General features: G+C 55.7%; 52 protein-coding genes, 2 tRNA genes and 1 other RNA gene (2 of these 55 cut by a window edge). 19 read left to right on the top strand and 36 right to left on the bottom strand.

Annotation, left to right across the window (positions count from 1 at the left end):
* From LLF79_RS04530 to LLF79_RS04510, 5 genes are all read right to left on the bottom strand, one after another.
* Window positions 1-1,835, bottom strand: partial view of a replication endonuclease gene (locus LLF79_RS04530; protein ID WP_227879134.1) — the 5' portion only. It extends 460 nt beyond the left edge of the window; the window shows 1,835 of its 2,295 coding nt (coding positions 1-1,835); it begins with the start codon at window positions 1,833-1,835; the stop codon falls past the left edge of the window.
* A 1-nt stretch (window position 1,836) separates the two neighbouring features.
* Complete coding sequence (locus LLF79_RS04525) at window positions 1,837-2,100, bottom strand: DUF5405 family protein (RefSeq protein ID WP_224979055.1); 264 nt, start codon at window positions 2,098-2,100, stop codon at window positions 1,837-1,839.
* A gap of 22 nt (window positions 2,101-2,122) precedes the next feature.
* Entirely contained in the window at window positions 2,123-2,341 is a 219-nt protein-coding gene (locus tag LLF79_RS04520) for a DUF2732 family protein (RefSeq protein ID WP_045352351.1), read from the bottom strand.
* Window positions 2,342-2,407: 66 nt separating this feature from the next.
* Window positions 2,408-2,908, bottom strand: coding sequence for a hypothetical protein (locus LLF79_RS04515; RefSeq protein ID WP_059354247.1), 501 nt, complete (start codon window positions 2,906-2,908; stop codon window positions 2,408-2,410).
* A complete protein-coding gene (locus tag LLF79_RS04510) occupies window positions 2,905-3,075 on the bottom strand; it encodes a hypothetical protein (protein WP_224979056.1) in 171 nt (56 codons plus the stop codon). The genes LLF79_RS04515 and LLF79_RS04510 overlap by 4 nt, the downstream gene beginning before the upstream one ends.
* Window positions 3,076-3,172: 97 nt before the next feature.
* Between LLF79_RS04510 and LLF79_RS04505 the strand changes: the two genes are divergently transcribed.
* On the top strand, window positions 3,173-3,361 hold the full coding sequence (locus LLF79_RS04505) for a DUF4175 domain-containing protein (protein WP_227879133.1): 189 nt from the start codon (window positions 3,173-3,175) through the stop codon (window positions 3,359-3,361).
* A gap of 2 nt (window positions 3,362-3,363) precedes the next feature.
* Here LLF79_RS04505 and LLF79_RS04500 read toward each other — a convergent pair whose 3' ends face one another.
* The gene (locus LLF79_RS04500; RefSeq protein WP_181826458.1) at window positions 3,364-3,603 is read right to left on the bottom strand and encodes a hypothetical protein; all 240 of its coding nucleotides are present in this window, start codon (window positions 3,601-3,603) and stop codon (window positions 3,364-3,366) included.
* Between the two features lie 41 nt (window positions 3,604-3,644).
* Complete coding sequence (locus LLF79_RS04495; RefSeq protein ID WP_032665605.1) at window positions 3,645-3,923, bottom strand: regulatory phage cox family protein; 279 nt, start codon at window positions 3,921-3,923, stop codon at window positions 3,645-3,647.
* Window positions 3,924-4,042: 119 nt separating this feature from the next.
* On the opposite strand from LLF79_RS04495, the gene LLF79_RS04490 reads away from it, so the two are divergent.
* On the top strand, window positions 4,043-4,342 hold the full coding sequence (locus LLF79_RS04490) for a helix-turn-helix domain-containing protein (protein ID WP_032665606.1): 300 nt from the start codon (window positions 4,043-4,045) through the stop codon (window positions 4,340-4,342).
* Window positions 4,343-4,438: 96 nt separating this feature from the next.
* Window positions 4,439-5,449 (top strand): tyrosine-type recombinase/integrase, encoded by a 1,011-nt coding sequence (locus LLF79_RS04485; RefSeq protein ID WP_227879132.1) that lies wholly within the window; start codon window positions 4,439-4,441, stop codon window positions 5,447-5,449.
* A gap of 113 nt (window positions 5,450-5,562) precedes the next feature.
* Here the strand turns inward: LLF79_RS04485 and leuE are convergent, their stop codons facing one another.
* Both leuE and LLF79_RS04475 read right to left on the bottom strand, forming a co-directional pair.
* Window positions 5,563-6,198 (bottom strand): leucine efflux protein LeuE, encoded by a 636-nt coding sequence (gene leuE, locus LLF79_RS04480; RefSeq protein WP_008502792.1) that lies wholly within the window; start codon window positions 6,196-6,198, stop codon window positions 5,563-5,565.
* Between the two features lie 111 nt (window positions 6,199-6,309).
* Complete coding sequence (locus LLF79_RS04475; protein ID WP_021240326.1) at window positions 6,310-6,483, bottom strand: YciY family protein; 174 nt, start codon at window positions 6,481-6,483, stop codon at window positions 6,310-6,312.
* 144 nt (window positions 6,484-6,627) lie between these two features.
* On the opposite strand from LLF79_RS04475, the gene cls reads away from it, so the two are divergent.
* Both cls and LLF79_RS04465 read left to right on the top strand, forming a co-directional pair.
* Complete coding sequence (gene cls, locus LLF79_RS04470; protein WP_008502791.1) at window positions 6,628-8,088, top strand: cardiolipin synthase; 1,461 nt, start codon at window positions 6,628-6,630, stop codon at window positions 8,086-8,088.
* A gap of 33 nt (window positions 8,089-8,121) precedes the next feature.
* Window positions 8,122-8,451 carry an HI1450 family dsDNA-mimic protein gene (locus LLF79_RS04465; protein WP_006810881.1) on the top strand — a complete coding sequence of 110 codons (330 nt, stop codon included), beginning with the start codon at window positions 8,122-8,124 and terminating at the stop codon, window positions 8,449-8,451.
* 31 nt (window positions 8,452-8,482) lie between these two features.
* On the opposite strand, the gene LLF79_RS04460 is transcribed toward LLF79_RS04465, so the two are convergent.
* From LLF79_RS04460 to LLF79_RS04430, 7 genes are all read right to left on the bottom strand, one after another.
* Window positions 8,483-9,352, bottom strand: a complete 870-nt coding sequence (locus LLF79_RS04460) for an ion transporter (RefSeq protein WP_031274926.1) — start codon at window positions 9,350-9,352, stop codon at window positions 8,483-8,485.
* A 14-nt stretch (window positions 9,353-9,366) separates the two neighbouring features.
* Window positions 9,367-10,371, bottom strand: a complete 1,005-nt coding sequence (oppF, locus tag LLF79_RS04455) for a murein tripeptide/oligopeptide ABC transporter ATP-binding protein OppF (RefSeq protein WP_008502789.1) — start codon at window positions 10,369-10,371, stop codon at window positions 9,367-9,369.
* Entirely contained in the window at window positions 10,368-11,381 is a 1,014-nt protein-coding gene (locus LLF79_RS04450; RefSeq protein WP_024907097.1) for an ABC transporter ATP-binding protein, read from the bottom strand. Before LLF79_RS04450 ends, oppF begins: the two co-directional genes overlap by 4 nt.
* Window positions 11,382-11,392: 11 nt before the next feature.
* Window positions 11,393-12,301 carry an oligopeptide ABC transporter permease OppC gene (gene oppC / locus LLF79_RS04445; RefSeq protein ID WP_008502787.1) on the bottom strand — a complete coding sequence of 303 codons (909 nt, stop codon included), beginning with the start codon at window positions 12,299-12,301 and terminating at the stop codon, window positions 11,393-11,395.
* A 12-nt stretch (window positions 12,302-12,313) separates the two neighbouring features.
* Entirely contained in the window at window positions 12,314-13,234 is a 921-nt protein-coding gene (gene oppB, locus LLF79_RS04440; protein WP_008502786.1) for an oligopeptide ABC transporter permease OppB, read from the bottom strand.
* Between the two features lie 84 nt (window positions 13,235-13,318).
* Window positions 13,319-14,950 carry an oligopeptide ABC transporter substrate-binding protein OppA gene (gene oppA / locus LLF79_RS04435; RefSeq protein WP_008502785.1) on the bottom strand — a complete coding sequence of 544 codons (1,632 nt, stop codon included), beginning with the start codon at window positions 14,948-14,950 and terminating at the stop codon, window positions 13,319-13,321.
* 770 nt (window positions 14,951-15,720) lie between these two features.
* Complete coding sequence (locus tag LLF79_RS04430) at window positions 15,721-16,368, bottom strand: YchE family NAAT transporter (RefSeq protein WP_021240330.1); 648 nt, start codon at window positions 16,366-16,368, stop codon at window positions 15,721-15,723.
* 478 nt (window positions 16,369-16,846) lie between these two features.
* Between LLF79_RS04430 and adhE the strand changes: the two genes are divergently transcribed.
* Entirely contained in the window at window positions 16,847-19,525 is a 2,679-nt protein-coding gene (gene adhE, locus LLF79_RS04425) for a bifunctional acetaldehyde-CoA/alcohol dehydrogenase (protein ID WP_008502783.1), read from the top strand.
* Window positions 19,526-19,594: 69 nt separating this feature from the next.
* On the opposite strand, the gene tdk is transcribed toward adhE, so the two are convergent.
* Window positions 19,595-20,209: a thymidine kinase gene (gene tdk, locus LLF79_RS04420; protein WP_008502782.1), complete on the bottom strand. Its 615-nt coding sequence runs from the start codon at window positions 20,207-20,209 to the stop codon at window positions 19,595-19,597.
* A gap of 548 nt (window positions 20,210-20,757) precedes the next feature.
* Here tdk and hns point away from each other — a divergent pair.
* Window positions 20,758-21,171, top strand: a complete 414-nt coding sequence (hns, locus tag LLF79_RS04415; RefSeq protein ID WP_008502781.1) for a histone-like nucleoid-structuring protein H-NS — start codon at window positions 20,758-20,760, stop codon at window positions 21,169-21,171.
* Window positions 21,172-21,372: 201 nt separating this feature from the next.
* Here hns and galU read toward each other — a convergent pair whose 3' ends face one another.
* The 3 genes from galU to rssA all read right to left on the bottom strand — a co-directional run bounded on the left by galU (window position 21,373) and on the right by rssA (window position 24,489).
* Window positions 21,373-22,281 (bottom strand): UTP--glucose-1-phosphate uridylyltransferase GalU, encoded by a 909-nt coding sequence (gene galU, locus LLF79_RS04410; protein ID WP_008502780.1) that lies wholly within the window; start codon window positions 22,279-22,281, stop codon window positions 21,373-21,375.
* A gap of 200 nt (window positions 22,282-22,481) precedes the next feature.
* Window positions 22,482-23,495 carry a two-component system response regulator RssB gene (rssB, locus tag LLF79_RS04405; protein ID WP_021240333.1) on the bottom strand — a complete coding sequence of 338 codons (1,014 nt, stop codon included), beginning with the start codon at window positions 23,493-23,495 and terminating at the stop codon, window positions 22,482-22,484.
* Window positions 23,496-23,586: 91 nt separating this feature from the next.
* Window positions 23,587-24,489 (bottom strand): patatin-like phospholipase RssA, encoded by a 903-nt coding sequence (rssA, locus tag LLF79_RS04400; RefSeq protein WP_021240334.1) that lies wholly within the window; start codon window positions 24,487-24,489, stop codon window positions 23,587-23,589.
* Between the two features lie 114 nt (window positions 24,490-24,603).
* Here rssA and LLF79_RS04395 point away from each other — a divergent pair, with 114 nt between their 5' ends.
* The 5 genes from LLF79_RS04395 (at window position 24,604) to LLF79_RS04375 (ending at window position 26,490) form a co-directional block, all read left to right on the top strand.
* Window positions 24,604-25,062 carry a YchJ family protein gene (locus tag LLF79_RS04395; RefSeq protein ID WP_032623056.1) on the top strand — a complete coding sequence of 153 codons (459 nt, stop codon included), beginning with the start codon at window positions 24,604-24,606 and terminating at the stop codon, window positions 25,060-25,062.
* Window positions 25,063-25,108: 46 nt separating this feature from the next.
* The gene (gene purU / locus LLF79_RS04390) at window positions 25,109-25,951 is read left to right on the top strand and encodes a formyltetrahydrofolate deformylase (protein WP_021240336.1); all 843 of its coding nucleotides are present in this window, start codon (window positions 25,109-25,111) and stop codon (window positions 25,949-25,951) included.
* 158 nt (window positions 25,952-26,109) lie between these two features.
* A tRNA-Tyr gene (locus LLF79_RS04385) sits at window positions 26,110-26,194 on the top strand.
* A gap of 35 nt (window positions 26,195-26,229) precedes the next feature.
* A tRNA-Tyr gene (locus LLF79_RS04380) sits at window positions 26,230-26,314 on the top strand.
* 45 nt (window positions 26,315-26,359) lie between these two features.
* A non-coding RNA gene (locus tag LLF79_RS04375) (RtT sRNA) lies at window positions 26,360-26,490 on the top strand.
* 77 nt (window positions 26,491-26,567) lie between these two features.
* Here LLF79_RS04375 and LLF79_RS04370 read toward each other — a convergent pair.
* Window positions 26,568-27,011: an Lrp/AsnC family transcriptional regulator gene (locus LLF79_RS04370; RefSeq protein ID WP_021240337.1), complete on the bottom strand. Its 444-nt coding sequence runs from the start codon at window positions 27,009-27,011 to the stop codon at window positions 26,568-26,570.
* A 107-nt stretch (window positions 27,012-27,118) separates the two neighbouring features.
* Here LLF79_RS04370 and LLF79_RS04365 point away from each other — a divergent pair, with 107 nt between their 5' ends.
* Complete coding sequence (locus LLF79_RS04365) at window positions 27,119-28,015, top strand: DMT family transporter (RefSeq protein WP_150147294.1); 897 nt, start codon at window positions 27,119-27,121, stop codon at window positions 28,013-28,015.
* Here LLF79_RS04365 and narI read toward each other — a convergent pair.
* The 5 genes from narI to LLF79_RS04340 form a co-directional block, all read right to left on the bottom strand.
* Entirely contained in the window at window positions 28,012-28,689 is a 678-nt protein-coding gene (gene narI / locus LLF79_RS04360) for a respiratory nitrate reductase subunit gamma (RefSeq protein ID WP_021240339.1), read from the bottom strand. The genes LLF79_RS04365 and narI overlap by 4 nt on opposite strands.
* Window positions 28,689-29,399, bottom strand: coding sequence for a nitrate reductase molybdenum cofactor assembly chaperone (narJ, locus tag LLF79_RS04355; RefSeq protein ID WP_008503001.1), 711 nt, complete (start codon window positions 29,397-29,399; stop codon window positions 28,689-28,691). Before narJ ends, narI begins: the two co-directional genes overlap by 1 nt.
* On the bottom strand, window positions 29,396-30,931 hold the full coding sequence (gene narH, locus LLF79_RS04350) for a nitrate reductase subunit beta (protein ID WP_021240341.1): 1,536 nt from the start codon (window positions 30,929-30,931) through the stop codon (window positions 29,396-29,398). The genes narJ and narH overlap by 4 nt, the downstream gene beginning before the upstream one ends.
* Window positions 30,928-34,671, bottom strand: coding sequence for a nitrate reductase subunit alpha (locus tag LLF79_RS04345; RefSeq protein ID WP_063452809.1), 3,744 nt, complete (start codon window positions 34,669-34,671; stop codon window positions 30,928-30,930). Before LLF79_RS04345 ends, narH begins: the two co-directional genes overlap by 4 nt.
* Before the next feature lie 379 nt (window positions 34,672-35,050).
* Window positions 35,051-36,448, bottom strand: a complete 1,398-nt coding sequence (locus tag LLF79_RS04340; RefSeq protein WP_021240343.1) for a NarK family nitrate/nitrite MFS transporter — start codon at window positions 36,446-36,448, stop codon at window positions 35,051-35,053.
* A gap of 314 nt (window positions 36,449-36,762) precedes the next feature.
* Here LLF79_RS04340 and narX point away from each other — a divergent pair, with 314 nt between their 5' ends.
* Window positions 36,763-38,559: a nitrate/nitrite two-component system sensor histidine kinase NarX gene (narX, locus tag LLF79_RS04335; RefSeq protein WP_023344355.1), complete on the top strand. Its 1,797-nt coding sequence runs from the start codon at window positions 36,763-36,765 to the stop codon at window positions 38,557-38,559.
* On the top strand, window positions 38,552-39,202 hold the full coding sequence (gene narL, locus LLF79_RS04330; RefSeq protein ID WP_008499531.1) for a two-component system response regulator NarL: 651 nt from the start codon (window positions 38,552-38,554) through the stop codon (window positions 39,200-39,202). Before narX ends, narL begins: the two co-directional genes overlap by 8 nt.
* A gap of 3 nt (window positions 39,203-39,205) precedes the next feature.
* Here narL and LLF79_RS04325 read toward each other — a convergent pair whose 3' ends face one another.
* From LLF79_RS04325 to nasR, 7 genes are all read right to left on the bottom strand, one after another.
* On the bottom strand, window positions 39,206-40,612 hold the full coding sequence (locus LLF79_RS04325) for a YchO/YchP family invasin (protein ID WP_227879131.1): 1,407 nt from the start codon (window positions 40,610-40,612) through the stop codon (window positions 39,206-39,208).
* 47 nt (window positions 40,613-40,659) lie between these two features.
* Window positions 40,660-43,185: a nitrate reductase gene (locus LLF79_RS04320; protein WP_227879130.1), complete on the bottom strand. Its 2,526-nt coding sequence runs from the start codon at window positions 43,183-43,185 to the stop codon at window positions 40,660-40,662.
* Window positions 43,182-47,168: a nitrite reductase large subunit NirB gene (gene nirB, locus LLF79_RS04315; RefSeq protein WP_227879129.1), complete on the bottom strand. Its 3,987-nt coding sequence runs from the start codon at window positions 47,166-47,168 to the stop codon at window positions 43,182-43,184. Before nirB ends, LLF79_RS04320 begins: the two co-directional genes overlap by 4 nt.
* A 13-nt stretch (window positions 47,169-47,181) precedes the next feature.
* The gene (locus LLF79_RS04310; RefSeq protein WP_021240347.1) at window positions 47,182-47,970 is read right to left on the bottom strand and encodes an ABC transporter ATP-binding protein; all 789 of its coding nucleotides are present in this window, start codon (window positions 47,968-47,970) and stop codon (window positions 47,182-47,184) included.
* Window positions 47,971-47,979: 9 nt separating this feature from the next.
* Window positions 47,980-48,858, bottom strand: coding sequence for a nitrate ABC transporter permease (ntrB, locus tag LLF79_RS04305; protein WP_008499525.1), 879 nt, complete (start codon window positions 48,856-48,858; stop codon window positions 47,980-47,982).
* Between the two features lie 2 nt (window positions 48,859-48,860).
* Window positions 48,861-50,108, bottom strand: a complete 1,248-nt coding sequence (locus tag LLF79_RS04300; protein ID WP_045352329.1) for a CmpA/NrtA family ABC transporter substrate-binding protein — start codon at window positions 50,106-50,108, stop codon at window positions 48,861-48,863.
* Between the two features lie 228 nt (window positions 50,109-50,336).
* Window positions 50,337-51,521: a nitrate regulatory protein NasR gene (gene nasR, locus LLF79_RS04295; RefSeq protein ID WP_227879128.1), complete on the bottom strand. Its 1,185-nt coding sequence runs from the start codon at window positions 51,519-51,521 to the stop codon at window positions 50,337-50,339.
* A 72-nt stretch (window positions 51,522-51,593) separates the two neighbouring features.
* Here nasR and LLF79_RS04290 point away from each other — a divergent pair, with 72 nt between their 5' ends.
* The 3 genes from LLF79_RS04290 (at window position 51,594) to LLF79_RS04280 (ending at window position 54,289) form a co-directional block, all read left to right on the top strand.
* Entirely contained in the window at window positions 51,594-51,947 is a 354-nt protein-coding gene (locus LLF79_RS04290; RefSeq protein ID WP_023292217.1) for a DsrE/DsrF/TusD sulfur relay family protein, read from the top strand.
* A gap of 106 nt (window positions 51,948-52,053) precedes the next feature.
* Window positions 52,054-53,838, top strand: coding sequence for a methyl-accepting chemotaxis protein (locus LLF79_RS04285; RefSeq protein ID WP_227879127.1), 1,785 nt, complete (start codon window positions 52,054-52,056; stop codon window positions 53,836-53,838).
* 211 nt (window positions 53,839-54,049) lie between these two features.
* Window positions 54,050-54,289 carry a DUF1883 domain-containing protein gene (locus LLF79_RS04280; RefSeq protein WP_008499520.1) on the top strand — a complete coding sequence of 80 codons (240 nt, stop codon included), beginning with the start codon at window positions 54,050-54,052 and terminating at the stop codon, window positions 54,287-54,289.
* 29 nt (window positions 54,290-54,318) lie between these two features.
* Here the strand turns inward: LLF79_RS04280 and LLF79_RS04275 are convergent, their stop codons facing one another.
* Entirely contained in the window at window positions 54,319-55,014 is a 696-nt protein-coding gene (locus LLF79_RS04275) for a gamma-glutamylcyclotransferase (protein WP_023344362.1), read from the bottom strand.
* A gap of 177 nt (window positions 55,015-55,191) precedes the next feature.
* The gene (chaB, locus tag LLF79_RS04270) at window positions 55,192-55,422 is read right to left on the bottom strand and encodes a putative cation transport regulator ChaB (protein ID WP_021240355.1); all 231 of its coding nucleotides are present in this window, start codon (window positions 55,420-55,422) and stop codon (window positions 55,192-55,194) included.
* A 270-nt stretch (window positions 55,423-55,692) separates the two neighbouring features.
* Here chaB and chaA point away from each other — a divergent pair, with 270 nt between their 5' ends.
* Window positions 55,693-56,793, top strand: coding sequence for a sodium-potassium/proton antiporter ChaA (gene chaA, locus LLF79_RS04265; protein WP_008499517.1), 1,101 nt, complete (start codon window positions 55,693-55,695; stop codon window positions 56,791-56,793).
* A 115-nt stretch (window positions 56,794-56,908) separates the two neighbouring features.
* On the opposite strand, the gene kdsA is transcribed toward chaA, so the two are convergent.
* Window positions 56,909-57,671: the 3' portion of a 3-deoxy-8-phosphooctulonate synthase gene (kdsA, locus tag LLF79_RS04260; RefSeq protein ID WP_008499516.1), read on the bottom strand. Its footprint extends 92 nt past the window's final position; 763 of the gene's 855 nt are visible here — the last part of the coding sequence; the start codon falls outside the window, past its right edge; its stop codon occupies window positions 56,909-56,911.

Below are 57,671 nucleotides of genomic sequence, written 5' to 3'. Positions count from 1 at the left end.
GGCTCAACGGCCAAAACCTTTGGAACGATGCGCCATTCGGCTGTTCGGGTTACATGAACACGGTGAGCCCCGAGATGAGGGGCATAAATACCGACCACCCTCTCGATATCTTCTTCGTACTCATTAACCTCATCCGTCACCTTACGGGCGACCCTGACGGCCTGAGCATCACGCGGCATGTTTGCCCCGACCTGCGCGATGATATACCGCTCAAAGTCACCCTCATCTGCAGCTGCTCGCGCGGCCTCGACCCTGTCGTCAAACTCGCAGGCAATACTCACCCCACGCGGCAGTTTGCGCAGTTCCCGGTAAGCGCCCATCGTCGGGAGACCAATCGGTTTAAACTGAGGGATACGCCATGTTGACGCCCAAGCGGTGACGGCTGCGGCAGTATCTTTCAGAGGCTTGCCTGTGTCGTGATCGAGCTGGCCGTCGAGCGCGTAACCGTCGATATTTTTTGCAATGTATTTAGCGATATAACCCGCCGCTCCGCCCTGATTAAGATGACGGGATTCAAAGCGCTGTTTTGCCGCGCCCTTTTCGTGTCCGTCCTCTTTGAGGGCATAACGACGCATAATTTCGTTGATGGCTTTACGCTGACCGGGTTTGCAAAACAGCATCATGTGCCAGTGTGGCGTTCCGTCGTGGTGCGGCTCGACAACGCGCATCCCGTAAACCTCTAAATCGTTATCCTTGAACGCGGTACGCATCAGGCTCCAGATTCGGCAGAGATAGCGCTGGCCGTCTTTGGGGGTAAATGCGGTGTCGTTCCAGCCATGATTGAGCTGTACCGTTTTGCTTTCGCCTTTGCCAACTTGACGGGTTGGGTGATACTTCGAGGGTGTGGTCAGCGTGATAAACATCCCCACGTCACCCACACTGGCCGCGTAGCGCTCAATCCCGGCGATAGTATTCATCAGCTCCATGCGGCGTATTTCAGGGTTAGAAATGCTGCCCATGACCTTACTGATGAGATCGATACGTTCGCCGGTGACTTTGTTTTCCAGCTCGCAGGATTTCAGGTATTCGAGATTAGCCAGGCGGCGCGCGTGAACATCGCGGATCGCCATTTTACTTGCGTAAGGTGAACGGTCTTTGTTGACCTCACCTGCTGCGATGAGCAGCGCTTCACGCCAGCGCATCCGCTGAGCCTTGAGCTGGTTGCCCCACCACTCGTCTTTAATAAGTCGTGAAATAGCGGAAAATGCCATGCGGATCGTCATCTGACCCTTACGGTATTTTTTCCAGTACATAGGGGTGATGTTAAATGCGCGAGCAATACCGGCCACTTGCCCGTATAGGTGCGACTGAGCTTCATCGGTGAAAAGTGTCTCTTTCCCGCCGTGAGCCTCCGCCCATGCGTCGCTTAACTCCTCATATTTGCTCCAGAGCTGAGAGGCAATTCTGGCAGCAAATTTCCTGAGCTCTTTGTCGTTCAGATCCGGCAGGCGTGCATATTCATCCCGCGCAGACAGAAAACCAATCGAGGCGGATTCATTCATCCCGCACAGCTCATTAACACGCTCAAGACGCGGCAGCAGCTTGCGCTCAAACGTGTTTTTAAGGAAATACAGCCCACCCAAAGGGCTCTTTTTACGGCGGATGAAGTTATAACGCGATGTAAACAGCGTTTGCAGGAAAAACGGCAAACGGTCAATACGGTTTAAAACACCTTGCACCTGACGGAGTTCGGCACGTGTAAGGGGTCTGTCGCGGCCAATGGCCTCTTTGGTGACGTTATTCCAGGGATAAGCACCAACGAATGAATCACTGGTGCCCTTCAAAACTGGTGGTGGTGGCGAGGGGGCAACACGCCCCCGAGGTTCGTTGGACATATTATTTAAAAGCGTCCAGACATTGCTTCCCCATGCGTTCAATCCGAGCTTCCAGAGCTGAGAAGCCGGTAAGATCGCTGGTCAAAAGATCATGCAAAACCAAGCCTGAGATAAGCTTAGGGATAGTTGGGTAGTAACCCACAACATCTAACCATTCCTTACCTTCATTCTTCCCAGATGTAGCGGTCTTTTTTTCCTGCAAAATGAATTGATAGCGGTCACTGGTGATGACGAATTGGTTATTAATCTCGATGTGTATGCTCATTTTTGCTTCCTGTTAACAGTGGTTAACCAGCTCTACCGAAAATTGAGTTGTGTAACTTTTCCGACTCCTGGCCTAATAACTCAATAATCTCGGTGCGATTAAGTTCTGACTTACTGATGTACGCGATAAGCCCATCAAACTGAGAAGAGAAACGAGTCGCCAAGTCGCGCTGTGCCTCGCTTACTGCCTGCGCCAGATGTGCCGAATACATCCCCCGCTGCGCTGTATTTTGTTTTTGCATTTGCCTATCTCCGGGCAAAAGGAGTCCCCACGCTGTATGGCGCGTAATAAAACGAATCCAGATTAATTAATGTAAATACTGCTCAGGTTTTACCGAGGTTAAAATAGTTGGTGCGTACTCAAAAAGGCTGAACAGCTCTCGCAGAGCGCGGAAAAGTTTGTCACGCCAATAACAGTCCTCTTCATTTAAACGCCAGTGCGGCATCATAAATTCCTGTTCTGTCAGTCCCGCATGAAGGAACAATGAGCGCCTTTGGCTAACGGTCAGGCGACTGATGAAAGTTGCTTTTGACGAGCCAATTTGGCGGTGCCGGGCAAATGCAGTTCTCAATTCATCAAGCGCACAAACAAGACGCTCACGATCGGCTTCAGCCATTTCCTCTAAGCGCATCACAGAGTGGCGCTGTTTTAATTGAGCGTGGAAACAAACCGTAAGACGCTCCCGCTCCATCATCTGATTGTAAAAATCGCAAGTGTCCTGCCAGCGAGGCTGAGCCAGATACTTGCAGACCAGACCGCGAAGCGCTGTTGGTTGTTTCTGGATCACGTCCAGTGTCATTACCGTCATAACCACAGTCCTCTCTTTTTGACCAGGCGACGAAGCTTCTCGATAACGCCCGGCTTTCGGGTTCGGATGATTATGCCCTTGCGGCCGCGACCGTGAGTGATGGTGAAGTTGATCGGATTAGGGTTTTCTCTTCGAAGCAACTGTGCAATACAGCGAGGCTCTTTCATAAATTCTCCTTAGGGAGTCGGGTTTTAACCATGCCCGACACATGGCCTTGTGATAGGATCGAATCGCCAAAAACAAGCCAATCACATGAGGTATTTCATGACTAATCAACAAAATGAAGAATTAATTGCCATTCTAAAATCAGCCATTTCATTGGTTAATTCTTCCTCTGATGCGATCTCTAATCGTGAGAAGGCTGAGGAAATCAACAAACTGTCAGTCCAGTTGAGAGAGGCAATTCAATCTAAAATGCCTTTCACGCATAAAAGCTTCTTAGATATCAACTAAGCTCAAATACTGGTGGGGTTTGCCATAGCCCCACGTTCTTTTGCTAAAAATTCCAGATACAGCCCTGCAATCTCCTCATAGGCAACATCAAGTTCAAAAACCTCTCCAGACGTAAGATGCACCTCAACTTTGTCGGCTGTTTCAGTGCGCTCACGGATAGCGGCCACGCTTTTTAAGTCGATCAGCACCCGCATACCATTAGTGATATGACGAATGCAGCCATGCTTTATTGGTTTAGACATGCTATTTCTCGATTGAATTTGAATGGATTAGATGAATCTAATTACCGTGATGGTTGCCCTAAGCCGAGCCACATCAACCAACCATCGCGAATCTCTCTAGGACGGCTCTCATATGCCATCTTCATACCGTTGTTCCATGCTGGAAGGTAGACCCAATACTCCCCAGCTCTTCCAGTAGCAGATTGTGGGTCGGTCATTTCAATGATTGGTAATTTTCCTTTCTCAATCATCCCTTTTACGGCCGCCGGGGTTTTACCTATCAGGCGTGCAAACTCCTGATATGGAACTGCGTCAGTTGCGCTCTCTAACGTCTTCTTCATCTGGTACACTTCTCCGTTAGCGTTTTAATTGCTCTTAATGGCTTATAATTGCCTTTAGTGTAACTACGAATGCAAAACAATAGACACCTTGAACATAAAATTACGCAATAGGAGTAATCATGTCAATACACGTTTCAGAGAAGCTAAAGCTCATGCGGGAGTCAGAGAGGTTAAACCGTAGGGAAGTCAGTGACTTGACTGGCGTTCCTTATAGTTCACTTTCGAGCTACGAAAGCCGCTCCAAAAATGCAGGTGTGGAATCCATAATGAAAATTCTCCAGCACCCTCGTTTCACGAAATACACCATGTGGTTTATGACTGATCAAATAGCACCTGAAGCTGGGCAAATTGCACCGGCTCTCGCGCACTTTGGGCAGCAGACAACAACGTCACCCCACTCAGACCAGAAAACTGGCTAACCATTTACGGCGCTTTTTTGTGCAGCAAATGCACAGTGAGTTTTTGCTATTTAAATCAGGAAATTGAAGTACGCAGTTACATCATCGGGAGGCTTTATGTCTGTTAAAAAGCTCGATGATGGTCGATATGAAGTGGACATTAGACCGAGCGGGCGTAACGGAAAACGCATCCGTCGGAAGTTCGACAAGAAAAGCGAGGCGATGGCTTTTGAAAAGCACACTCAATATAACCATCACTCAAAGGAATGGCTCTCAAAACCAATGGACAAACGCCAATTGTCAGAACTGAAAGAGTTGTGGTGGAAGCTGAAAGGTAAACATGAGGAGCACGGTCAATCGTATCTCAGGAAAATTGAGCGTTTCGAAACGATGACCGGAAACCCGTGCGCTTTCCAGATCACCAAGAGCCTGATAACGCAATATTGTGCTCAACGTCGGGGTGAAGGTATTAAGCCAACTACCATCAACCGTGACCTGATCACACTAGGTGGGATGTTCACAACCCTGATTGAGTCAGAACTGTATAACGGTGAGCATCCATTCAGGGGATTCAAAAAACTGAAAGAGCAGACTGCCGAAACGGGCTATCTCACTCTTGAGGAAATTGACGCCTTACTTGCTGCGCTCTCAGGTGATAATCGTAAAATTGCGGTTTTGTGTTTGAGTACCGGGGCAAGATGGGGAGAAGCTGCGCGGTTGAAGGCGGAGAACGTGATTCATAACCGGGTGTCTTTCGTTAAGACGAAAACCAACACACCCCGCACGGTCCCGATCTCTGATGACGTTGCGGCTTATGTTGTAGGCAAAACACGAGGTTTTCTGTTTCCTGACGCCAGTTATGCTGAATTCAGGCGAATCCTCAAAGAAGTTAAGCCCGACTTACCGGCGGGGCAAGCAACACATGCTCTACGACACTCTTTCGCCACGCACTTTATGATTAACGGGGGCAATATCATCACACTGCAGAGGATCTTAGGTCATACGAAAATTGCGCAGACAATGGTCTATGCGCACTTCGCTCCTCAGTATCTGCAGGACGCGATTTCGCTTAACCCGCTGAAGGGTGCTAATGGTGGTAAGAGTGTCCACAATGTGTCCACACCCTAGCCGCTTTTTATGGCTTTTGGCTGCTAGTAGTAAAACGTGAAGCCTTGTCTGGCGCGGCTTTCCAGCTACGCCAGACATTAAAAAGGCTCCCGCAGGAGCCTTTCATCAATCAATCAATGCAGCGACGCTAACCTCGCCGCAAACCCGACAAACAGCAGCCCTATCAGCCCGTTCCCCAGCTTTGCCAGTTTCTTTTTCGTTTTGAGATAGCGCGTGACAAATGCACCGGAGAAGATCAGGAAGCTCATGTACATGAAGCTTATCAACTCAAGCGTCGTCGCGAGGATAAGGAAAGAGGTACCGGTGTTCTGCGCATTCACGTCAATGAACTGAACAAAGAACGATACGTAGAACAGAATCGCTTTTGGATTCGTCAGGCTCAGCACCAGCGAACGTTTCATGATCGTGCTGGCAGGCTCGGTGCCGCTTTCCTGAGCGTGATTCTGGCGGGTAATGACCGACCAGAGCATTTTGCCGCCCAGCCACAGCAGGTAGAAGGCGCCGAGATAACGCACGATATTAAACAGTACTGGCGTGGTCTGGATTAATGCAGCGACGCCCGCCCAGGCAAGAAACATCAGCACCGCATCGCCGATAAATACACCCGTGGCGGCCAGGTACCCTTTTTTAACGCCGTGTCCAATTCCAGTTTTAAGCACAAACAGGGTATTCGGCCCCGGTACCAGCACGATAAAAAACGCGCCAACAACATACGTCCAGAAATTCAGTACGCCAAACTCCGCAAACACTTCTTCTCCCTCCTTTTGCTCAACACAACAGGAATAGCGCTGCAACCACGCTACTCCCAAAAATCAGACCTTATAAAATCAGCGGGCACCATTACGGTGCCCTCATGGTACTCAGATATCCTGGACGGCGAACAGCAACGCGTTGCGGTGCCGGGTCATTCCACATTTTCTGATGGCGTGAATACGCATATTGCGGCGGGATTGTGCTTCCAGCCAACGAGCCTTGCGACGACTCACCTGTCGCAACATGCGCCAGCGCCCTACTTCTGTTCTACTGCGCTTCATGTCTACAACTCTTTCTCAAACAGAGACGCCATTATAAACCCAACCCGGCTGCAAACCAGCGCTTTTACCTGGCGTTTTTATTTGCCAGATGAATCCTGATGCGTACACTCATAACAATACGCTTTCAAAAGGATTTTTTTACCTATGACAACCTTCTACACCGTGGTGAGTTGGCTGGTCATTTTGGGATACTGGCTGTTAATCGCGGGTGTGACGTTACGCATCCTGATGAAGCGCAGAGCCGTACCCTCTGCCATGGCCTGGCTTCTGATCATCTATATCCTGCCGCTGGTGGGAATTATCGCCTATCTCTCTTTCGGTGAGCTTCATCTCGGTAAACGCCGCGCCGAGCGGGCCCGCGCCATGTGGCCCTCCACCGCGAAGTGGCTGAACGACCTTAAAGCCTGCAAGCATATCTTTGCCGAGGAGAACAGCAGCGTCGCCTCGTCACTGTTTAAGCTGTGCGAGCGCCGTCAGGGGATTGGCGGCGTTAAGGGTAATCAGCTCCAGCTGCTAACCTCGTCCGACGACGTTATGCAGGCGTTAATCCGCGATATCCAGCTGGCGCGTCATAATATCGAGATGGTTTTCTATATCTGGCAGCCCGGCGGGATGGCTGACCAGGTCGCGGAATCCCTGATGGCCGCGGCGCGACGCGGCATTCACTGCCGTCTGATGCTTGACTCTGCGGGCAGCGTGGCATTTTTCCGCAGTCCCTGGGCAGGGATGATGCGCAATGCCGGTATCGAGGTGGTTGAGGCGCTGAAGGTTAACCTCCTGCGCGTGTTTCTGCGCCGGATGGACCTTCGTCAGCACCGTAAAATGATCATGATCGATAACTATATTGCCTACACCGGCAGCATGAACATGGTTGACCCGCGCTTTTTTAAACAGGACTCGGGCGTGGGTCAGTGGGTGGATTTGATGGCGCGCATGGAGGGGCCGATTGCCACCTCGATGGGCATCGTCTACTCCTGCGACTGGGAGATAGAGACCGGCAAACGCATCCTGCCGCCACCGCCGGACGGCAATATTATGCCGTTTGAAGAGGCCAGCGGTCACACTATTCATACCATTGCTTCCGGGCCGGGCTTCCCGGAGGATTTGATTCATCAGGCGCTGCTGACGGCGACCTACTCGGCGCGTGAATATCTGATCATGACGACGCCCTACTTTGTTCCCAGCGATGACCTCCTGCACGCGATCTGTACCGCGGCGCAGCGCGGCGTCGATGTGAGCATTATTTTGCCGCGCAAAAATGACTCCCTTCTGGTGGGCTGGGCCAGCCGGGCATTCTTTAGCGAACTGCTGGCTGCAGGGGTGAAGATCTACCAGTTCGAAGGTGGACTGCTCCACACCAAGAGCGTGCTTGTCGACGGCGAGTTAAGCCTGGTGGGAACGGTGAACCTGGATATGCGCAGCCTGTGGCTCAACTTTGAAATCACGCTGGTTATTGATGATGCCGGCTTTGGCGGCGATCTCGCGGCGGTGCAGGATGATTATATCTCCCGCTCGCGGCTGCTGGATGCCAGACTGTGGGTAAAACGTCCGCTGTGGCAGAGAATTGCCGAACGACTGTTTTACTTCTTTAGTCCGTTGCTGTAAAACGTGCCCAACGATGTTAAACAGGTAGTCATCATGGAAATGGATCTGAACAATCGCCTGACCGAAGACGAAACGCTCGAGCAGGCCTATGACATTTTTCTCGAACTGGCGGTTGATAACCTCGATCCCGCAGACGTGATCCTCTTTAATCTGCAGTTCGAAGAGCGCGGCGGTGCCGAACTGTTCGACCCTTCAGAAGACTGGGCTGAGCATGTGGATTTCGACCTGAACCCTGACTTCTTCGCCGAAGTGGTTATCGGGCTGGCCGATGAAGACGGTGGCGAAATTAATGATATCTTCGCTCGCGTCCTGCTCTGCCGTGAGAAAGACCACAAGCTGTGCCATATTCTCTGGCGCGAATAATAAAAAAGGCTGCGATTGCAGCCTTTTTTATTTACTCCGGCAACGGATTCCCACAGCGGTGACAAAAACGCGCGTTGAGTTCATGTTCCCCCTGATGACATCGCGGACATTTGCGCTGCTGCTTGCGGCTCTGAAATGCGCTACTCATGTGCGTGGTAATCAGCCCGGTCGGAATGGCAATGACCGAATAGCCAATCAAAATAAGCACTGAGGCCACAATTCGCCCCAGCGGCGTATGGGGCGTGATATCCCCGTACCCCACGGTCGTTACGGTCACTATCGCCCAGTAGACGGACGCATTGAGCGTCGTAAAGCCATATTTCGGCCCCTCAATCAGATACATCAGTGCGCCAAAAACAATCATGACAATGGCAATAAACGAATAGAACAGAATAAGCTGATGACGGGCGCTGACGATTGCGCTCCAGAATATGCGCAGTGAGGGCATAAAGCGCAGTAATTTCAGAATACGTAATACGCGAATAACGCGCATCGCTCGCCAGGCAAAGACATAGCTCAGGCTGATTTCCGGCCACAGCCACATGACGTAGAGCGGCAGAATGGTGGCTAAATCGATAAATCCCCAGAAGCTGAAAACATATCGGGCCGGGTTAGGCCAGGCAATCACTCGGAGGAGATATTCAGCGGTAAACACCAGGGTAATCGCCAGCTCAAGCCAGACAAAGACATGCCATTCGTCAAACGTCAGGTGGTATTGCGTCCCGGCACCCGATTCAATAAAGATGATAACCACGCTGAGGAGCGCAAATAAACCACAAAGACCCTCGAAGCGCCGTCCGGATACCGTTTCAGGATCGAATAAAACATGATAAAGCCGCCGACGGGCTGACGTGAATAAACGCGACACAGTGACCTCGCAAAAAATAAGGGCTGACATCATGTCAGCCCTTGCGATTATAACGGGTCTACTTTCAGGCAGGAAACCGCATGTCGGAAACTGCCTTCCAGAACCGGCCGCGTTTTCGCACATTCCGGCCCGGCCATAGGGCAGCGCGTGCGGAAGACGCAGCCCGACGGCGGGTTAATCGGTGAAGGCAATTCCCCTTCCAGAAGTTGGATGGTCTTATTCTTTTCCAGATCGGGATCGGGGATCGGCACCGCCGACATCAGCGCTTTGGTGTAAGGGTGCAGTGGATTGTGGTACACCTCGTCATAGGTGCCCAGCTCCACGGCGTGCCCCAGATACATCACCAGCACGCGGTCAGAGATGTGTTTCACCACGGCCAGGTCATGCGCGATGAAGATCAGCGACAGCCCCATTTCGCGCTGCAGCTTCTGCAGCAGGTTAACCACCTGCGCCTGAATGGAGACGTCGAGCGCGGAAACTGGCTCATCACAGATAATCAGCTTCGGTTCGAGGATCAGGGCGCGCGCAATACCAATACGCTGACACTGACCGCCGGAGAACTCGTGAGGATAGCGGTTGATGAGGTTAGGCAACAGCCCGACTTTCAGCATCATCGCCTTAACGCGATCGCGCACTTCCTGGCGAGACATCTTCGGATGATAGGTCCGCAGCGGCTCGGCAATAATCTCACCGATGGTCATACGCGGGTTTAATGACGCCAGTGGATCCTGGAAAATCATCTGGATATCGCTGCGCACGTCGCGCCACTCGTCGGGCTTCATGCCCAGCAGATCTTTACCCAGCCAGGCCACTTTGCCGTCGGTGGCTTTTACCAGACCGATAATGGCGCGCGCAAAGGTCGATTTACCGCAGCCGGACTCGCCCACCACGCCCAGGGTTTCCCCTTCATACAGGCGCAGCGTGACGCCGTCCACCGCTTTCAGGGTCTTCGACGGCTGCCAGAACCACTGTTTGCCGTCCTTGATGTCGAAATGCACCTTAAGGTCAGCAATTTCGAGCAGGACATTACGTTTTTCATCTAATGCGTTCATACCAGCTCCTCCTGCGGCTTAAAGCAGGCGCGCAGACGGCCTGGTGCAAACTCTTCCAGCGGCGGTGCGCTATTGCAGATTTCCATCGCGTGCGGACAGCGCGGCTGGAACGGACAGCCTTTCGGCAGGCGCAGCAGGTTTGGCGGGTTGCCCGGAATGGTCAGCAGGGATTCCCCTTCCGCATCGAGACGCGGCACCGCGTTCAGCAGGCCAATCGAGTAAGGATGGGCTGGCTGATAGAACACGTCACGCGCTTTGCCGTATTCCATGGTACGACCGGCATACATCACCAGCACTTTGTCACAGATGCCCGCCACCACGCCCAGGTCGTGGGTGATCATGATAATCGCCGTGTTGAACTCACGCTTGAGCTCGTTCAGCAGGGTCATGATTTGCGCCTGAACGGTAACGTCCAGCGCGGTGGTCGGTTCGTCGGCAATCAGCAGCTTTGGCCGGCACAGCAGCGCCATCGCAATCATCACGCGCTGACGCATACCGCCGGAGAACTCGTGCGGGAACATGCGCATACGCTTGCGCGCTTCCGGCATTTTCACCGCATCAAGCATTTTGACCGACTCTTCAAAGGCTTCGGCTTTGCCCAGACCTTTGTGCAGCATCAGCACTTCCATCAGTTGCTCACCGACGCGCATGTACGGGTTCAGCGAGGTCATCGGATCCTGGAAAATCATCGAGATCTGCTCGGCGCGCAGCTTGTTCAGCTCGTGCTCCGGCAGGTTGAGGATTTCACGACCGTTGAATTTTGCGGAACCGCCAATCACACCGTTAGCGGCCAGCAGGCCCATTAACGCAAAGGCGGTCTGGGATTTACCGGAACCAGATTCCCCCACGATACCGAGCGTTTCACCCGCGCGCAGGTTGAAGTTGAGATCGTTCACGGCGGTCACATCCCCGTCCGGGGTCTTAAAGGTGACGCGAAGATCTTTTACGTCCAGCAGAAGGTCGCTCCGCTGCTGCGCCTGTGGCGCAGTTGCCGTTTCAATCATTGTCATGACGGCGCTCCTTAACGGTCTTTCGGGTCGAGGGCATCACGCAGGCCATCGCCGATAAAGTTAAAACAAAACAGGGTAACGACCAGGAAACCCGCCGGGTATAACAGCAGCCACGGTGATACTTCCATTGAGTTTGCACCGTCACTCAGCAGCGCGCCCCAGCTGCTCAGCGGCTCCTGCGTACCCAGACCGAGGAAGCTCAGGAAGGATTCAAACAGGATCATGCTTGGTACCAGCAGTGAGGCATAGACCACCACCACGCCCAGCACGTTAGGAACGATATGGCGAACCACGATATTCCCGGTAGAGACACCGCCGACCTGCGCGGCTTCGATAAACTCTTTGCGTTTGAGGCTCAGCGTCTGGCCGCGAACAATACGCGCCATATCCAGCCATGACACCATCCCGATGGCCACGAAGATCAACAGGATATTCTGACCAAAGAAGGTCACCAGCAGGATGACGAAGAACATAAACGGGAAGGAGTTCAGGATTTCCAGCAGACGCATCATCACCGAGTCCACTTTGCCGCCAAGGTAGCCGGACAGTGAGCCATAGAGCGTCCCGACGATCACCGCCACCAGCGCGGCAGCAATCCCGACCATCAGCGAGATACGCCCGCCGATAGCGACGCGCACCAGCAGGTCACGTCCGGAGGAGTCCGTGCCAAAATAGTGGCCAGACTCCATATCCGGCGCGCTGGACATCATGCCCCAGTCGGTGTCGAAATAGGTAAATTGCGACAGCATCGGGGCAAGGGTCACAAACAGCGCGATGATCACCAGAACTACCAGACTCGCCACCGCCGCGCGGTTGTGCATAAAGCGACGACGCGCGTCCTGCCAGAGGCTACGACCTTCCACTTCCAGTTTTTCACTGAAGTTTTCCAGCGCCTCGCTGTTTTTCTTACTCAACATCATGGCGTGCTCCAGTTAGTAACGGATTTTCGGGTCGATGACGGCATACAGCACATCGACGATAGCGTTAAAGAGAATGGTCAGCGCACCGACGAGAATGGTCAGACTCAGTACCAGCGAATAGTCGCGGTTAAGCGCGCCGTTAACAAACAGCTGGCCAATGCCCGGCAGGCCGTAAATGGTTTCGATAACCATCGAGCCGGTGATGATCCCGACGAATGCTGGTCCCATGTAGGAGAGCACGGGCAACAGCGCCGGTTTGAGCGCGTGGCGGAAGATAATCCGACGCATCGGCAGCCCTTTCGCGCGCGCGGTACGAATGAAGTTCGAGTGCAGCACTTCGATCATTGAACCACGGGTGATACGCGCGATACTGGCGATGTACGCCAGGGATAATGCCACCATCGGCAAAATCATGAACTTTAATGCCCCGCCGTTCCAGCCGCCGCCAGGCAGCCACTTCAGCGTAATGGCAAATATCATCACCAGTAATGGCGCGACAACGAAGCTGGGTATGACTACCCCGGTCATTGCCACCCCCATTACGGCATAATCCCATTTGGTATTTTGTCTGAGCGCGGCGATGACGCCTGCGGTGACCCCGAAAACGATCGCCAGAATGAATGCCGCAGCACCCAATTTCGCCGAAACCGGGAAGCTGGACGCCACCAGATCGTTAACGGAATAGTCTTTATATTTAAATGACGGTCCAAAATCACCGTGGGCCAGCTGCTTCAGGTAATTGAAGTACTGGGTAGAGATAGGATCGTTTAAGTGGTATTTCGCTTCGATATTCGCCATCACTTCTGGCGGCAGCGTACGCTCACCGGTAAATGGACTTCCCGGCGCAAGGCGCATCATGAAGAAGGAAATCGTGATGAGAATAAATAGCGTTGGAATCGCTTCAAGACAGCGACGTAGGATAAATTTCAACATTGCCCGTACCTTCTGGCGTGTGCCTATATAATGTGACGTTGGTTAGACACCGTGGGGCGAGCACGCCCGCCCCACTCATTGCCATTAATGCTTGATAATATACAAGTTTTTAACGTAGATATTATCCATCGGGTCTTTACCGGTGTACCCACCTACCCACGGTTTCACCAGACGGGCGTTAACGTAGTAGTAAACCGGAACGATCGCGGAATCTTTATCCAGCTGCTGCTCAGCTTTAGAGTACAGTTCAGTACGCTGTGCTTCGTCAGTGGTTTTCAGCGTGTCGGCAATCAGCTTGTCAAACGCCGGGCTCTTATAGTGCGCGGTGTTGTTTGAGCTGTCGCTCAGCATGGTGTTCAGGAAGGAGGTCGGTTCGTTATAGTCCGCACACCAGCCGGCACGCGCCACGTCAAAGGTGCCCTGATGACGGCTGTCGAGGAAGGTCTTCCACTCCTGGTTCTCCAGCTTCACGTTCGCGCCCAGGTTCTTTTTCCAGATCGAGGCGACGGCGATAGCCAGTTTTTTGTGCAGATCGGACGTGTTGTACAACAGGCTGAAGGTCAGCGGCTTATCGGCGGTATAGCCCGCTTCGGCCAGCAGTTTCTTCGCTTCTGCGTTACGCTGTTCCTGCGTCTGTTTGAACCAGTCTGGCTCGGTCAGTTTTGCGCCATCGGTGTATGGAGGGGTATAGCTGTATGCCGGCAGATCGCCCTGGTTTTTCACTTTGTTCACGATGATATCGCGATCCAGTGCCAGCTTCAGCGCAGTACGAACACGTACGTCGGTGAACGGTGCTTTCTGGTTGTTGATTTCATAGTAGTAGGTGCACAGGTACGGGTCGACGTGAACTTCTTTCGGGATCTCTTTCTTCAGCTTCTGGAACAGTTCAATCGGCATGTTGTTATAGGTCATGTCGATTTCGCCGCTGCGGTAGCGGTTGACGTCAGTCACTTCGGAAGAAATTGGCAGGTAGGTCACCTGATTAATCACGGTTTTAGCGTTGTCCCAGTATTGCGGGTTACGCTCAAGCACCATACGCTCGTTGACCACCCAGTCTTTCAGCTTATAGGCGCCGTTGGTCACGATATTGGCAGGCTGGGTCCATTTTTCACCAAATTTTTCCACGGCGGATTTTGGTACCGGGGAGACGGACGGGTGAACCAGCAGCTTATAGAAGTACGGAACAGGTTCGCTCAACGTGACTTCGAAGGTATTGGCATCGATCGCTTTAACGCCCAGATCGGTGATCGGTTTTTTGCCCGCGATGATGTCATCAATATTGGCAATATGGCCATATTGCAGGTAGCTCGCATACGGAGAGGCGGTCGTTGGATTCGCCAGACGCTGCCAGCTATAAACGAAATCTTCAGCCGTGACCGGCGTACCGTCGGACCATTTCGCATCTTTACGCAGATGGAAGGTCCAGACTTTGAAATCTTTGTTTTCCCATTTTTCTGCCACGCCCGGTGCCGGGTGGCCGTCTACGTCAGTGACCAGCAGGCCTTCGAACAGGTCGCGGTTAACGTTAGACTCAGGAACACCTTCAATTTTGTGCGGGTCAAGAGACTGAACTTCCGCACCGTTGTTACGCACCAGCGTCTGCTTCTCCGCCAGCTGAACACCTGCAGGAACGTCCGCAGCCATTGCAGCGTTTCCCGCGATTAGCGCAGTTAAAATCCCCGCCGCTACCAGATTTTTTTTTGTGATGATGGACATTGTGTTGATACTCCACTCATTATAATGACTGGCCTTCGCCAGCTGTGTAATCCCCTGTTGGGGCCTGTACAGCGCAGGAGTTTTTTTTGCTGCTGTCAGGTTCTTCTTTTACTGCTTGCTATCACCGACTTTTTTATTACTGACCACTCGTATGGCAGTCTTGCGTCGATTCTTTACAGGCCTCCCCTGTTTGAGACCTGTTCTGGATATCCGAGATGAGAACCATATGAAAATAATTCTCATCTGATTGTTTTATGCTGCAAAATATTAGGCCGGAAAGTATCAAATGGCGTAATCGTGCGCCAATACATTTTGCAAATTTGTTAAGCAATTCTCTTTTACGGTGAGTACCGTATCGTTGAGGGCAGCCCTGCCGGACATCGAACATCACTATAAAGACATGATATTCAATAGGATAGAGAAAATTTTCTCTACAAGCGCGTCGCTGCGCTATCATCGCGTGATTTTGTACAAAAATTTAACAACTGGTTATTATTTAGCACATTCATCTAGGGGAATGTTGAAATTACTAATATCATTTCGGTTATCTCTCAGCAAGCCCCAGAGTATCATGTGAGTAAAATAACAGAGCGATCGAAGATTTTCTGCGCAGGCGGGGTAAGGCGGAATTAATAACCTATTGAAATACAAGAAATGAACATTATTAGTAGAATTTATTATGATATGTGAGCATTTCAACTTTAGTTATATGATTTGCTGATAATCACGTAAAAAAACGGAGCCGTCGCTCCGTTCTTTCATATGAAGTATTAATGCAATAATCCGGGGAAAATGCTTTTAATACCCGTGACGATGAATTCGATCCCTAACGCCATCAGCAACAGGCCCATGATACGCGTAATGACGTTGATGCCCGTCTGACCCAGCAAGCGCACCAGCCAGGGTGCCATGCGGAACACGCCCCAACAGCAGAGCGCAAAAATGGCAATAGCCACGGAAAAGCCAATCAGGTGCATCAGGCTATGATAACGCGTGCCCCAGACAATGGTTGAACTGATGGCCCCAGGACCGGCCATCAGCGGTAAGGCCAGCGGCACCACGCCAATGCTTTCGCGGATGGCGGTTTCTGACTTCTCTTGTTTATTCTGCTTATCCTCGCCCAGCTTACCGCTGATCATGGACATGGCGATGGTCACGACCAGGATCCCACCTGCAATGCGGAAAGAATCTATCGAAATCCCGAAAAGCTGGAGAATGGCGTCACCCAGAAAAAGAGAGGTGAGCAATATGATCGCCACCGACAGGTTAGCGGTGAGGTTGGTCTTATTCCTGGCCGCCGCTGTCTGGTAACTCGTCATACTAATGAAGACAGGAATGATCCCCACCGGGTTGACCAGGGCAAACAAACCAATAAAAAATTTAAAATACGTTGGAAAATCAAAGAGCGTTTGGATCACGTTTTGCTCCGCTTATACATATGCCCTGGACTGACAATTTGTCATGAGAAATCGCGCTGAAGATACCCTTTTTATCAGCATACTTCACTTGAAATCTGTACCAAAACGTTATCATTTCAGGATGTTAAACATTTGTATAATCAATGATAGTGCCGCTTCCAATACTTACGTAATTATTTAACACTGGAAAAATCAGCACGAAATAACCCTGCTGAAAGGTATCAGCTTAGGGGAAAATTGACGCAGATCATGATTTCCGTACTCAGAAGTGAGTAATCTTGGTTACACCCCCAGGGAGGCCACCTGCCAAAAAGGGATGATGCTAAGGTAAGGCTCTTTTAGTAAATTAGTGTGCTGGTGTACAAAGTAACTCTTTGTTTTATTTTGTGTTACGCAAGTGCTATCGGCTCTGTCTATACTGTGTGACGTATCGAGCGCTGGTTTACTAAAAGAGTTTAAACATTATCAGGAGAGCATTATGGCTGTTACTAATATCGCTGAACTGAACGCCCTCGTCGAGCGCGTGAAAAAAGCCCAGCGTGAATATGCCAATTTCACCCAAGAACAGGTTGATAAAATCTTCCGCGCGGCCGCACTGGCTGCTGCAGATGCTCGCATCCCTCTCGCTAAAATGGCCGTTGCCGAATCCGGCATGGGTATCGTTGAAGATAAAGTGATCAAAAACCACTTTGCTTCAGAGTATATCTACAACGCCTATAAAGATGAGAAAACCTGTGGCGTGCTGTCTGAAGACGACACCTTCGGTACTATCACCATCGCTGAACCTATCGGCATTATCTGCGGTATCGTTCCGACCACTAACCCAACGTCTACCGCTATCTTCAAATCACTGATTAGCCTGAAGACCCGTAACGCAATCATCTTCTCTCCACACCCACGTGCGAAAGACGCGACCAACAAAGCTGCAGATATCGTCCTGCAGGCCGCTATCGCTGCGGGTGCACCAAAAGACCTGATTGGCTGGATCGACCAACCTTCTGTTGAGCTGTCCAACGCGCTGATGCATCACCCGGACATTAACCTGATTCTGGCGACCGGTGGTCCAGGCATGGTTAAAGCTGCATACAGCTCCGGTAAACCGGCTATCGGTGTGGGCGCGGGTAACACCCCTGTTGTTATCGACGAAACTGCTGACATCAAACGTGCTGTCGCGTCTGTACTGATGTCTAAAACCTTCGATAACGGTGTAATCTGTGCATCTGAACAGTCTGTTGTAGTTGTGGATTCCGTATATGACGCGGTTCGCGAACGTTTCGCCAGCCACGGCGGCTACCTGCTGCAAGGCAAAGAGCTGAAAGCGGTTCAGGACATCATCCTGAAAAATGGCGCGCTGAACGCCGCTATCGTGGGTCAGCCAGCCTACAAAATTGCTGAACTCGCAGGCTTTACCGTTCCGGCAACCACCAAAATCCTGATCGGTGAAGTGAAAGTTGTTGACGAAAGCGAGCCGTTCGCACACGAAAAACTGTCTCCTACGCTTGCCATGTACCGTGCGAAAGATTTCGAAGAGGCGGTAGAGAAAGCGGAGAAGCTGGTTGCCATGGGCGGTATCGGTCACACCTCTTGTCTGTACACTGACCAGGATAACCAGCCAGAGCGTGTTGCTCACTTCGGTCAGATGATGAAAACCGCACGTATCCTGATCAACACCCCTGCTTCTCAGGGTGGTATCGGTGACCTGTACAACTTTAAACTCGCACCTTCCCTGACTCTGGGTTGTGGTTCCTGGGGTGGTAACTCCATCTCTGAAAACGTTGGTCCAAAACACCTGATCAACAAGAAAACCGTTGCTAAGCGAGCTGAAAACATGTTGTGGCACAAACTTCCGAAATCTATCTACTTCCGCCGTGGCTCTCTGCCAATCGCGCTGGATGAAGTGATTACTGATGGCCACAAACGTGCGCTCATCGTGACTGACCGTTTCCTGTTCAACAACGGCTACGCTGACCAGATCACCTCTGTGCTGAAAGCGGCTGGCGTCGAAACTGAAGTGTTCTTCGAAGTTGAAGCTGACCCAACCCTGAGCGTGGTACGTAAAGGTGCTGAACTGGCTAACTCCTTTAAACCTGATGTGATTATCGCACTGGGTGGTGGTTCCCCAATGGACGCCGCGAAAATCATGTGGGTGATGTACGAGCATCCAGAAACTCACTTCGAAGAACTGGCGCTGCGCTTTATGGATATCCGTAAACGTATCTACAAGTTCCCGAAAATGGGCGTAAAAGCGAAAATGATCGCGGTCACCACCACTTCCGGTACCGGTTCAGAAGTCACGCCATTCGCGGTAGTAACAGACGATGCAACCGGTCAGAAATACCCACTGGCTGACTATGCGCTGACGCCAGACATGGCTATCGTTGATGCGAACCTGGTCATGGAGATGCCGAAGTCTCTGTGTGCGTTCGGTGGTCTGGATGCGGTAACTCACGCCCTGGAAGCCTACGTTTCTGTACTGGCATCTGAGTTCTCTGACGGTCAGGCTCTGCAGGCTCTGAAACTGCTGAAAGAAAACCTGCCAGCGTCCTACAACGAAGGGTCTAAAAACCCTGTAGCACGTGAACGTGTCCACAGTGCCGCAACCATCGCCGGTATCGCGTTTGCCAACGCCTTCCTGGGTGTTTGCCACTCAATGGCGCACAAACTGGGCTCACAGTTCCACATTCCTCACGGTCTGGCGAACGCCCTGCTGATCAGCAACGTTATCCGTTATAACGCTAACGACAACCCAACCAAGCAGACTGCTTTCAGCCAGTACGACCGCCCACAAGCACGTCGTCGCTATGCTGAAATCGCTGACCACCTTGGTCTGAGCGCACCGGGCGACCGTACTGCTGCCAAGATTGAGAAACTGCTGGCATGGCTGGAAAGCCTGAAAGCTGAACTGGGTATTCCTAAGTCAATCCGTGAAGCGGGCGTACAGGAAGCTGACTTCCTTGCTCACGTAGATAAGCTGTCTGAAGATGCATTCGATGACCAGTGTACTGGTGCTAACCCGCGCTACCCACTGATCTCCGAGCTGAAACAGATTCTGCTGGATACCTACTACGGTCGTGAGTTCAAAGAAGGTGACGTTGCCGCTGTGAAAACAGAAGCCTCTGTCATCAAAGCTGACAAGAAAGCGAAGAAAAGCGCTTAATTGACATCAGCAGATGAAAAACCCGCCTTTATGGCGGGTTTTTTTTATGTGTGCATAATAAGCCAGACGTTATTTTCTGTTGTCGTGCTGAATCGCCGTCAGCGAGCCTACAGACAGCGCTTCTTTATAGTGCTTACGGCAGACCGAAACATAGCGTTCATTGCCGCCTATCACCACCTGCTCGCCATCTGCATAAGGTTTTCCGGCCTGGTCAAGACGAAGTACCATACTGGCTTTACGACCGCAGAAGCAGATCGTTTTCAGTTCGACAAGTTTATCCGACCAGGCGAGCAAATACTGGCTCCCTTCAAAAAGCTCGCCGCGGAAATCCGTGCGCAGGCCATAACACAGCACGGGGATATCAAGCTCATCGACTACCTCTGACAGGGCATGGACCTGTTCACGCGTCAGAAACTGGCTCTCATCGACCAGGACACAATGAATGGGCTGCGCAGCATGTTCTGCACGAATGTCTTCAAACAGATCGGTTTTCGGGTTAAACAGCCTTGCAGGCGACGAGAGCCCTATTCTGGAGCTCACCTTCCCCGCGCCAAAGCGATCGTCAATTTCCGCCGTATAAACAACGGTACGCATCCCTCGTTCCTGGTAATTGTACGAGGATTGCAGCAGCGCGGTGGATTTCCCGGCATTCATTGCCGAATAGTAGAAATAAAGTTGTGCCATTGGCCGTAAAACCCTAATCAATGTGTAATATTCCCGATGAGTCATTGTACCATATTTTGTCTGGTCATCAGCGATGCAGCGCACAGAGGATGCAGTTCAGTACGGCGTTCAGTACCGTCTGTTTAACAAAATAACCCGTTAAAACATGAAGTAAACGCATTCAGCCAGGCGACGAAGTTATAAGTTCAACCAAACATAACACTTCTTTTTATAGTGGAATCCGTGTTCTTTAAGATTCACTATTTATTAACTATTTCAGGCTTAGCACCAGGGGTGAGAACTAATACAAAAGGCTGATATTTCTCCGCCGCAACTATAATTCCTGCGGGAAATGTCACAAAAAAAAGATGCAGGCGGCCTGTTTTAGCATGCTCAGATGATAACAACCGAGACTGCTGGGTGGCGGAATTTAAGTTAGCGTAATTAATAATAGCGGCAATATTTAGTATTTTTTGAATTCCTTACATTCCTGGCTATTGCACAACTGAATTTATGGCTCTATTATTAGGTCAACAAACCCCCCCCATTATAAGTTTGAGATTACTACAATGAGCGAAGCACTTAAAATTCTGAACAACATCCGTACTCTTCGTGCGCAGGCAAGAGAATGCACCCTCGAAACGCTTGAAGAAATGCTGGAAAAATTAGAAGTTGTAGTTAATGAACGTCGCGAAGAAGAAAGCGCTGCTGCGGCTGAAATCGAAGAACGTACTCGTAAACTGCAGCAATATCGTGAAATGCTGATTGCTGATGGTATCGATCCAAATGAATTGCTGAACAGCATGGCTGCCGCTAAAACCGGTACTAAAGCAAAGCGTGCTGCCCGTCCTGCTAAATATAGCTACGTTGATGAGAACGGCGAAACTAAAACCTGGACTGGCCAGGGTCGTACTCCTGCTGTTATCAAGAAAGCGATGGATGAGCAAGGTAAACAGCTGGACGACTTCCTGATCAAGGATTAATCGAGCCTTATTCAGAAAAATCCCGCTTATTGCGGGATTTTTTTTAACCTAAATTTGTCGCAAACATCCTCTTACATTCTGTCATAAAGCATTATTTAGCAATTTCATCGACTGTACTTTAAGACAGGTTTTCGGGATTGTTACGGGCATAAAAAAACCGGTGGGCAACGCCTCACCGGTTTGAACATTTGCAGCGGTGGCTTATTTCTTAATACCTACGCTCTCTTTGAGCCAGGTTTTAAATTCTTCGCCGAGGGTATTGTGGCGGATACCATATTCAACAAACGCCTGCATATAACCGAGCTTATTACCGCAGTCATGGCTCTTACCTTTCATATGGTAGGCCTCAACGGTCTCTTTCTCGATCAGCATATCGATGGCATCCGTCAGCTGGATCTCATCACCCGCTCCTGGAGGCGTTTTAGCCAGCAGAGGCCAGATTTCAGCACTGAGGACATAGCGACCTACAACAGCAAGGTTTGAAGGCGCTACGTCGGCTTTAGGCTTCTCTACGACGCCAACCATTGGCACACTCTCACCCGGCTCAAGGTTAACGCCTTTGCAGTCAACCACACCGTATGCCGTTACGTCTTCAACAGGCTCAACCATAATCTGGCTGCTGCCGGTTTCGTCGAAACGCTTGATCATTTCAGCCAGGTTATCCTGAGAAAGATCGGATTCGTATTCGTCCAGAATAACGTCAGGCAGAATTACCGCTACAGGCTCATCACCCACGACCGGGTGTGCGCACATAACAGCGTGGCCCAGACCTTTCGCCAGCCCCTGACGAACCTGCATAATGGTGACGTGTGGAGGGCAAATAGACTGAACTTCTTCTAACAGCTGACGCTTAACGCGCTTTTCCAGCATGGCTTCAAGTTCAAAGCTTGTATCGAAATGGTTTTCGATAGAGTTTTTAGATGAATGCGTAACCAACACAATTTCAGTGATGCCGGCTGCGATACATTCATTAACGACATACTGGATTAATGGCTTATCAACCAGAGGCAGCATCTCTTTAGGAATCGCCTTGGTTGCTGGTAACATCCTGGTCCCCAATCCCGCTACCGGGATAACGGCCTTTCTGACTTTCGAATTTAGGGCAGCCATTCAAATTCTCCTGAGCTGTTCAAGTTTTGAACTTTTATGCAATAAATAACGCGTTGAGTATATCAGCCTCGCCCCGCAGTCCGGGTCTGAAAAGAACGCGTTGCCGATCAATTAGGATAAATACGCATGAAACCGGGCAGCGATAGTAGCACTCCCCGCAAAACACAGGTAAAGCAATCTTAAAATGACGATCCAATTGCTTATTCCGTGGACAACATTAAGCGTAGCCGCCCCCCGGCGCCCCAAATTTGGCACTGCCAGGAGGAACAGCGGTGGCTAATTTGATTAAGATACGCCGTTCCCAACGTCCCAAGCGGTACACCGTTACTCACCTGAATATGGTGTTCACCGGTATTCAGTGATGCATTGAGACCGGCTGAAACGAGGATCAGATTTTTTAAACCGCTGTGGTAATAGCCGACCAATAGCGGAAACTGTCCAGGCAAATTGGCCTGACGAAAAAGCTGGTTTACCTGTTTGAGTAAACTGCCTAACTCCGGCAACCGTTGTCCCTGATGGGATAACTGTTCCTGCAACAAACCATTAAATAGCGCACGAAGAAGCAACGCCGCTAATACACCGTTATCCCCCGCCCGGGTGACATCCAGGGAATAAAACGCAAGGTCGGAATCTGACAGTGGCGCAATATCCAGCACCAGTCCAGGCTGGTCAGCGGCCACCAGCTGCCGATAATTTACGCGACAGTGGGAAATAGTTTGCTGGACGGGTGGCTGGAGTTCTTGCAACAGTTTCGCCGCAGCAGGCGGATTACTCACCAGAGCGTCCCAGTCCTGGAAAAGACGTTCCTCTTCCTCTACCCGGGAATTAAACATATTCGGATAAAGGCACGCTAAGACCGTTTCTCGCAGCCGGTTCAAATCTTTAACCGGTTTAAGCAGAATATCCTGTACCCCAAGACGTAATGCTTTTGCGATATCCGCCATGTTTTCGGTGGCAGAGATCACCAGAATCGGCGTCTGATTGCCTTCGTTACGCAGATGCTCAACCAGCTTCAGTCCATTCATGCGCGGCATCGCAATGTCGCAAATCATCAAATCGGGCGTAATGCTGATCATTTTTTCCAGGGCGTCGATGCCATCTTCAGCCAGTGACGTCATTGCGCCCAGCGAGGATAACCACGAATCCAGTAGCGATCGGAAAACGGGCTCGTCTTCAACAATCAAAATGTGTTTTCCGGCCAATGGCTGCGTCATGGTTCCTCCCCTGGCTGACAGTAACTAAATAGTGGCATGCGATCGGCACTATCGCCTGTCAGATTTTGCTGAAGTAGTCAAAAAAAGGTGCTTAACGTGCGGTTTGCACAAAAGGCAACAATTCGTCCATTTTCTTTTCGACGGCTAACGAGCCCGCTGCGATGGCGGCCTCAGCCCGATGGAAATCAAGAGTAGAGATTTGCGGACAGTACGGCTGAATAAGAATATCCGGAGGATCGCCTGCCATACGGTTACGTTTAAGGCGATTCTCGAGTACCTGAATTGACGTGGTCATGATTTCTATCGCCGTCGGCGCAGCAACCGAACGACGTGCGGTCATACGCCCGATTCTTCCGCGCAGGCGCTCGTGCCAGGCCAGTTTCTCGCCCTCAGCATCTTCGCTCTGGAGGTTGACCGGCATGAGATCCTGTTGCATCAGGTGGGCGTCGTGCTGCAGGTCGACGGCAATCACGATGTCAGCGCCCATTGCACGCGTCAGAGAGATGGGAACCGGGTTAACGACGCCACCATCGACAAGCCAGTAACCGTTGTGTGGGACAGGCGCCATGAGTCCCGGCATACTGCAGGAGGCACGCACGGCAAGATGGATATCCCCTTCGGTTAGCCAGAGTTCGCGACCTGTACTGAGGTTCGTCGCGACGGCGCCGAAAGGCATCTGACAATCAGTGAAGTCTTCGAGGGGCATAACCTGGCGGAACTGGTTAAAGACGCGTTCGCCGCGCAGCAGTCCACCACGCTGCCAGGAGAGGTCCATCAGACGCAGCACGTCCCAGTAGCTGAAGGAGCGCACCCACGTCTCGAGCTCCGGTAGCTTTCCGCACGCGTAAGCGGAGCCGACAAGCGATCCGATTGAGCACCCTGCAACAATATCGACAGTAATGCCCATCTGATTTAAGGCATTAATCACGCCGATGTGTGACCATCCCCGGGCGGCACCTGAACCCAGCGCCAGCCCAATTTTAACCTTTCTCATTAGCCCTGTTTTACGTCCCCTGGATTCCTGACATGGCATCAACGCAACGCCTCAGTTAACATAGTGCTACCCGAAGCGTTTTACGCCTTTATTTTTTGTTCCAGGAAGAGAATCGTGTCTCAACTCTGCCCTTGTGGTAGCGCTCTGGAGTATAGCCTATGTTGCCAGCGATATCTTTCTGGCGATCAGGTTGCACCAGACCCGTCACACCTTATGCGTTCACGGTACACTGCTTTTGTGATCAAAGACGCAGACTACCTGATTAAAACCTGGCATCCATCCTGCCACGCAGCCGATTTCAAACAGGACATCGAAGCCGGGTTTGCGAACACGCAGTGGCTCGGCCTCACCGTCTATGAATCCTCTCCAGGCAGTCATGAAGATGAAGGTTACGTCAGCTTTGTTGCCCGTTTTACCGAGAACGCTAAGCCTGGCGCCATTATCGAGCGTTCCCGGTTCTTAAAGGAACGCGGGCAATGGTATTATATTGACGGAACGCGTCCACAGTTTGGTCGTAACGATCCCTGCCCGTGTGGTTCAGGTAAAAAATTTAAAAAGTGTTGCGGGCAGTAATGCCTGACAATCCAGACTTCGCAAATACAAACAGGATTTCCCGGCGATGCAATCATTACAACGTAAAGTTCTGCGCACCATCTGTCCCGATCAAAAAGGGCTGATCGCACGAATTACCAACATTTGCTACAAACATGAACTGAATATCGTGCAGAACAACGAGTTCGTTGACCACCGTACCGGCCGCTTCTTCATGCGTACCGAACTGGAAGGTATTTTCAACGACACCACCCTGCTGGCCGATCTGGACAGCGCGCTTCCGGAAGGCTCCGTGCGCGAGCTGACCCCTGCGGGCCGACGCCGCATTGTGATCCTGGTGACCAAAGAAGCACATTGTCTGGGCGACCTGCTGATGAAAGCCAACTACGGCGGTCTGGATGTCGAAATTGCGGCTGTTATTGGCAATCACGAGACGTTGCGCTCGCTGGTCGAGCGCTTTGATATTCCGTTCGAGCTGGTTAGCCATGAAGGCCATACGCGTGAAGAACACGACGACCTGATGGCGCAGGCCATTGAAGCGCATAACCCGGACTACGTGGTGCTGGCGAAATACATGCGCGTGTTAACGCCGTCTTTCGTGGCGCGTTTCCCGAACAAGATCATCAACATCCACCACTCGTTCCTGCCGGCCTTTATTGGTGCGCGTCCATACCACCAGGCGTACGAGCGCGGCGTGAAGATCATCGGCGCGACAGCCCACTACGTGAATGACAATCTGGACGAAGGTCCCATCATCATGCAGGACGTGATTCATGTGGATCACACTTACACCGCTGAGGACATGATGCGTGCAGGGCGTGACGTTGAGAAGAATGTGTTAAGCCGCGCGCTGTATCAGGTACTGGCCCAGCGTGTCTTCGTTTACGGCAACAGAACCATCATTCTTTAATCTTTCGGAAAATGAATTGATTAGCTTTGCGCCTTTACGGATAAAAAGCAGGCAAACAACTTCATTTCCCTAAAGGAAAGCTTTACAGGGGCGTCTCATTTGATATGATGCGCCCCGCTTCCAGCAGGAAGCAGGCCAGTAAAAAAGCATCACCTCGTGGTGGGGTTCCCGAGCGGCCAAAGGGAGCAGACTGTAAATCTGCCGTCATCGACTTCGAAGGTTCGAATCCTTCCCCCACCACCATCTCTCAGCACGACCTCAAAATTTGAATTACCCCTGGTGGGGTTCCCGAGCGGCCAAAGGGAGCAGACTGTAAATCTGCCGTCATCGACTTCGAAGGTTCGAATCCTTCCCCCACCACCATCACTTTCAAATAACTCCAAATCTTCTGTTCGCACCGGGCATCATGCATTTCCGTAACGGGGAAGGAAGAGAAGCTTCGACTAAGGTTCGATTCGAGCGCAGCGAGAAAGCGTTGCCGAAGGCAACGACCCGAAGGGCGTGGCGCAACGCGCCGGGTCATCCTTCCCCCACCACCATCACTTCCCCAACATAAAAAAACCGAGTCCGCCCTTGTAGGCCGGGTAAGGCGCAGCCGCCACCCGGCGACAGAAACCTACATCGGAGGCAAACGACGCCTGACCGGCGAACTCTTCACAATCGACGTATTACACTGGGCATGTTCCGCCAGGCCGTCCAGCAGCGCATCAAGCTGTTCGATTGACCGCACCACCAGCCTGATGACGAAGCAGTCCTCCCCGGTGACTTTGTCGCTCTCAATACACTCCGGCATCGCCTGAATATACTTATCCACCTTATGCAACAGCCCTGGCAACGGCCGTACGCGTACCAGCGCCTGCAGCGTATACCCCAGCGCCGCCAGATTCACCCGTGCACCATACCCCTGAATCACACCGCGCTCTTCCAGCCGCTTCAGGCGCTCTGCCGTACTGGGGGACGTCAGACCGATGCGGCCGCTGAGCACCTTCAACGACATGCGCGCATCCTCAACCAGGCAGGCTAAAATTTGTCGGTCGATATCATCGATAAGGCATTCCATTCTTTTCACCTAATTTTAAAAAGTCATTTACCTTTTCAACCTTATCTCACCCCTGTAAAACCCGACAGCGATTTTCGACAATAGCGTCATTAATCAGGAGGTGGATGATGCGTGATTTCCATAAAGGCGTGTGGCAAATGAGCCTGGCGATGTTAATTTCCGGCTCTATCGGCGCGTTTGTTTTGATCTCCGGTCTGCCGGTGACGGAAGTGGTGTTCTGGCGCTGTCTTATCGGGGCTATGGCGCTTTTTATTTTTATCCGGGCAAGTCAAAAGCCCTTCAGCCCCCTCACCCGCACCACGCTGCTGCTGGCTATTCTTGGCGGCGTGGCGCTCGTGGTGAACTGGCTGCTGCTCTTCGCGGCCTATGAGCGTATCTCAATTGGTCTTTCAACCGTGGTCTATAACACCCAGCCTTTTATGCTGGTCTTGATGGGGATGTTTCTGGGCGAACGCGTCAGCCTGGTGAAATGGGGCTGGCTATTCCTCGCCTTTGGCGGCGTGGTGATCCTGCTCTCCAGCGAGCTGACCGGCGAGCATAGCAGCGAATGGCTCACCGGAATAGGTTTGGCCATGGCCGCGGCCTTCTTCTACGCGCTGACGGCAATCATTGCGCGCAAACTGAAAACAATCGCACCGCAGCATATTGCCTTTATCCAGGTGCTGACCGGCGTCGTGATGCTTTTGCCGTTTGCCAGACTGCCGTCATTTTCCGGTGATTTCCCCTGGCCGATGCTGCTGACGCTCGGCATTGTCCATACCGGCATTATGTACCAGCTGCTCTACAGCGCAATTCAGAAGCTGCCTACGCCCATCACCGGCTCCCTGTCGTTTATCTATCCGGTGGTGGCAATTGTTGTCGATAATCTGGTGTTCGGACACGCGCTTAACCTGACGCAGCTGGCGGGCGGCGCGCTGATCCTGTTTGCTGCCGCAGGCAACAACCTGGGCTGGGGTGAAAAAAAACCCCGCGAGTGCGGGGTTAGTATCAAAACGGCGAATTAGCGACGGGCGCGTACAATCTGGTATTTGCGCGTCAGGTACTCCACCGGCGCGCTCCAGATGTGGACCAGGCGGGAGAACGGGAACAGCACAAACAGCGTCATCCCCAGCACCAGGTGAACGCGGAAGATAAACGCCACGCCGTCCAGGTGCTCAGATGCTCCGCCGTGGAAGGTCACCACGGACTGCGCCCAGCCGACCAGCTTCATCATTTCGCTTCCGTCCATATGCTGCGCCGAGAACGGAATGGTCAGCAGACCCAGCGCGCACTGTACCATCAGCAGGGAGAGGATCAGGATATCCGCTGCGGTTGTGGTGGCACGCACGCGCGGGCTGAACAGACGACGCTTGAGCAGCAGCAGGCCGCCAACAAGGGTCATCACGCCGCAGGCACCGCCCGCGATCATCGCCATCTTCTGCTTCACCTCAATCGGCAGCCACGCTTCATACATCCAGTGCGGCGTCAGCATCCCGAGGAAGTGACCGGCAAAAATGCCCAGAATCCCGATGTGGAACAGGTTAGACGCGACGTGCATCCCCTTGCGGTCCAGCATCTGGCTGGAGGCGGCACGCCAGGTGTACTGGCCATAATCGTAACGCAGCCAGCTTCCCACCAGGAACACGGTGCCCGCGATATACGGGTAAATGTCAAAGAAGAACATATTCAGGAAGTGCATTAGTGCCGTCCTCCGTTAGAGATATTCAAATATTGCGGGGCAACCGCGCCGGCAAAACGGCGCTGGTGAGCAGCGATTTCAGACTCGCCGCAGTTCTGGTCAGCAAAGAATTTGACCTGCTCTTCTTCCCAGACCGCATCCAGCGCCTGTGGCGTATCGTCACGGGCCTCATCGGCGATTTTCTCCGCCACTTTTTCACTGTCGACAGAGGCGTTGGCGAGCTTCACCAGCAGATCGAACAGCACCGCGTAGCGGCTCTCACGCTGCTGAAGACGCGCGCCGAGCAGCGCCAGGATCGGCGCGATGTCCTGCAGACCGCCCAGCGCCTCTTCTTTTGGCAGCTGCGCCAGATATTCCAGATAGAGCGGCAGGTGATCCGGCAGCTCGCGGCTGTCGAGCTGCAGGCCGTGCTGCTCGTACTGTGCCATCAGGTCAACCATCGCCTGACCGCGGTCGCGGGATTCACCGTGAACGTGTTCGAACAGCAGCAGCGAGGTCGCACGCCCCCGGTCAAACAGCTGACTGTAGTCCGCCTGCGCATCAAGAAGATCGCGCGCCAGCAGGTCACGGAGGAAAACGCCCAGCTTCTGGGCATCTTCTTTATCCAGGTTTTCAGATGCCGCAAGCGCATCAAAAAGTTCCTGCTGGTGCTGCGCCAGCGCAGCATCCGGGTACTCGAGCAGACGCGAAACAATGACGAGTTCAATCATGAGTGCGGCTCCGTTTTACTGGTCACATCCATGGCGTCGATGCGGCGGCTGTTGAACAGATTGAATTTGCTGTCTGACCCGTGGCAGCCGTCGCCAAAGGTAAAGCCACAGCCGTTTTTCTCCGGGAAGGCCTCGCGGGCCAGCTCACGGTGGCTGCTCGGCACCACGAAACGGTCTTCGTAGTTGGCAATCGCCAGATAGCGGTACATTTCCTGCGCCTGCGCTTCGGTCAGACCGACCTCTTCCAGCGCGCGGGTGTCGGTTACGCCGTCCACGGTTTCGGCACGCTTGAAGTGGCGCATCGCCAGCATACGCTTCAGCGCCAGCAGTACGGGCTGGGTATCCCCTGCGGTCAGCAGGTTGGCCAGGTACTGAACCGGAATACGCAGGCTCTCCACGTCCGGCAGAATGCCGTTGCTGCCCAGCTCACCCGCGTCAGCGGCAGACTGAATCGGCGACAGCGGCGGCACGTACCAGACCATCGGCAGCGTGCGGTATTCCGGATGCAGCGGCAGGGCCAGCTTCCAGTCCATCGCCATTTTGTACACCGGAGACTGCTGCGCGGCGTCGATTACGCTCTGCGGAATGCCGTCCTTCAGCGCCTGCTCAATCACTTTCGGATCGTTCGGGTCGAGGAACACGTCCAGCTGACGCTGATACAGATCCTTCTCGTTCTCGGTGCTCGCGGCGTTTTCAATCGCGTCCGCGTCGTACAGCAGCACGCCGAGGTAGCGAATACGGCCTACGCAGCTCTCGGAGCAGACGGTCGGCATACCGGCTTCGATACGCGGGTAGCAGAAGATGCACTTCTCGGACTTACCGCTCTTCCAGTTGAAGTAGATCTTTTTGTACGGGCAGCCGGTGATGCACATGCGCCAGCCGCGGCACTTGTCCTGGTCGATCAGCACGATGCCGTCTTCTTCACGCTTGTAGATGGCGCCGCTCGGGCAGGTCGCCACGCACGCCGGGTTAAGGCAGTGCTCGCACAGGCGCGGCAGATACATCATGAAGGTGTTTTCGAACTGGCCGTACATCGCCTTCTGCATGTTCTCGAAGTTCTGGTCTTTGGCGCGTTTTTCGAACTCGCCGCCCAGAATCTCCTCCCAGTTTGGACCGCTGGTAATTTTGTCCATGCGCTGACCGGTGATCAGCGAGCGGGGACGGGCGATCGGCTGGTGTTTACCTTCCGGCGCGTTGTGCAGATTCTGGTAGTCGTAGTCAAACGGCTCGTAGTAATCCTCGATGCCCGGCAGGTGCGGGTTAGCAAAGATTTTTCCCAGAAGCCAAGCGCGGTTACCCATGCGCGGCTGCAGCTTGCCGTTGATTTTGCGGATCCAGCCGCCCTTCCACTTCTCCTGGTTTTCCCAGTCGGTCGGGAAGCCGGTGCCCGGCTTGCTTTCCACGTTGTTGAACCAGGCGTATTCCATACCTTCGCGACTGGTCCAGACGTTTTTACAGGTGACCGAGCAGGTATGGCAGCCGATGCATTTATCCAGATTCAGCACCATGCCGACTTGTGAACGAATTTTCATTTTACGCTCTCCTGTACCTGGTCATTACCTTCGCCGTCTAACCAGTTAATATTCTTCATCTTACGTACCACCACGAACTCATCGCGGTTCGATCCTACGGTGCCGTAGTAGTTAAAGCCGTAGGCCAGCTGCGCATAGCCACCGATCATGTGGGTCGGCTTCGGCGTAATGCGGGTCACGGAGTTGTGGATCCCGCCGCGCTGCTCGGTGATCTCTGACCCCGGCAGGTTCACGATACGTTCCTGCGCGTGGTACATCATGGTCATCCCGGCCGGTACGCGCTGGCTCACCACCGCACGCGCCGTCAGGGCACCGTTGCTGTTGAACACTTCGATCCAGTCGTTATCTTCAATACCCAGATCTTTGGCGTCCGTTTCGCTCATCCAGACAATCGGACCGCCGCGCGACAGGGTCAGCATCAGCAGGTTGTCGCTGTAGGTGGAGTGGATACCCCACTTCTGGTGCGGCGTCAGGAAGTTCAGCGCCTTCTCCGGGTTACCGTTCGATTTCGCGCCCATCACCGCTTTCACGGAGCGGGTGTCGATAGGCGGACGGTACACCAGCAGGCTTTCACCGAAGTCGCGCATCCACTGGTGGTCCTGATACAGCGACTGGCGGCCGGACAGGGTGCGCCATGGGATCAGCTCGTGAACGTTGGTGTAGCCCGCGTTATAGGACACATGCTCGTCTTCCAGACCTGACCAGGTCGGGCTGGAGATAATCTTGCGCGGCTGGGCCTGAATATCGCGGAAGCGGATTTTCTCTTCCTCTTTATTCGTCGCCAGGTGCGTATGGTCGCGACCGGTGAACGCGCTCAGCGCCGCCCAGGCCTTCACCGCGACGTGACCGTTGGTTTCCGGTGCCAGGGTCAGGATCATCTCTGCCGCATCAATCGCCGTGTTCAGCATGGGCTGGCCTTTCGCCGGGCCGTCCGCTTTGGTGTAGTTGAGCTTGCGCAGCAGGTCCATTTCGCTCTGGGTGTTCCAGGCGATCCCTTTCCCGCCGTTACCGATCTTCTCCATCAGCGGGCCGATAGAGGTAAAGCGCTCGTAGGTTGCCGGGTAGTCACGTTCAACCGGAATGATGTGCGGTGCGGTCACGCCCGGGATCAGATCGCATTCGCCTTTTTTCCAGTCCTTCACGTCCAGCGGCTGCGCCAGTTCGGCGGCAGAGTCGTGCTGGATAGGCAGCGTTACCACGTCGGTCTCTTTGCCGAGGTGCCCCACGCAGACTTCGGAGAAGGTCTTCGCGATGTCTTTGTAGATTTCCCAGTCGCTTTTTGATTCCCACGCCGGGTCAACGGCCGCAGACAGCGGATGAATAAACGGATGCATATCCGAGGTATTCATGTCGTCTTTTTCGTACCAGGTGGCGGTAGGCAGCACGATGTCGGAGTACAGGCAGGTGCTGGACAGACGGAAGTCGAGGGTCACCACCAGATCCAGCTTGCCGTCGAGACCGTTGTCTTTCCACTCCACCTCTTCCGGCTTCACGCCGCCCTGCTTGCCGAGATCTTTCCCCTGGATACCGTTTTCGGTACCGAGCAGGTACTTCAGCATGTACTCGTGGCCTTTACCGGACGAGCCCAGCAGGTTGGAGCGCCAGATGAACAGGTTACGCGGGTGGTTTTTACCGTTTTCCGGCTGTTCTGCCGCAAAGCGGATTGAGCCATCCTTCAGGGATTGCACGGTGTAATCCACCGGTGACATGCCCGCTTTCTTCGCCGCTTCCGCAATGCGCAGCGGGTTCGTGCCCAGCTGCGGCGCCGACGGCAGCCAGCCCATGCGCTCGGCGCGCACGTTGAAGTCAATCAGATGGCCGCTGTAGCGGGATTTATCCGCCATCGGCGACAGCAGCTCCTGCGCGGTGACCGTCTCGTAGCGCCACTGGCTGGAGTGGTTATAGAAGTAGGAGGTGCTGTTCATGTGGCGTGCCGGACGCTGCCAGTCAAGGGCAAACGCCAGCGGCTGCCAGCCGGTCTGCGGACGCAGTTTTTCCTGGCCCACGTAGTGCGCCCAGCCGCCGCCGCTCTGCCCGACGCAGCCGCAGAAGATCAGCATGTTGATCAGGCCGCGATAGTTCATATCGAGGTGGTACCAGTGGTTCAGACCGGCACCCACGATGATCATGGAACGACCGTGAGTCTTGTCGGCGTTTTCCGCAAACTCTCGGGCGATACGCACGATCTGCGCGCGTGGAACGCCGGTGATCTGCTCCGCCCATGCCGGGGTATAAGCCTTCACGTCGTCATAGCCGGTTGCGCAGTTTTCATCACCCAGACCGCGTTCCAGGCCGTAGTTCGCCATGGTCAGGTCATAGACGGTGGTGACCAGCGCGGTAGTCCCGTCGGCCAGCTGCAGGCGTTTCACCGGCAGCTTGTGCATCAGCACGTTTTTCAGCTCAACCTTGTTGAAGTGCTCGGAACCTTCGCCGCCAAAGTACGGGAAGCCCACCTCAGCGATCTCGTCCTGGCTACCCAGCATGCTCAGACGCAGTTCCGTCTCTTCACCGGTCGTGCCGTTACGCTGCTCAAGGTTCCACTTGCCCTTCTCGCCCCAGCGGAAGCCGATAGAGCCGTTTGGCGCCACCAGCTCGCCGTTGCTGTTATAGGCAACGGTTTTCCACTCTGGGTTATTTTCCTGGCCCAGCGCGTCCACCAGATCGGCGGCGCGCAGCGTACGGCCTGCTGCGTAGTAGCCGTCACGCTCTTCGAGCATCACCAGCATCGGCATGTCGGTGTAGCGACGGACGTAGTCGGTGAAGTACTGGCTTGGTTTATCCAGGTGGAACTCGCGCAGCATGACGTGGCCCATCGCCATCGCCATCGCGGCATCGGTACCCTGTTTCGGTGCCAGCCACAGGTCGCACAGCTTGGCGATTTCGGCGTAGTCCGGGGTGACCGCCACGGTTTTGGTGCCTTTGTAACGGACTTCGGTAAAGAAGTGCGCGTCCGGCGTACGGGTCTGCGGCACGTTTGAGCCCCAGGCGATGATGTAGCTGGAGTTGTACCAGTCGGCGGACTCCGGCACGTCGGTCTGTTCGCCCCAGGTCTGTGGAGACGCCGGCGGCAGGTCGCAGTACCAGTCGTAGAAGCTCAGGCAGGTACCGCCGATTAAGGAGAGATAGCGCGCGCCGGAAGCGTAAGAGACCATCGACATCGCCGGGATTGGCGAGAAGCCTGCCACGCGGTCAGGACCGTAGGTTTTCACGGTGTAGACGTTGGAGGCCGCAATCAGCTCGTTCACCTCTTTCCAGGAAGAGCGAACGAAACCACCGCGACCGCGCGCCTGCTTGAAGCTTTTCGCTTTGTCGGCGTCCTCGATGATGGATGCCCACGCATCAACCGGATCGCTGTGCTGCACTTTCGCTTCACGCCACATTTTCATCAGGCGTTTACGCATCAGCGGGTATTTGAGACGGTTGGCGCTGTAGAGATACCAGGAGTAGCTGGCGCCGCGCGGGCAGCCGCGCGGTTCATGGTTCGGCATATCCGGACGGGTACGCGGATAGTCGGTCTGCTGCATTTCCCAGGTCACCAGACCGTTTTTAACGAAAATCTTCCAGCTACATGAGCCAGTGCAGTTTACGCCGTGGGTAGAACGGACGACTTTGTCATGCTGCCAGCGCTGGCGGTAACCGTCTTCCCAGTCCCGGTTGGTATCCAGAACCTGGCCGTGCCCATCGGCAAACGTTTCGCCCTTCTGCTTGAAGTAGCGAAACCGGTCCAAAAACTTGCTCATCGGGTATCTCCTGTATGGAGCCTGTGGCTCTCTAAATCGACATTGCTGATTTGCAGCGAAGGTAACGCCCTGAAAGAGAGGGAGAATTGATAACGATCAAGACGACGAGGGACTTTCAGGCGAGGGATTACACCAAATACCACCAAAGCGGTATCTTTATAAATTTCATATCTATATGAAATATAAGATTATTTCAATTTCATCCTACAAAAGACCAGGCAAAATTTAACATCTCAGGTATTAAGGGGTAGAGCGCCCTGGAAAGCGATGGCGATCACAGTGTTGCCTGCGGATTTCCTTAGCAGGGCTTTCAGTATGTTGTAACTATTTTGGCCCAAAAAAAACGCGGCCCGAAGGCCGCGTAAACGGATAATCACACTTACTTATTTTTTTTGGTATTACGGCCATATACCAGCCACGTAATCACAACGCAGGCGATATAGAAGATGAGGAAGACCTTCATTGCACCCGCCGGAGAGCCGGTCAGATCCAGTGAGATGCCGAACGCTTTCGGAATAAAGAAGCCGCCAATTGCGCCAATCGCAGAGATAAAGCCCAGTGCTGCAGCCGTATCCGTTGCCGCTTCACGCATCGCCTGCTCTTCGCTTCCGCCCTGCGCCTTCACGCGGTCCATCGTCAGCTTGCGGAAGATCACGGAGATCATCTGGAAGGTAGACGCACTCCCCAGCCCGGCCGTCAGGAACAGCACCATAAACACGCCGAAGAAGGCGATGAAGCTCCCGCCCTGTCCGTCAGCAGGCAGCGTCAGGAACAGCAGCGCACAGAAGACTGCCATCACGACGAAGTTAACCAGCGTCACGCGGGTCCCGCCCAGACGGTCGGATACCATGCCGCCAAGCGAACGCGCCAGGGCGCCAATAAACGGGCCGAAGAAGGCGAATTGCAGGATCTGCACGTCCGGGAACTGCGTTTTCGACAGCATCGCGAAGCCCGCCGAGAAGCCGATAAACGAACCGAAGGTCGCCAGATACAGCAGCGCCATCACCCAGAGGTGTCCACGCTTCAGCACCGGCAGCTGTTCGCTCAGCGACGCCTTCGACGCGGACAGGTCATTCATAAAGAACCAGGCTGCAAGGGTGAAGACCACGAGGAACGGCACCCAGATCCAGGCTGCGTTTTGCAGATAGAGGGAAGAACCATCCGCCTGCTCAACGCCACCGCCGCCAAAGGCTGCAAAAATGGAGACCGAGATCGCCAGGGGAGCGATCAGCTGCATCACGCTCACGCCCATATTGCCCAGACCGCCGTTAATACCCAGCGCGCCGCCCTGCTTCGCTTTCGGGAAGAAGAAGCTGATGTTCGCCATGCTGGAGGCGAAGTTCGCCCCGGCAAAGCCGCACAGCAGGGAGATAATCACGAACACGCTGAACGGCGTTGAGGTATCCTGCACCGCGAAGCCGAGCCACACGCAAGGGACGATCATGATGCCCGTACTGAACGCCGTCCAGCGACGGCCGCCGAAGACCGGCACCATAAACGCGTAAGGGACGCGCAGCAGAGCGCCTGACAGCGACGGCAGCGCGGTCAGCATAAACAGCTGATCGGTTGTGAACGTAAACCCGACTTTGGGCAGGTTTACCGCCACCGCGCTAAACAACATCCAGACGCAAAACGCTAACAACAAGCACGGCACGGAAATCCACAGATTCCGGCTTGCTACACGATGGCCGCGCTGTTGCCAGAACGCCGGATCCTCTGGACGCCAGTCAGTAATAACGGCACCATTTTCCCTTTCGGGAGCGGATGAGTGACTCATAGACACCTCTGATTCTCGAATGATGCTGCAAACATTAGGGTTTTAGGGCGGCGGTAAGTTGATATAAATCAAAGGAAAAGTGGGAGGATTTGCGGCGTAAAATAAGGCCTCACCCTTAGTGAGTAGGCTAATTCGGTAAAAAAGACGTGGTTTTTCACGGTACTGACGGTTCCCTGCAGCGCCCACCTCTTCCCTTCCCCCCTACTCCGTTGGCAATTTAGGGGTAATCCTTTATTGGTATGGGTATACTCCAGGGTATGCACCAGAATAGCGCCATTCCTGCAAGCAGGCCACGTCAGGAGCACGCCCACTCTATGTTAAAAAGATGCTTATCTCCACTAACGCTCGTGAATCAGCTCGCCCTGATTGTTTTGCTGTCCACCGCCATCGGCGTGACCGGCATGGCGATCTCCGGCTGGCTGGTACAAGGGGTACAGGGTAATGCGCATGCCATCAACGAGGCAGGCTCGCTACGCATGCAGAGTTACCGTCTGCTGGCGGCGGTTCCGCTGACGCAGGACGATCGGCCTTTAATCGATGAAATGGAGCGCACGGCATTCAGCCCCGAGCTGGAAAATGCCGCCATCCGTGCCGGTCAGCAATCCCAGTTGAAAGCCCTTCAGGGGTACTGGCACACCCAGCTGCAGCCAGGCCTGAAACAGGCGCGCAGTACAGAAGCCGTTGCCCAGGACGTGGCGGGGTTTGTCTCCCGCATTGACGCGCTGGTCTCCGCGTTCGACCAGACGACCGAATTACGCATCGACCGGGTGGTGATGGTGCACCGGGCCATGGCGCTGTTTATGGGGCTGCTGCTGATCTTCACCATCGTCTGGCTCCGCGCGCGTCTGCTGAATCCCTGGAAACAGCTGCTGGCGATGGCCCGCGCGGTCACCGCACGCGATTTTACCCAGCGCACGCACATTAGCGGGCGCAACGAGATGGCCATGCTCGGCCAGGCACTCAATACCATGTCGGCCGAGCTCTCCGAGAGCTACGCGGTGCTGGAGCAGCGCGTACAGGAAAAAACGGCCGGGCTGGAGCAGAAAAACGAGATCCTCTCTTTCCTCTGGCAGGCCAACCGTCGCTTGCACATGCAGGTGCCGCTATGCGAGCGCCTCTCTCCGGTGCTGAATGGCCTGCAAACGCTGACCCTGCTGCGCGATCTGGAGCTGCGGGTCTACGATGTGGAAGACGAAGAGAACCACCAGGAATTTACCTGTCAGTCCGATATGTCCTGCGATGACAAAGGCTGCCATCTTTGCCCTCGCGGCCTGCCGCCGCTGACCTCCGGCGGCACGACCCTGAAGTGGCGCCTGACGGACAGCCACACTCAGTACGGCATTCTGCTGGCCACCCTGCCAACCGGACGCCACCTGAGCCACGACCAGCAGCAGCTGGTGGATACGCTGGTTGAACAGCTGACGGCCACGCTGGCGCTCGACAGGCATCAGGAAAAACAGCAGCAGCTGATCGTCATGGAAGAGCGCGCGACCATCGCCCGCGAGCTGCACGACTCCATCGCCCAGTCGCTTTCCTGTATGAAAATGCAGGTGAGCTGCCTGCAGATGCAGGATGCGGAGATGCCCGACAGCAACAAGCAGCTGCTCAGCCAGATCCGCAACGAGCTGAACACCTCCTGGGTGCAGCTGCGCGAGCTGCTGACCACCTTCCGTCTGCAGCTGACCGAGCCGGGCCTGCGCCCGGCGCTGGAATCCAGCTGTCACGAATTTAGCGCCCGGCTGGGGTTCCCGGTGAAGCTGGATTACCAGCTGCCGCCGCGCTTTGTCCCCTCCCATCAGGCCATACATTTACTGCAGATCGCCCGCGAAGCGCTGAGCAACGTGCTTAAACACGCTGAAGCAACGGCGGTCACGGTCACCGTCAGCCAGCACGACAATCAGGTGAAACTGACGGTTCACGATAACGGCCGCGGCGTGCCGGAAAATGCCGAACGCACTAACCACTATGGTTTAATCATTATGCGAGACCGCGCCCAAAGCCTGCGCGGTGATTGCCAGGTTCGCCGGAGAGAGACGGGCGGCACGGAAGTTGTCGTCACCTTTATTCCCGAGAAACCGCTTACAACTGCTCAAGGAGATACCCATGACTAATCAGGAACCGGCATCCATCCTGTTGATCGACGACCATCCGATGCTGCGTACTGGCGTGAAACAGCTGGTCAGCATGGCGCCCGATATCACCGTGGTGGGCGAAGCCAGCAACGGCGAACAGGGCATTGAGCTTGCCGAATCCCTCGATCCCGATCTGATCCTGCTCGATCTGAATATGCCGGGCATGAACGGACTGGAGACCCTCGACAAGCTGCGGGAAAAATCGCTTTCCGGACGCATCGTCGTCTTTAGCGTGTCGAACCATGAAGAGGATGTGGTCACGGCGCTGAAGCGCGGGGCGGATGGCTATCTGCTGAAAGACATGGAGCCGGAAGATCTGCTTAAGGCGCTGCAGCAGGCGGCGGCGGGCGAGATGGTATTGAGCGAAGCCTTAACGCCGGTGCTGGCCGCCAGCCTGCGCGCTAACCGCGCCACCTCTGACCGTGACGTCAGCCAGCTCACGCCGCGCGAGCGCGACATTCTCAAGCTCATTGCCCAGGGCCTGCCGAACAAAATGATCGCTCGCCGCCTGGACATCACCGAAAGCACGGTCAAAGTGCACGTGAAGCATATGCTGAAGAAAATGAAGTTAAAATCTCGCGTTGAAGCCGCCGTGTGGGTGCATCAGGAACGCATTTTCTAAGGATTACTCCTCCGGCAGCAGCTTCCAGCGCGGGTCGTCATCAGGCAATGCGACCAGCGGCTGCACCACAGCAAGCGTGATCTCATTGGACGAGACGCGCTGGCCTTTCTCATCTTCTACCACCGCCGAGAGGTGCCAGCGGTTTGTCACACCTTCCTGTTCATTCCAGGCAGGTATAATCACGCTCCAGCCGTCTGCGCTGTTACTTTTGGCCGGCGACGTCAGGCTCAATGCCTGCGTATCCCCCTGCCAGTGGATCTGACGGATGCCGTGCGTGCTGCGAACCTGCAGCTTCAGCATAACGGTCTCGCCCCCTTTCAGATCCCACGGCGGCGTGGCCAGCCAGACGGACAGCGTTTTACGCTGGCGGAACTCCATCACCGGCAGGCTAGTGCGCTCCGGTGAATCGTAGCGGCTGCCGCGCAGGGATCGCGTCGCGGCGACCTCATCGGCGGAAAGCTGCTTAGCCAGCGGCACGCCAAAGCGGTAGTTGAGCTTCAGCCCAAGGTTATTCTGGCTCTCGCCGCTTTCGCCCTGCTTGTGCCCGGCGGTCAACGTGACCAGCGGAACGGGGGTATAGTTAAGCCCCAGATTGACCGCAACCGGGTTGTGGTACCCGGTTCCACTGTTGAACAGGTCAACGTTATCGCCAAAGTACTGCTCAACGCTGACGCTGGTGTTCAGGTGATGAAACCACGGCAACCAGGCTTTAGCGGTCACGTCATATCCGCGCGCCATGCGCTGCTCCTGAACGTCAGATCGCGCGCGCCATCCGGCAAAGGGCTGATAGTAGTTCGCTGAGAGGCGCAGATTTTCCCCCCACGCTTCCGCTCCCAGCCCGGCACGCTGCAGGTTTTCATCCAGAAGATTATCGTAAAAGGTGTTGTAGCCCAGCAGCCATTTCCCGGCGACCCAGCGCTGACCGATTCCGGCGTTACTGACCAGGCCATCCGTCTGCTGCGTCAGGCCAAGCTGGCTCCAGCTGAGGTAACGGTTAGTATCATTCCACGGGATGAACCAGCTCCCGCTGCTGCCGTTAAATTTGCCGTCATTATCCAACAGCACGTTCACGCTGGCGTTTCCCCAGGGCGACAGCCAGGACTCAATCTGCTGGTTCACTTCCCCGCTTACCGCGTCGCGCACCTGACCAAAGGCAAACTGACGCGCCTGCTCGCCGGTCGTCAGCCCGTTGTCGGTCATGCTGGCTTCACCGAAGGCTTTCGCCATTTCGGCGAGGTGTTTCTCCCCTTCGCCCGTTGGCGCCGCCAGGCCGAGATCGGGCAGACTATCCCCATTATTATCAAAGGGGTGCTGCGCCTGATGCATAAAGGAATTCGGCGCACCGTGAACGGCTCCGGCCGTAAGAAGGGGGAGTAAAAACAGCAAACGAATGCGGGACGATACAGCCATCAACGTCGTCAATAAGAACCTGTGTTTATGAATAAACTCTTATTATGTTAACGCGATAAGCCCTGAAATGCAGTTCTGGCGGACATTTCAGGATTATCCTGAAACAGCCCTTTCAGCTCCGGCACGCAGGAACCACAGTTCGTACCACAGCGCAGCTTCGCCCCCAGCGCGGTGACGGAATCACACCCTCCGGCAATCGCCTCCCGTATCGCCTCTTCCCCGACGCTGAAACAGCTGCAGATAATGCGTCCCGGATCCATCGCCTTCCCGACGCTCTGCCCGTTCAACAGGGCGTGGCGTTCTGCGGGCAGCACGGGGGGTGAATGAAAAGCGGCTTCAATCACCGTATGCGCCAGCGCCGGTAACGCGGTACCTTCCCAGAAACCCAGCATAAGCTGGCCTTCATGCCAGGCCAGCACGCTGCTGCGTTCACCGGTCTGCGCAACCTGCAGCTGCCAGCCCCGGCCGCTGGCGTGTTCCATTACCCACGACAGCAGCGGTTTATCGCACGCCACCGTCAGGCGTGAAGCTTTACGCCACCAGTAAACCGAAGAGGGCATTTCCAGCCCTTCGCGGGCATAGAGTTCTCCCTGCCAGACGGGCTGCCAGGGCTGGATTCTGACGGCGGTTTGTTTACTCTCCGGCTGGCCCGAAACCGGATCGCAGCGCCCTTCCACCAGCGCATTCACCTTTCCCTGGCGGGCAAACGCAGCGTTCCAGTGCATCGGGGCAAAAGCGTTCCCTTCACGCTGGGCGTCGCTGATGCGCACTCTTGCTACCATGACGCCGCGCGGCGAACTGATGCGCGCCAGCTGGCCGTCGCACAGGGAAAACCGAACGGCGTCTGCGGGGCAAACCTCAACAAACGGTTCGGCGATATGCTGCATCAGTCTGGCCACATATCCTGTTCGCGTCATGGTATGCCACTGATCGCGGATGCGCCCCGAGTTGAGAATCAGCGGGTACAACGCGCTGACCGTCGCACCGTGCGACTGTGGGTCAACGGGAACAATGTTGCGGCACGGGAAATCCCCCCCAGGCCACTGCCAGGGTTCAAGCCGCTCCCACTCCTCACGGGTAAGCGTAGCCAGGTCATGAAGGTTTAACGCCCGCGCGCCGTCATTTTCAAAGGCCGTCAGCGCCGCATGCTCGCAAAAAATCTCGTGGGGATGCAGCCAGGCAAAGGCGTCGCCGTGCCCCAGCCGTTTCGCCACCTGCGCGACGATCCACCAGTCCGGCTTTGCCTCACCGGGCGCGGGCAGAAACGCGCGCTGGCGCGAAATGCGTCGCTCGGAATTGGTTACCGTGCCGTCCTTCTCTCCCCAGGCCAGCGCCGGAAAGCGAATATGGGCAAACCGGCTTGTGTCGGTATCATTCATCACCTCAGAGACAATGACCAGCGGGCAGCGCCCCAGCGCCTGACACACCGCGTGGCTGTCCGGCAGCGAGACGGCAGGATTGGTGCCCATGATCCACACCGCCTTCACCTCACCGCGGGCAATGGCGTCAAACAGCTCCACCGCCATCAAGCCCGGCGTCTGCGCAAGCCGTTCCGTTCCCCAGAAACGCGCCACCCGAGAAATATCGTCCGGCTCGAAGTTCATGTGCGCCGCCAGCTGGTTTGCCAGCCCGCCCACCTCTCTTCCGCCCATCGCGTTTGGCTGTCCGGTCAGCGAAAATGGGCCGCAGCCCGGACGGTTAAATTTCCCGCTGGCAAGGTGCACGTTAATGATGGCGCTGCACTTGTCGCTGCCGCTGGAGGACTGGTTGATTCCCATGGTGTAGAGGGTGATGGCCCGGGGGGCCGTCATAAACCAGTCGTAAAACGTACCGATATCCTGCGGCGAGAGGCCGCAAAACGCCGCCACGCGGGATATCGGCCACGCGTCCGTTCCCTGAATGACATTAAGCAGACCGACGAACAGCCCGGCGTCGCTGCCGGGAGTGAGCGCCAGATGCAGGTCAGCAATATCACAGGAGGCGGTTCTGCGCGGATCGATGACCACCACTTTCATCTCCGGATTGTTGTGCTTTGCCTGTACCAGGCGCTGATACAGCACCGGATGCGTCCAGGCCGCGTTTGAGCCCACCAGCACCACCAGATCGCTGTTTTCCACATCCTCGTAGCTGCACGGCACGACGTCTTCACCAAAGGCGCGCTTGTAGCCAACGACCGCCGATGACATGCAGAGCCGGGAGTTGGTATCAATGTTCGCCGCGCCGATAAACCCTTTCATCAGCTTATTGGCGGCGTAATAATCCTCGGTAAGCAATTGCCCGGACGCGTAAAACGCCACCGCCTGCGGCCCCCATTTGTCGATAATGTCCTGGAGGCGCTCGCCTGCGGCTCCCAGCGCCTGCGCCCAGGCCACCTCAGCACCGTCAACAACGGGGCGCAGCAATCGCCCCTGTAACCCCATTGTTTCCCCCAGGGCCGATCCTTTCACGCACAAGCGGCCAAAGTTCGCAGGATGGGTTTCATCCCCCCGAACGCTGACCGCTTCACCGTCCACGCGGGCGACCACGCCGCAGCCGACCCCGCAGTAGGGACACGTTGTCCGGGTTTCCGTCATGAGGCCTCCGCACGCATTACCAGGGCATCATTACCGACCCACACCTTGCCGTTCTCAATTTTGACCGGCCAGGCGCGCACCGCGGGTTCGCCGTTCTCCACCTGACAGCCGTCGCGCAGGCGGATACGCTGCTTGTAGAGCGGGGAAATTACCACCGGCTCCCCCGCCGCATCGCCAAGAATGCCGCGGGAAAGCACGTTCGCGCTGCTGCCAGGCTCCCGATCGTCGAGGGCGTAAACGGTTTTGCCAAAGCGGAACAGCGCGATCGGCTTACGCCCAAGCCGCGCGCCGATTCCCGCCTGCTCGGGGATATCGTCGATGCCGCAGATTTCCTGCCAGCGCTTGCTTTCATCAGACGGCGCGACGTTCACCGCGGTGCGGAACAGCGCCAGACGGTTCGGATCGTTAAGCGTGGTTTGCCATTCGCACTGGTAGGTTTCCACCACCCGGGCCATCTCCTGCTCCAGCTCGTGGGCGATGCCCAGGCTGTCGTTGAGGATCACCTCACGCAGGTAGTCGAGGCCGCCTTCCAGGTTGTCCATCCAGGTGCTGGTGCGCTGCAGGCGATCCGCCGTGCGGATGTAGAACATCAGGAAACGGTCTACGGTGCGGATCAGCGTGTCATCATCAAGATCGCTGGCGAAGAGATCCGCATGGCGCGGCTTCATGCCGCCGTTGCCGCACAGGTAGAGGTTCCACCCCTTATCGGTGGCAATCACCCCCACGTCTTTACTCTGCGCCTCGGCGCATTCGCGGGTACACCCTGAGACCGCCATTTTGATTTTGTGCGGTGCGCGCAGGCCTTTGTAGCGGTGCTCGAGCCTGACCGCGAGGCCGGTGGAGTCCTGCACGCCGTAGCGACACCAGGTCGACCCGACGCAGGATTTCACCGTGCGCAGGGATTTGCCGTAGGCGTGCCCGGTTTCAAATCCGGCTTCCACCAGCGCCTGCCAGATCTCCGGCAGCTGTTCCAGCGTGGCGCCAAACAGGTCGATACGCTGGCCGCCGGTGATTTTGCTGTACAGGCTGTAGCGTTTTGCAATCTGGCCGATGGCGATCAGCCCGTCTGCAGTCACTTCCCCCGCAGGCATGCGCGGCACGATGGAGTAAGTACCGTCCTTCTGGATATTGGCGAAGTAGCGGTCGTTGGTGTCCTGCAGCGGCAGGTGTGCCGGTTTCAGCAGATACTCGTTCCAGCAGGAGGCGAGCACTGACCCCACCAGTGGCTTACAAATTTCGCACCCGTGTCCCTGACCGTAGCGGCTAATGAGCTGGTCAAAGGTGCGGATATGGTTGACGCGCACGAGGTGGTAAATCTCCTGACGCGAGTACGGGAAGTGTTCGCAGATGTCCTTTTTCACCTCCACGCCCTGCGCCGCCAGCTGGAACTCCATCACCTGCTTCACCAGTGCGCTACATCCTCCGCAGCCGGTCGCCGCTTTGGTGCACTGCTTAATCGCGCCGATATCCGTTGCGCCCGCACTTACCGCCTGACAGATATCGCCTTTGCTGACGTTATGACACGAACAGATTTGTGCGCTTTCCGGCAGCGCTGCCACGCCGAGCGCTTTTGGCGCACTGCCTGACGACGCGGGTAATATCAGCGTTTCCGGCTCTTTTGGCAGGGCTATCCCGTTGAGCATCATCTGTACCAGCGTGGCGTATTCGCTGGCATCACCCACCAGCACGCCGCCGAGCAGCGTTTTGCCGTCGTGGCTGACCACGATTTTCTTGTAGATTTGCTGCGGGCCGTGCGTCCACTGGTAGCTCAGCGCCCCCGGCATGCGGCCGTGAGCGTCGCCGAACGAGGCCACGTCCACGCCCAGCAGCTTGAGTTTGGTGCTCATATCCGCGCCGGCGAAGGTTTTCTCCTCTCCCGCCAGCGCGGCGGCGGCCACCCTCGCCATCTGGTAGCCGGGCGCAACCAGCCCGAAGATTTTCCCTTCCCACAGGGCGCATTCACCAATGGCCAGCACGTCCGGATCGGAGGTCTGACAGCGGTCGTCAATGCCGATCCCGCCGCGTTCGCCGATAGCCAGCCCGCTGCTGCGCGCCAGCGCGTCCTGCGGACGAATGCCGGCAGAAAAGACCACCATGTCTGTTTCAAGCTGTTCGCCATCGGCAAAGCGCAGCACCAGGCCGCCGTCCGCGGCGGCGATCTCCGTCGTTGCTTTACTGGTATGCACACCGACGCCCAGCGCCTCGATTTTCTTGCGCAGCATCGCCGCGCCGTCGTTGTCGAGCTGGACCGCCATCAGATTGGGCGCAAACTCCACCACGTGAGTTTCCAGCCCGAGCTGCTTCAGGGCATTCGCCGCCTCCAGCCCCAGCAGCCCGCCGCCAATCACGACACCGCGGCGTGAGCCCGCCGCGTGCGCCGCAATCTTGTCCAGATCGTCAAGGGTGCGGTAGACAAAACAGCCCGGCAAATCGTTGCCCGGCAAGGGCGGCACGAACGGGTATGAGCCGGTCGCCAGCACCAGTTTATCCCAGTGGGTCTCATGCCCGCTGGCGCTACGCACCACGCGCGCGTCGCGATCGATAGCGACAATCTGCTGCGACAGGCGCAGCTCAATGCCGTTGTCGGCAAAGAAATCCCCCTCCACCAGCGAAAGCGACGCCGCGCTGCGGCCGCCAAAATATTCCGACAGATGCACGCGGTCGTAGGCGGCATAGCGCTCCTCGCCAAAGACAACGATCTGATACTGCTGATGCAGATTGCGGTTAACGCAGTCTTCGAGGAAATGATGGCCGACCATACCGTGCCCAACCACCACCAGAGTAGGTTTTGTCATAGCGTTCTGTCCTGCAACCTGCGGTTGCGTAGTGAAACGATCGAACAGCCAGTCCGCGTGCGCGGGCGCAGCCGTTGCCAGTAAATCGGTAAATGTCGCCGCGCTGCGGCAGTCCCCCATCAGCAGCACGCCAGCCAGCGCCCCCTGATGGATCAGTAAGCGACGATAGTGGCGGGTCAGCGGATCCCATGCGCTCCAGACCACATCGCCCTCCTGCTCTGCCGCGCGACCGAGGCTGAACAGCTCCACGCCGGTCACCTTGAGGCGCATGCCGTTGTCGGTCAGAACAAACGGCGCGGTGACGTCTCCGGCCAGCCGGGCGGCGAGGATATCCGCCTGCGCCAGACAGGGGGCGACCAGGCCAAACGTCTGGCCGTCAATTTCACAGCATTCGCCAATGGCGTAGACGTCCGGCGCGGAGGTTTGCATCTGGTGATCCACCACGATGCCGCGCGCGCAGCGAATGCCGCTGGCCTGCGCCAGCACGACGTTGGGCTGCACGCCCGTCGCCAGCACCACGCGCGCGGCGGTGACGCTGCGTCCGTTCAGCAGCGTCACGCTATTCCCGTCAATCGCCGCGATGCCTGATGCGAGCTCACAGCGCACGCCCCGCGCCGCCAGCGCCTCTTCCAGCAGCACGCCCGCCTTCTCATCCAGATGCCGCTCCATCAGCCACGGACCGCGATGAACAAGGGTGACGTTGTCCCCTGAGCGCGCCAGCGCTGCTGCCGTCTCAACCCCGAGCACGCCGCCGCCCAGCACTACCGCCGGACCGGCGATCGCCCGAATGGCCCGGATATCCTCCAGGGTACGGAATGTGAAGACATGCGGCGCATCGCAGCCGGGAATTGGCGGAACAAAGGGCGTTGATCCGGTGGCAAACACCAGCGCATCCCAGCCCAGCGTGCGGGCGGTGGTTTGCACTTCCCGCGTGTCCACATTCACGGCGAGCGCCTTTTCCCCCCGCAGCACCGTCACGCCCCGTTCCTGGTACCAGTCGTCATTCTGAAGACAGATCCCCGCCGCCGTTTTTTCACCGCCCAGCACCGGCGAAAGCTGGATGCGGTTATAGGCATGCTCCGGCTCGTCACCGATGACGGTAATAGTGAAACGATCGGCAGCACGCCCGGTGAGCGAGGCAATCAGCCGCGTGGCCGCCATGCCATTTCCGATAATGACCAGTCGCATCAACGCCCCCTCGCTACGCCGCTTTCGGCTGCTTTTCGTAGAGGAAATGCAGGATCTGCTGGCGCATGTGGTGATAGCGGCTGTCGTCGGCCAGCTGCACCCGGTTACGCGGGCGCGGCAGGTCAACGTGCAGGATCTCCCCGACGGTCGCCGCCGGGCCGTTGGTCATCATCAGCACGCGATCGGAGAGCAGCACCGCCTCGTCCACGTCGTGGGTAATCAGCACGATGGTGGTGTTCAGCGCCTGCTGGATCTGCATCACCGAGTCCTGCAGATGGGCGCGCGTCAGCGCATCCAGCGCGCCGAAGGGTTCATCCATCAGCAGGACTTTCGGCTTCATCGCCAGCGCGCGGGCAATCCCGACGCGCTGCTTCATGCCGCCGGAGATCTCCCCCGGGCGCTTGTGCAGGGCGTGCCCCATCTGCACGCGGTCGAGGTTGTGCTCAATCCACTCCCGGCGCTCCGCCTTGCTCATGCTGTGGCGAAACACGTGATCTACCGCCAGGGCCACGTTGTCGAAGCAGGTGAGCCACGGCAGCAGCGAATGGTTCTGGAATACCACCGCGCGCTCCGGACCCGGCCCGGCAATTTCGCGGTTGTCGCAAATCAGCCCGCCTTCCGTCGGCAGCGTGATCCCAGCGATAAGGTTCAGCAGCGTCGATTTACCGCAGCCGGAGTGCCCAATCAGGCTGACGGTTTCGCCCTCATGGATATCAAAGGAGACGTTCTGCAGCGCCAGAAATTCGCCGCTGGCGGTGGAAAAACGCTGGCTCACGGCCTGGACCTGGATTAATGGTTTCATGTTCGCTCCTTATTTTTCCTGCCAGCTAAAACGACGGGCGATCAGCATCAGCCCCTGCTCCAGCAGCAGCCCGACCACGCCAATGATGACGATGGCGATGAGAATGTTTTCGACGTTGAGGTTGTTCCACTCGTTCCAGATCCAGAAACCGATCCCTAAACCGCCGGTCAGCATCTCGGCGGCGACAATCACCAGCCAGGCGATGCCGATGGAGAGGCGCACCCCGGTCAGCACCGCGGGCAACACCGCCGGGAAGAGAATGCGGCGCATGATGGTCCACTCGGAAAGCTGCAGCACCCGGGCCACGTTGAGGTAGTCCTGCGGAATACGGCGCACGCCTTCGGCGGTGTTGATCACCATCGGCCAGATGGAGCAGATAAAAATGGTCCAGCTCGACGCGGGCTCCGCTTTCTGGAACAGCAGCAGGCCGATGGGCAGCCAGGCCAGCGGGCTAACCGGGCGTAACAGCGCGATCAGTGGGCCGAACATGCGCGAAAAAAAGGTGAAGCGGCCAATCAGGAAACCGAGCGGGATCCCGGCGAACGCGGCCAGGCCAAAGCCCACCGCCACGCGCTGTAATGAGGCGAGCACGTTCCAGCCGATGCCCATGTCGTTTGGCCCGTCGCGATAAAACGGATCGGCAAACAGGGTAATAGCGGAATCGAGCGTGCTGAGCGGCGTCGGGAAACCTTTGCTGTTAATCGCCGCCAGCTGCCAGAGCACCACCAGCAGTCCCAGCCCCAGAAAAGCCGGAATGATGCGCTGAAGGATCGCGTTAATCCGACGCGCAAACGTCGGCGTACGGCGGCGAACCTGCACCGGAGGCAGGACAATCACCTCTCCACTCTCCGGCGTCTCGTGTGATTTTGTCTTTTGCAGATGCTGCATAATCAGGCCCCTTTACGGTGAATGGCGAAACGGCTGGCGTATCCTTCCGGGTCGGTACCGTTCCAGACGGTGCCGTCCATCAATGTGCTGCTGCGTAGTGGTGAAGTCGGTGTGGTAATGCCCCCCACTGCCGTGGCGGCATCCTGCCAGACCGCCGTCTGGTTAATGCGTTGTGCGATGCCCGCGTAGTCCGGGGCGGCTTTGAGCAAGCCCCAGCGGCGGAACTGGGTTAAGAACCACATGCCGTCGGAGAGATACGGGTAGCTGACGGCCCCCTCGTTGAAGAAGCGGATCGGGTGCGCGTCCTGCCAGCGCTGGCCCAGGCCGTTGTCGTACTCGCCGAGCATGCGTCCGGTGAGATACTGCTCTTTGCAGTTGAGCCACGCCCGGCGGGAGAGGATCTGCGCGGTTTCGCGTTTGTTTTCCGGGGAGGCCTCAATCCAGCGCGCCGCCTCCAGCACTGCGCTCACCAGCGCCCGGGCGGTGTGCGGGTTTTTCTCCACCCAGTCGCGACGCGTCCCGAGGATTTTTTCCGGATGGTCGGCCCAGACAGACTGCGACGTGGCGGCGGTAAAACCGATGCGGTCGTTGATGGCACGCGCGTTCCACGGCTCGCCGACGCAAAAGCCGACCATGTTGCCAATGCGCATGTTCATCACCATCTGCGGCGGCGGCACCACCACCGTGCGCACGTCGTCAAAAGGGTGAATGCCCGCGCTGGCCAGCCAGTAGTAGAGCCACATGGCGTGCGTCCCGGTCGGGAAGGTGTGCGCGAAGGTAAAGGTGCCAGGCGCCTGCTGCCCAATCCGCTTTTTCAGCCCGTCAAGGTCACGAACGCCCTTCTCTGCCAGATCGCTGGAGAGCGTAATCGCCTGGCCGTTCTGGTTGAGGGTCATCAGGTTAGCCATCTGCTGTGGCTTGCCGGCGATGCCCAGCTCCAGTCCGTACAGCAGGCCGTAGAGAATGTGCGCGGCATCGAGTTCGCCCGCCACCAGCTTGTCGCGCACCGCCGCCCAGCTCGCCTCTTTGGTGGGCACGATGGTAATACCGTATTTTTTATCAAACCCTTTCAGCGCCGCGATAACCACCGGGGCACAGTCGGTCAGCGGGATAAACCCGATGCGCACTGTTTCCTGCTCCGGTTTATCCGAGCCTGCCGCCCATGCGGCCTGCATGACACCCGGCAACAGCATTGCACCACTCGCCAGCATGCTGGCCTGCAAAAAACGCCGTCTCGACAAATCCGCCATGACCACTCCTGAAAAAAAACCAAAAAAAAGCGCCCACGGTGCCGAAGCACCAGTGGACGCCTTTATCCCGAAGACGGATGCACCGCCGTTGGCGCATCGTCAAAAATGGTTAATCTGATAATGCAAAGTGAATGCCAGGTTTTAACACACTGTTTCTTGCGGCGCTTACCGTTATTCCCTCGCCTTTACGCACCGCAAACAGGCATAAAATGCCCACTGACCGTGCAGCTACTCCTTTGGTGTTACCTGCCATACACTCTTCACCATGAGCAGCGCGCGGGCGATATCCACCATCCTTTGATTCTTGTCCATCGCCATTTTGCGCAGCGCCGTCCAGGCCTGTTCCTCACTCATATTCTGGTGGGTCATCAGCACGCTCTTCGCTTTATCAATGATTTTGCGCTCTTCAAGCGTATCGCGCAGCGACGCAAGCTGACGTGAGAGCTGCTCTATCTCGCGCGCCTGCTGGCGAACCAGGGTAAGCAACGGTTTTTCCGGATAGCGGATCGGCGGGTCATCCTGTTCATCGCCGGGGAGCGCGTACTCATCGTCACGGTGAATGCATTCGTCCACCGCGACCATCAGATCGGCGATGATCGTCTCCTCCAGCGTGCGCAGATGCTCAAGGCGCGCGGTTTGCAGAGCAAACCAGGCCAGCGCCGTAAGGCCGTTATCGGCGGCGGGCTGGCGGGTACAGGCCACGCGCCGGAGCTGCTCCGTTTCACGATCGGGCTGACAGTGCATTGAAAAGGTGGTCTGAACGTCAGCGGCGCTGTGTGAGAGAAAGATCTCAAAGCAGGCCTGCTGCCCGTCAATGCGGTCAACCAGCCTCTGACGAGTCACATCATCGAAAAAACCCTGCGTGAAGCCAATCGCCCCCAGCGCCCGCTCCTGTCCCGCCAGTTCCTTGCCCTGCATCAGGCTATAAAGCGCGACAAAACGTCCTGCGATTTGCGGATCGTCAATGCTGTCATTAAGCTGCGGCACGATACTGAGCAGATGGCGAAGCATGCGGGAGTAGTGTTCCATCGCCTGGGGTGCCGTTACCGTCTGCTGAATCACACCGTCACGCAGCGCGGGAAGCGTCTCCAGGCTCAGGAGCGCGCCGCCGATGCGTTCACAGACGGCACTTCCCGGAATCGGCGACTGTGTTTCAAGAATGGCGTAAAGGGCTGCGAGGTTTTCATCCACCAGCGCCCGGCTGGCTTTGCATTCGGGAGCGTACAGCTTGCCCTGTGAGCAGAGCCAGACGTTGGACGCCCCGCGCTCGCACTGTAACATGTGCACCAGTTGGCTAATGCCGTGCACAAGCACGCCCAGCTGTGCCAGCTTGCTGAACTGCTCCTGGCGCATCATCTTTGCGCGCGTGAGCCATTCGGCAGCGCCTGGCGAAATGCCTGCCATTAATGTCATGCTTACTCTCCCGGACAGCGAAACTCCGGAGAATTAAGCAATATTCGTGCCTTTATAAGAACAGGAGTCAACATGCAGAAGATTGTGATCGTCGCCAACGGTGCGGCCTACGGCAGCGAATCCCTTTTCAACAGCCTGCGCCTGGCGATCGCGCTACGTGAAAAAGAGAGCGACCTGGCGTTACGCCTCTTTTTAATGTCGGACGCCGTCACCGCCGGGCTGAAGGGACAAAAGCCGGCCGAAGGCTATAACATTCAGCAGATGCTGGAGATCCTGACCGCACAAAACGTGCCGGTGAAGCTGTGCAAAACCTGCACCGACGGGCGCGGCATGACCGGACTGCCGCTGATTGATGGCGTAGAAATTGGTACGCTGGTTGAACTGGCCGAGTGGACGCTGTCCGCTGATAAAGTATTAACTTTTTAATAATAAACCCGTAAAAATATTATTTTCTTATGGACGCGGTTTCAGCATCAAGTTTACCTGCGGGGTTGCCGATAGGCATGGAAACAACACAGCAGGTATTTCACTTATGTTCAGATCGATTCGTGCACGCATCATCGCGGCGACGGCAGGCTGTCTGGTCGTCGCCCTTCTCCTCAATACCGTTATTAACTTCCAGGTCACACGCCAGGATAACCAGCAGTCACAGCGCGATATCCTGACCAGCACCAGCGCCAGCCATAACATGGCGATTGCCGACTGGGTAAAAAGCAAGATGACGGTTATCGCCTCTGCCCAGACCGTTGCGCTGAGTGACGACCCGGTTCCGGTGTTTAAACAGCTTGCGCAGGCGGGTGGATTCACCAACGTTTATGTCGGCTACGCCAGCAAAACGGCGAAATTCTCTGAGCCCGCGGGCGTACCTGCGGATTATGACCCGACCATTCGCCCGTGGTATCAGCAGGTGGTCAGCGCGGACGGCCCGGTCGTCACCGCGCCTTACGTTGATGCCGGTACCGGTAAACTGGTGGTGACCTTCGCCGTGCCGGTGAAAGAGAATGGCGCCCTGAAAGCGGTGGTGGCGGGCGATGTGGCCATGGACAGCGTGGTGGCGAACGTGCGCGGGATCCATCCAACTCCGTCCAGCAGCGGCTTGCTTCTGAACAGTGACGGCAGCGTGATTGCGGCTAACGATCCAGCTCTGACGCTTAAACCGTTTGCTGAGACCATCAAGGGCATCAATTTTGCTGCGCTGAAAAGCGGTAACCTTGTCGACGGTACGCTGAACGACGTCGAAAAAACCTTCGTGGCAACCGCCGTGCCGGGCACAAACTGGCTGCTGGTCGTCGCCCTCGACAACGGTGATGCCACCTCCGGCATGCGTTCCCTGCTTAAAGCCTCGGCGATTTCGCTGGTGATCCTGGCGCTGCTGAGCGCGGCCATTGTTCACCTCCTGATTGCCCGTCTGCTGAAGCGCCTGTCGGACATTCGCGACGCGATGCACAACATTGCCAACGGGACTAACGACCTGTCGCAGCGTCTGCCTGACAGCGGTGAGGACGAGGTGGCGCAGATTGCCCAGGCCTTTAACGCCTTCAGCGATAAGCTGTCGGTGGTGATGGTGCAGCTCCGTGATGCCAGCGAGTCGGTGAAAAACGCCGCTCAGGAGATTGCGGCGGGTAACCAGGATCTCTCCGGACGTACCGAGCAGGCAGCATCCAGCCTGCGCGAGACGGCCAGCGCCGTAGAGCAGATCACCGCCTCCGTGACCCAGTCGAACGAATCGGCGGCGGAAGCAAATGACCAGGCGAGCAAGGCCTCCGCGGCCGCTGCGCGCGGCGGCGAGGTGGTATCCCAGGCGATCAGCACCATGCAGTCCATCGAAGTCGCGTCGGCTAAAATTGGCGACATCACCAGCGTGATTGACGGCATCGCGTTCCAGACCAACATTCTGGCGCTGAACGCCTCCGTCGAGGCGGCCCGTGCCGGCGAGCAGGGGCGCGGGTTTGCCGTGGTGGCGGGCGAAGTGCGTAACCTGGCGAGCCGCAGCGCCCAGGCGGCGAAAGAGATCAAATCGCTGATTGATTCCACCACCGACAGCGTGGCCACCGGCTCCCGCTACGTGCACCTGGCCGGGGAAAGCATGGACGAGATCCGCTCCAGCATCGGCAGCGTCTCCGGCATCATGCGCGAAATCTCCATCGCCACCAGCGAGCAGATGAAAGGCATTCACGAAATTAACCACGCGGTGACCCACCTCGACCGCATGGTCCAGCAGAACGCCGAGCTGGTGGTGCAATCCGCCGCCGCTGCGGGCGCCCTGCAGAGCCAGGCGGGCGACCTTGCTGAAACCGCCGGCCATTTCCGCATTTAATTTTCTACTGGCGCGCGTTTAGCGGGTAAAACGCGCGTCAGCTGAAATTTTGAGGAATTTTGTCATTTTTGTTTAATCGTTATGCCATTTTTTGATCAAAATCAGCATCCCTCCCCCTCCCCTTTGGTGTTATGCCATGAGTGAATTGTGAACAACATCACGCTCGGATATGGCTGCAGGGAGAGCGTTGTTTAAGACTACGGGGTAAAAAATGGCACTGGTAAAAACAAGTTTGAAACTGTTTGGCGGGGATACGGTAGTGGTGCGTTGCTCAGAGCGCTGCCGTATTCATCTGATGAGTGCGAAAGCACAAAAACAATCCCAGGCGGATATTCTCACCGTGCAGGATGATAACGCCTGGCTTACCGTGCCGTATACCGGCACCTGGGATGTGCTGATCGACAGCCACAGCCAGTCTCTGGAGCATTCTGTCAGTTACGTAGCAGCTTAAATTATGCGCCCGGCGAGCCGGGCGTATTATCAGGCAAAACCCGGTCGCAGCGTGCCGTTTAGCGGGTTTCCTTCCAGCAGCGCCTTCACCTTCACCACCAGCTCATTCAGACAATCGTCCTTCATGCCGAGGCGGGTAAGCTCCTGATCGAGAGAGAAGAGATACTGCGCGTTGGTACCCAGCGGCCCGCTGGCGGCGGCAATTAACGGGGCAATCACCTGCGTGCGGGTGTCCGCTTCATACAGCGGATGGCGCGGGTCCATAATAAACACCAGCGCATTGACGGTGCGTCCGTCGTCCAGCTCCAGCTTACACCAGCTCGGCATGTAGCAGCCGGTGATCATCTCACGCTTCCAGAGCAGCGTAAGCTCCTCTTCCAGCGTGGCATCCGGGAGGCGATACGCCACGCCCGTGGTGCGTCCGCCCTCTTTCAGTGCAAGCATACGCCCGGGCTGGCACGCGCTGCCGCGTCCGGCCGTCAGGCGCAGGCAAAATGCGCGGTGCCAGCCGGGCAACGTGCCCGTTGCCGATTCGACAAATTCGAGCGCCGGGTTCCACATCAGTGAACCATAGCCAAAAATCCATACCGGGCCATCATCCGGGCGGCAGGCAAGCGTGGCAGCGAGCGACGCCGCACGTTGTTCAGCTGACCAGAGAAGCGATTCCTCAATAGCACCAAATGCCGTCTTACAATCTGCCTTCATTAAGAAATCACGCGTTAACACTTTCCACCTCCGCCACTGCATGCTTCCTTGCGACATCTGTAATTCGCCTTCCCGGCCTTAGGTGCTGGTCATTTTGCCAGCAGTTGAATAACGATAAGCAATTAGCGGACCAGTTGCAATACAACGGCAGTTCAACCGCCTGAAAAGTCAAAATGAAGGCAGCGAATTATTTCAGGGCTATTTCTTTTTATGCCATTTATCGTCGTCTCCTTTTTCATATTCATGTTTTACGGCGGCCCAGGCGACTTTGTGTGCCGTCTCTTCACGGCTGGCATCATCCCGGCGATCGTCTTTATCTTTGTACTGTTCCCAGGCACTGTTAAACGCCTCTTTGTAGATATCCTGCGCGTGAGCGGGCAGCACGTTTTGCACATTATCGGGTAATTCGCGTTTCGTTTTATAAGGCATCACTCACCTCTCTTTTGGTTAAAGAGATAAGTGTGGACGACGATATGGCAGCGTGCCACCCACACTTCATTTATGAATGATCGAAAACATTAACTTATTGTTATTTAACAAATATTCGTAGAATATGGTGAATTACAGGAATCAGGCGTGATAATTATTAAAAAAGGTAAAATTAAGTAAAAAATAAAGGGCATTTAACAGAGATCTGTTAATTTAATGACCTCAAAAATCTATCTATAATTACAAGCACCTGCATTGATGGAGAAGCACATGACAGCAACACACGAGGCGGTAAAGACCCGCCACAAGGAGACGTCTCTCATTTTCCCGGTTCTGGCACTGGCTGTGCTGCTCTTCTGGGGAAGCAGTCAGTCACTGCCAGTGGTGGTTGGTATCAATATTCTTGCCCTGGTCGGTATCTTAACCAGCGCCTTTAGCGTCGTTCGCCATGCGGACGTATTGGCCCACCGTCTGGGCGAACCCTACGGATCGTTAATTCTCAGCCTTTCCGTTGTTATTCTCGAAGTCAGCCTGATTTCCGCGCTTATGGCGACCGGCGATGCCGCGCCGACGCTGATGCGCGACACGCTCTACTCGATCATTATGATTGTGACGGGCGGCCTGGTGGGCTTCTCTCTGCTGCTGGGCGGGCGTAAATTCGCGACCCAGTATATGAACCTGTTCGGCATAAAACAGTATCTGATTGCCCTCTTCCCGCTGGCGATTATCGTGCTGGTCTTCCCGATGGCGCTGCCGGGTGCCAACTTCTCCACCGGTCAGGCGCTGCTGGTTGCGCTGATTTCCGCAGCCATGTACGGCGTGTTCCTGTTGATTCAGACCAAAACGCACCAGAGCCTGTTTGTGTATGAGCATGAAGACGACAGCGACGACGATGACCCGCACCACGGTAAGCCGTCGGCCCACAGCAGCGCGTGGCATACGGTTTGGCTGATCGTGCATCTGATTGCGGTGATTGCCGTCACCAAGATGAACGCCAATCCGCTGGAAACGCTGTTAACCGAACTGAACGCGCCGGTCGCGTTTACCGGTTTCCTGGTGGCGCTGCTGATCCTGTCCCCGGAAGGGCTGGGGGCGCTGAAAGCCGTCTTAAACAATCAGGTGCAGCGCGCCATGAACCTGTTCTTCGGCTCCGTGCTGGCGACCATTTCACTCACCGTGCCGGTGGTGACGCTAATTGCCTTTATGACCGGTAACGAACTGCAGTTCGCGCTGGGCGCGCCAGAGATGATTGTGATGGTAGCCTCGTTGCTGCTGTGCCAGATTTCGTTCTCAACCGGACGCACCAACGTGCTGAACGGGGCGGCGCATATGGCGCTGTTTGTGGCTTACTTGATGACAATTTTTGCGTAGCCTTTTTGCCCAGCGGCGCTTCGCTTGCAGGGCCTACGGGTTTTGTAGGCCGGGTAAGCAAAGCGCCACCCGGCAATATGCCCCATAAGAAAACCCGCCGAAGCGGGTTTTTTTATTATTTGCTGGTATCCAGCTCATCGAAGCTCTTGACCAGATCGTCAATTGCTTTGATCTGTTTCAGGAACGGCTCCAGCTTATCCAGCGGCAGCGCAGATGGGCCGTCGCATTTTGCGTTATCCGGATCCGGGTGCGCTTCAATGAACAGGCCAGCCAGGCCGGTTGCCATACCGGCGCGCGCCAGTTCGGTCACCTGAGCACGACGGCCGCCGGACGCAGCGCCAAACGGGTCGCGGCACTGCAGCGCGTGGGTCACGTCGAAAATCACCGGAGACTGATTAGAGACGTTTTTCATCACGCTGAAGCCCAGCATATCCACCACCAGGTTGTCATAACCGAAGTTGGAACCACGGTCGCACAGGATAACCTTGTCGTTGCCACCTTCGATAAACTTATCGACGATGTTGCCCATCTGACCCGGGCTCACGAACTGCGGTTTTTTCACGTTGATCACGGCACCGGTTTTCGCCATCGCGGCAACCAGGTCGGTCTGGCGAGCCAGGAACGCCGGGAGCTGAATCACGTCAACCACGTCTGCCACCGGCTGCGCCTGAGCGGCTTCATGCACGTCGGTGATCACTTTCACGCCAAAGGTCTGCTTCAGCTCCTGGAAAATCTTCATCCCTTCTTCCAGGCCCGGGCCACGGTAAGAGTTGATGGAGGAGCGGTTGGCTTTGTCAAAAGAGGCTTTAAACACGTACGGGATGCCCAGCTTCTGGGTCACGGTCACGTAGTGCTCGCAGATACGCATGGCGAGGTCG

This window comes from Enterobacter cloacae complex sp. 2021EL-01169 (genome assembly GCF_020733125.1).
Lineage (GTDB): Bacteria > Pseudomonadota > Gammaproteobacteria > Enterobacterales > Enterobacteriaceae > Enterobacter > Enterobacter roggenkampii.
This window is presented reverse-complemented; position numbering and strand designations above follow the sequence as displayed.

Bases quoted from the DNA above. Each gene is read 5' to 3' on its own strand.
- chaA (WP_008499517.1), top strand. From the start codon at position 55,693: ATGACAGCAACACACGAGGCGGTAAAGACCCGCCACAAGGAGACGTCT.
- oppF (WP_008502789.1), bottom strand. From the start codon at position 10,371: ATGAACGCATTAGATGAAAAACGTAATGTCCTGCTCGAAATTGCTGAC.
- chaB (WP_021240355.1), bottom strand. From the start codon at position 55,422: ATGCCTTATAAAACGAAACGCGAATTACCCGATAATGTGCAAAACGTG.
- ntrB (WP_008499525.1), bottom strand. From the start codon at position 48,858: ATGCAGCATCTGCAAAAGACAAAATCACACGAGACGCCGGAGAGTGGA.
- LLF79_RS04365 (WP_150147294.1), top strand. From the start codon at position 27,119: ATGCGTGATTTCCATAAAGGCGTGTGGCAAATGAGCCTGGCGATGTTA.
- LLF79_RS04340 (WP_021240343.1), bottom strand. From the start codon at position 36,448: ATGAGTCACTCATCCGCTCCCGAAAGGGAAAATGGTGCCGTTATTACT.
- oppA (WP_008502785.1), bottom strand. From the start codon at position 14,950: ATGTCCATCATCACAAAAAAAAATCTGGTAGCGGCGGGGATTTTAACT.
- LLF79_RS04345 (WP_063452809.1), bottom strand. From the start codon at position 34,671: ATGAGCAAGTTTTTGGACCGGTTTCGCTACTTCAAGCAGAAGGGCGAA.
- LLF79_RS04510 (WP_224979056.1), bottom strand. From the start codon at position 3,075: ATGAAAGAGCCTCGCTGTATTGCACAGTTGCTTCGAAGAGAAAACCCT.
- LLF79_RS04290 (WP_023292217.1), top strand. From the start codon at position 51,594: ATGCAGAAGATTGTGATCGTCGCCAACGGTGCGGCCTACGGCAGCGAA.
- LLF79_RS04370 (WP_021240337.1), bottom strand. From the start codon at position 27,011: ATGGAATGCCTTATCGATGATATCGACCGACAAATTTTAGCCTGCCTG.
- LLF79_RS04465 (WP_006810881.1), top strand. From the start codon at position 8,122: ATGGAAATGGATCTGAACAATCGCCTGACCGAAGACGAAACGCTCGAG.
- adhE (WP_008502783.1), top strand. From the start codon at position 16,847: ATGGCTGTTACTAATATCGCTGAACTGAACGCCCTCGTCGAGCGCGTG.
- nasR (WP_227879128.1), bottom strand. From the start codon at position 51,521: ATGACATTAATGGCAGGCATTTCGCCAGGCGCTGCCGAATGGCTCACG.
- narH (WP_021240341.1), bottom strand. From the start codon at position 30,931: ATGAAAATTCGTTCACAAGTCGGCATGGTGCTGAATCTGGATAAATGC.
- LLF79_RS04490 (WP_032665606.1), top strand. From the start codon at position 4,043: ATGTCAATACACGTTTCAGAGAAGCTAAAGCTCATGCGGGAGTCAGAG.
- oppC (WP_008502787.1), bottom strand. From the start codon at position 12,301: ATGATGTTGAGTAAGAAAAACAGCGAGGCGCTGGAAAACTTCAGTGAA.
- LLF79_RS04460 (WP_031274926.1), bottom strand. From the start codon at position 9,352: ATGATGTCAGCCCTTATTTTTTGCGAGGTCACTGTGTCGCGTTTATTC.
- LLF79_RS04500 (WP_181826458.1), bottom strand. From the start codon at position 3,603: ATGTCTAAACCAATAAAGCATGGCTGCATTCGTCATATCACTAATGGT.
- narX (WP_023344355.1), top strand. From the start codon at position 36,763: ATGTTAAAAAGATGCTTATCTCCACTAACGCTCGTGAATCAGCTCGCC.
- LLF79_RS04285 (WP_227879127.1), top strand. From the start codon at position 52,054: ATGTTCAGATCGATTCGTGCACGCATCATCGCGGCGACGGCAGGCTGT.
- nirB (WP_227879129.1), bottom strand. From the start codon at position 47,168: ATGCGACTGGTCATTATCGGAAATGGCATGGCGGCCACGCGGCTGATT.
- LLF79_RS04320 (WP_227879130.1), bottom strand. From the start codon at position 43,185: ATGACGGAAACCCGGACAACGTGTCCCTACTGCGGGGTCGGCTGCGGC.
- LLF79_RS04520 (WP_045352351.1), bottom strand. From the start codon at position 2,341: ATGCAAAAACAAAATACAGCGCAGCGGGGGATGTATTCGGCACATCTG.
- LLF79_RS04450 (WP_024907097.1), bottom strand. From the start codon at position 11,381: ATGACAATGATTGAAACGGCAACTGCGCCACAGGCGCAGCAGCGGAGC.
- LLF79_RS04310 (WP_021240347.1), bottom strand. From the start codon at position 47,970: ATGAAACCATTAATCCAGGTCCAGGCCGTGAGCCAGCGTTTTTCCACC.
- rssA (WP_021240334.1), bottom strand. From the start codon at position 24,489: ATGAGAAAGGTTAAAATTGGGCTGGCGCTGGGTTCAGGTGCCGCCCGG.
- hns (WP_008502781.1), top strand. From the start codon at position 20,758: ATGAGCGAAGCACTTAAAATTCTGAACAACATCCGTACTCTTCGTGCG.
- tdk (WP_008502782.1), bottom strand. From the start codon at position 20,209: ATGGCACAACTTTATTTCTACTATTCGGCAATGAATGCCGGGAAATCC.
- purU (WP_021240336.1), top strand. From the start codon at position 25,109: ATGCAATCATTACAACGTAAAGTTCTGCGCACCATCTGTCCCGATCAA.
- LLF79_RS04505 (WP_227879133.1), top strand. From the start codon at position 3,173: ATGACTAATCAACAAAATGAAGAATTAATTGCCATTCTAAAATCAGCC.
- cls (WP_008502791.1), top strand. From the start codon at position 6,628: ATGACAACCTTCTACACCGTGGTGAGTTGGCTGGTCATTTTGGGATAC.
- rssB (WP_021240333.1), bottom strand. From the start codon at position 23,495: ATGACGCAGCCATTGGCCGGAAAACACATTTTGATTGTTGAAGACGAG.
- galU (WP_008502780.1), bottom strand. From the start codon at position 22,281: ATGGCTGCCCTAAATTCGAAAGTCAGAAAGGCCGTTATCCCGGTAGCG.
- narJ (WP_008503001.1), bottom strand. From the start codon at position 29,399: ATGATTGAACTCGTCATTGTTTCGCGTCTGCTCGAGTACCCGGATGCT.
- LLF79_RS04515 (WP_059354247.1), bottom strand. From the start codon at position 2,908: ATGACGGTAATGACACTGGACGTGATCCAGAAACAACCAACAGCGCTT.
- LLF79_RS04325 (WP_227879131.1), bottom strand. From the start codon at position 40,612: ATGGCTGTATCGTCCCGCATTCGTTTGCTGTTTTTACTCCCCCTTCTT.
- LLF79_RS04525 (WP_224979055.1), bottom strand. From the start codon at position 2,100: ATGAGCATACACATCGAGATTAATAACCAATTCGTCATCACCAGTGAC.
- LLF79_RS04495 (WP_032665605.1), bottom strand. From the start codon at position 3,923: ATGAAGAAGACGTTAGAGAGCGCAACTGACGCAGTTCCATATCAGGAG.
- LLF79_RS04300 (WP_045352329.1), bottom strand. From the start codon at position 50,108: ATGGCGGATTTGTCGAGACGGCGTTTTTTGCAGGCCAGCATGCTGGCG.
- narI (WP_021240339.1), bottom strand. From the start codon at position 28,689: ATGCACTTCCTGAATATGTTCTTCTTTGACATTTACCCGTATATCGCG.
- LLF79_RS04485 (WP_227879132.1), top strand. From the start codon at position 4,439: ATGTCTGTTAAAAAGCTCGATGATGGTCGATATGAAGTGGACATTAGA.
- LLF79_RS04280 (WP_008499520.1), top strand. From the start codon at position 54,050: ATGGCACTGGTAAAAACAAGTTTGAAACTGTTTGGCGGGGATACGGTA.
- LLF79_RS04475 (WP_021240326.1), bottom strand. From the start codon at position 6,483: ATGAAGCGCAGTAGAACAGAAGTAGGGCGCTGGCGCATGTTGCGACAG.
- oppB (WP_008502786.1), bottom strand. From the start codon at position 13,234: ATGTTGAAATTTATCCTACGTCGCTGTCTTGAAGCGATTCCAACGCTA.
- narL (WP_008499531.1), top strand. From the start codon at position 38,552: ATGACTAATCAGGAACCGGCATCCATCCTGTTGATCGACGACCATCCG.